Raw genomic sequence first — 56,314 nt, 5'->3', positions numbered from 1 at the left:
CTCGTCGGCGACGACGAGGTCGGGCGCGCGCACGAACGCACCGCACAGGGCGAGGAGCTGCTTCTGACCCCCGGACAGGTCGTAAGCGGGACGGTCGGCGAGTGCGTCCAGCCCGAAGCGTTCGAGCGACGCGGCGACGCGGCGGGCGCGTTCCTCGCGCGAGAGACGGAGGGGGCGGAGAGACAGGGCGACGTCCTCCGCGACGGTCGGCATGACGATCTGCGCGTCGGGGTTGCTGAGCACGAGGGCGACGCGACGGCGGAGAGCGGCGGCATCCTTCTCGGGGTCGAGGCCGAGCACCTCGAGGTCTCCCGACGCCCGCCGCACGAGTCCGGCGGCGAGCCGGGCGAAGGTGGATTTCCCCGAGCCGTTGTCGCCGATGATCGCGATGGTGGGGGCTCCGAGGTCGAGGGCGACATCGTGCAGCACCTCGCGGTCGCCAAGACGGGTGCTCAGCCCGCGGCAGCGTATGACGCTCACCGGACGACCTCGAACACCGCGGCGACGCCGAGGCCGCCGCCGACGGATGCCGCGGCGAGCCCCACCGTGCCCGCAGGGGCTCCCGCGCGCACGAGCCGCGAGAACAGGCGCACGACCGCCACCGCCCCGCTCGCTCCCCACGGGTGCCCCAGGGCAAGCGCGCCTCCCTCGGCGCAGACGCGCGCGTCGTCGTCGCCGAGGCCGAGGCGCGACAGCACGGCGATGCTCTGCGCGGCGAACGCTTCGACGAGTTCGATCGCGGCGACCTCGTCGAGGTCCCGCCCCGCCTGGGCGAGGACGGCCTCGATCGCGGGCGCGGCTCCGATGCCGGGGAGGGCCGGGTCGCAGCCCACGACGGCGGTGGAACGGATCGCGAGTCCCGGCGCCGACCCGGCCGGGGCGATGACGACCGCCGCCGCTCCGTCGCCGATGCGGGTCGACGTCGCGGCGGTGACCGTGCCCCCGCCCACGAGCGGCGCGAGACGGGCCCGCGCCGCCGCGGATGCGCCGATACCCTCGTCACGGTCCACTCCCGCCACGGGCACGATCTCGGCGTCGAAGCGCCCGGCCGCTCGCGCGCTCATCGCCCGCGCGTGGCTGCGCTGCGCGTAGGCGTCCTGACGGGCGCGCGACAGACCGTCGTGGGCGGCCAGGTCGTCGGCGGCGCGCAGCATGTCGGGGTCAGCGAAGCCCGCGGGGGCGAAGGGAGCTCGCGCGAAGGGCGTCCCGTCGTGCACGCGGACGGGAGCGGTCGAGGCGCTCTCGACCCCGCCCGCCACGCGGGTCCGGCCGTCGGCGCGCGTCGCCAGCGCAGCATCTCCGATCGCCGCGAGTCCGCTCCCGCACTGGCGGTCGACGGTGCCCCCGGGGACGCCGATCCCGAGGCCGGCCGCGAGGGCGGCGATGCGGCCGAGGTTGCCGCCCGGCCCCGTGCAGTTGCCGAGGACGACGTCGGCGATCGGCGGGGAGCCGGCGTCGACCACGACCGCCGCGACGACCTCGCCGGCGAGAGCGCCCGCGTCGAGGCGGGCGAGGCCGCGCCCCCGCACCGCGAGGGGGCTGCGCCGCGCCGCGACGACGACGGGGTCAGTGTCGGCCATCGCGCTCGCCCTCCATCAGCCGCGCCACCTCGGCGCGCGCGGGCTTTCCCGAGGGCGTCCGCGGGATCTCCCCGAACGCCCAGCGTCGCGGACGATGAGCGGGGGCGAGCAGGGCGGCGGCCGCGGATCGGACGGCGGCCGGGTCGGCATCCGGCCCCTCCACGAACGCGGCGATCAACGCGCCCACGCGGGGGCGCGGCATCCCGAACACGACGGCGTCGCGCACACCGGGGATCGTGCGCAGCGCCTCCTCGACCTCGGACGGGATGACGGTCGCCGAGGCGCTGAGGATCGCGTCGTCGGCCCGGCCGTGCAGGCGCAGACGTCCGTGTCGCAGCTCCGCGCGATCGCCGACGGTGGCCCACGCCCCGTCGCGACGCAGCGGGCCGGCCGCTCCGAGATAACCGGATGCCACGAACGCAGAGCGCACCCACACCTCGCCGCTCCGCACATCGAGCTCCACCGCCGGGAACGCGCGCAGACCGTCGCCGGTGTCGACGGCGACGAACGACAGTTCCGCGGCCCCGTAGTACGACACGACCCGCACGCCGGCGGCGGCGGCGCGCTCGCGCAGCGACGGGTCGAGGCGGGATCCTCCGACGAGGGCGACGCGCAGCCGCGGCAGCGAGCCGTCGTCGAGCACGGCGCGCAGACCTTCCGGCGTCGCGTGCAGGAGCGTCGCGGCGGGATCGCGCCGGAGCACCGGCCGCGGCCCGCCCTCGAGCGCGTGCGCGAGAGAGAAGAGGGTCAGCGACGACGACGCCGGGGCGGGAAGGGCGACGATGTCGTCCGGCCCCGCCCCGAGGAGCGCGCTCACCGCCGCGAACGAGTCCGTCCACGACGCGGCTGTCCGCCGCACGATGCGCGGAGCGCCGCTGCTGCCCGAGGTGAGGGTCGCCCAAGCCGTGGCATCCCCGTCGTCGATCCCGGATGCCACCCGCTCCACGCCCGCGCGCTGCTCGGCGCTCCAGCGCGGATCGGCGATCAGCACGGCATCGCCGACTTCGCGGGTCGCGGCGATGCGCTCGACGAGCCGCTCGTCGTCGCCGTCGAGGACGACGATCACGCCGTGGCGACCGCGGGCGCCGCCGCCGGTCGCGTCCACGCGCGGCGGAACCCGCGCGGGTACGCCCGCACGAGCGCGGCGACGACGGCGGTCGCGAGTGCGGCTTTGAGCAGATCGCCGGGCACGAACACGAGGCTCGTCAGCGCCGTCTCTCCGAGCGGAAGGCGGGTGACAGCGCTCTGCACGGGGATGCCGGTCGCGTAGATCGCCCCGACACCGCCCGCGATCATGGCGAGGGCGGTGCGCCACACGACGGGGCGCCGGCCTCCGGCGTGGACGAGAAGACCCACGACGATCGCCCCGAGGATCCACCCGATCGCGTAGCCCGCGGAGGGGCCGAAGAAGACGCCGAGGCCGCCGCGCCCTCCCGCGAGCAGCGGGAGGCCCGCCGCCGTGAGCGCGAGGACGACCGTCACCGACAGGGCGCCGAGCCAGGGGCCGAGCACGGCCCCCGCCAACATCACGCCGAGCGTCTGGGCGGTGATGGGCACCCCGCCGAACACGGGGAAGCTCCCGGGCAGTCCCAGCACCACGATGAGCGCGGCGAAGACGGCGACGCGGGCGAGGTCGGTCGCATCGAGGGTGCGGGTCATGGGCGCGCCTTTCCTGAACGGTGTTCACCTGAACGGCGTTCACTATACTCGGACGCATGTCACCCCGAGGACACTCCGCCGACGACGTCGCCCGGGCCGCCCTGCGGATCCTCGACGATCACGGCCTCCCCGATCTCACGATGCGCCGCCTCGCGACCACGCTCGAGGTGCAGCCGAGCGCCCTGTACTGGCACTTCCCGAACAAGCAGACCCTGCTCGCGGAGCTCTCGGACCGGATCGTCGGGCGGATGGCATCCGGAACCCCCGACGACCTGCGCGTCGAGGCGAACGCCCTTCGAGACGCCCTGCTGGCCTACCGCGACGGTGCCGAGGTGGTCTCGAGCACCCTCGCGATGGGGCTGGGATCCTCCCTCGCGCTCGACCGCCTGGCGGCGAGCGTCGTCGCGGCGGGCTTCGACGCCGACACCGCCCGCCGGGTCGCGACGACCGTGCTGCACTACGTGCTCGGCTTCGTCTGGCACGAGCAGCAGCGCCTGCAGTACGACAGCGCCGGCGCGCGCGACGGCGCCTCGGGCCTGGAGTCCGACGACTTCGCCTTCGGCCTCGACCTGATCGCGTCAGGCCTCCGCGCGCGCGTCTGAGCGCTCGCGCGCCCCCGAGATCACACGATCGGCCCGAGATCCCATCGAAGGCGGACCCGCGAAGGGGTGATCTCGCGCCGAACGTGTGATGTCGGCGGATGCGACGCGTCAGCGCTGCTTGACCTCGCCGAACAAACGGGCGATCGGCACGAGCACCGCGGGACGCGCGGCGATCCAGGCCGCGGCCATCACGACGAGGGATGCCGCGAAGATCAGCAGACCGGTCGGATCGCTCGTGTACGCCCCGGGGTCCACCGCGCCGCGGGCGGCGTACATGTGGTTCAGGTTGCGCAGGGCACCCGTGGCGAGCACGAGGGCGACGTGCACGACGATGAACGCCACGAAGAACAGCATGGTCGGGAAGTGCACCTTCCGCGCCCACTCCACCGGGTACAGCCGGTTGAGCCGCGCGGCATCCTTCGGCCAGACGCCCGAGAGCCGCACGCCGCTGACGATCGCGAGGGGCGCCGCCACGAAGGTGATGGCGAAGTACGAAAGCTGCTGCAGGCTGTTGTAGTTCACCCACCCGTTCTCGGTCGGCCAGTCGAGCGAGGCGTACTGGAGGGCGGCCGAGAGGGCGTTCGGGAAGACCTCCCACGAGGTCGGCACGATGCGCATCCACTGCCCGGTGACCACCAGCAGCACGACGAAGACGACGCCGTTCGCGATCCACAGGATGTCGAGCGCCTGGTGGAACCACAGGGCGAGACTGATGCGACGCTTCTTGTTGTTCCGCGGCGACCAGAAGGCCGCGGGCCTCTTCTCGCGGCGCACCTGCCATCCGGTGCGGATGATCAGCAGCAGGAAGAAGCTGTTGAGGAAGTGCGACCAATTCAGCCAGGCCGGAAGCCCCACGGGCGCCGAGGCGGGCAGGGGGTACTCCCCCGGGAACGCCTCGAGGAACTCCCGCCCGGGTCCGATCGCGAGCACGAAGCGCGCGAGCAGCACGACGATGCCCACGAGGGCGAGGGCGAACACGCCGAGCACCGCGGTGGAGCCGAGCAGCTGAATCGGAGAGAAGTCGCGGAGGGCGGCGGGCCCCGCCGCCGACGGTCGGGCCGCGCCTCCGGCAGGGGCGGATGCTGCGCCGGCGGGCCGTCCGGATCGGCCCTCTCGTGCGACGGCGGCGCGCCGCGCCGCGGCTCCGGGCCACACGGTGCGCCGGACGGTGAGCGGAGGGCGCGGCGCCGCGGGGCTCGCGCCCGCCGCGGGCTCGGGCGACGCGGGCGCGAGGTTGGCGGAGAGTGCCGAGCTAGCGGGTGACGGGGTGCTCGCGCCCCCCGCGGGCTCGGGCGACGCAGGCGCGGATGGGGCCCCGGGCTCGGGCGACTCGGGCGCGGACCCCGCCGACGAATCCCTCGTCGGCGCGGATACCGATCGCGCGGGCGCTCCCGATCCCGCTGCCGACGGCGCGCCCGCCGCGACGGACGCCGGCGGCCAGGGCTCTCCGCCCGCCTCGCGCGGCAGACCCCGGCGCACACCGGCGGTCGCGGCATCCGCTCCCGTGGGCGTGACGGCCACGCTCGCGGCATCAGCCCCGCGCGCGGGTTCGACGGAATCGGCGGCGAGCGGCGGAACCTCCGGCGCAGGCGTCGCCGCTGCGGTTCGGCTGCTCCGATCCGGCTCGGCCGCGGGGCGCTTTCCGGGGGCGACGGATGCCGGCGGCCAGGGCTCTCCGCCCGGCTCGCGCGGGAGACCACGGCGCACACCGACGGGCTCGGCGTCCGCCACCGCGGGCGCGATGGCCGCGCTCGGGTCGGCGGCACCCGGCTCCTCGACCGAGCCGGGCGCGGAGGGCGCGGCATCCGCCGAACGCTGCTCGGACGAGGACGACGTCGGACCGCTCGTCTCCCGCGGCCCGGATGCGACCTCCGCACCGTTCTGCGCGCTCGCGGCCGAGACGGTGCCCGGCACCGCGGCGGCGTCCGCGCCCGGCACCGCGACGTCGTCCGAATCCGCGCCGGAGACCGCGGGCGGCCACGGCTCCCCACCGGGGACGCGCGGCAGCCCGCGACGCGGGGTGCGGGGTGTGGACGCCATCTATTTCTTCGGAGCCTCGAGCGCGCTGATCAGTTGCGGGACGACGGTGAACAGATCTCCGACGATACCGAAGTCGGCGATGTCGAAGATGGGCGCCTCGGGGTTCTTGTCGACCGCTACGATCACGCCCGCCGTCTGCATGCCCGCGCGGTGCTGGATGGCCCCCGAGATGCCCAGCGCCACGTACAGCCGCGGAGAGACCGACACCCCGGTCTGCCCCACCTGCGCGGTCGCGGGCACGTATCCCGCGTCGACGGCGGCTCGAGACGCGCCGACGGCCGCGCCGAGCACGTCGGCGAGCTGCTCGACGAGGGCGAAGTCCTCTTTCGAGCCCACCCCGCGGCCCCCCGCGACGACCGCAGCGGCTCCGCGCAGCTCGGGCCGCGTCGAGGGCGCGGCGGTCTCGGAGAAGTCGTCGACCCGGGCCGAGGGGATTCCGGATGCCGACACGTCGAGGCCCCGCACCGACAGCGCTCGCGCGTCGAGGCGGCCGTCCACCGCCCCGGGGCGCAGCGTCGCGACCAGCGGCCCGAACGTGGGCGCCCCCTCGACGGTGAACGCTCCGCCGAAGGCCGAGTGGTGGGCGACGACGCCGAGGTCGTCGCGGCGGATGCCGACGACATCGGTCGCGAGCGGAAGGCGCAACCGCACCGCGAGGCGGGCCACGACGTCGCGCGACTCGATCGCGTTCGAGGCGAGCACGAGGTCGGGGCTCTCGGCGGCCACCGCCGCGGCGAGCGCGTCGACGACGGGGCCGGTCAGCGCCGTCGGGTCGACCTCGGCGGTGAGCACCCGCGCGGCCCCGAGGCCCGCTGCCTGCTCCGCGGCGCCCTCGAGCACGTCGGCCGGAGCCGCGATGACGGCGACCGGCTCTCCCACCCCGGCGGCCGCGGCCAGCAGCCCGGGCGACGAGGCGGCGAGCGCACCGGACGGCAGCACCTCGAGCAGCACCACGGCGACGCTCATCGGGCCACCCCCTCGGCGATGAGGAAGGCCGCGAGCTTCTCGCCCGCATCGCCCTCGTCGACGATCTTCGTGCCGGCCGCGCGCGGCGGCCGCTCGGCGACCGACAGCATGATGTACCGCGCCTGGGCGGGGTCGTCGGCCTCGACGCCGAGCTCGGCCGGATCCCACGTCTCGTACGGCTTCTTCTTGGCCGCCATGATGCCCTTGAACGTCGTGAAGCGTCCCTCGGGGAGCGCCTCGGTGACCGACACCACGGCGGGGAGGGATGCCGACACGCGCATCGTCCCGGCGTCGCTCACGCGGTCGCCCGACACCGTGTCGTCGGTCAGTTCGAGGCGCGACAGGGCCGTGAGCTGGGGCACGCCGAGGATCTCGGCGATCATCGCCGGAACGACTCCGCCGCCGCCGTCGGTGGAGAGGTTCCCCGCCACGACGAGGTCGAAGCCGGTGCGGCGGATGGCCGCGGCGAGCACGTCGGCGGTCAGCAGCAGGTCGGCGCCGCGCAGGGCGTCGTCGACGACGTGCACGGCCGAGGTCGCCCCCATCGCGAGGGCCTTGCGCACCGTCGCCGTGGCGGAGGCCGGAGCCATCGTGAGCACCACGACCTCGGTGCCGGGGTGCGCGTCGGCGTGGGCGAGGGCGGCCTCGACCGCGCGCTCGTCGATCTCGTCGAGCACCGGGGCCGAGGCGGAACGGTCGGTCAGCCCCGTCTCGAGGTCGAGGCGTCGTTCTCCCCACGTGTCGGGGACTTCTTTGATCAGCACCACGATCTTCATCGACCTGGCTCCTTCGGTGAGGGGGCGGATGCCGCTGCAGCGCGGCGGCGGAGGAGTTCGGGGCGCGGGGGCTTCGACGGGCTCGGCCGCCGCTCCCGCGCGGCCCCTGAGCGTGGCGAAGGGACAGGAAGCCGCGTCCCCGAGCCGGCCGAGCGGTACCGTGAATCGCGAGGAGGACCCATGCCCCGACGACTGCCGGTCGATCCGATCGCCGAAGCCAAGCGCCAGTGGCTCGCGCACGGCTGGGACGACGCGGCCGGCGGCATGACGGTCGTGACCTCGGTGATCCGCGCGCACCAGTTGCTCATGGCATCCATCGACCGCGCGTTGAAGCCCTTCGACCTGTCGTTCTCGCGCTTCGAGATGCTGCGACTGCTCGCCTTCACCCGCGAGGGGCGGATGCCGATGGCCAGCGCCATCGCACGCCTGCAGGTGCACCCCACGAGCGTGACCAACACCGTCGAGCGCTTGGCGCGCGACGGATACGTGACGCGCGAGCCGCACCCGACCGACGGCCGCGCCGCCCTGCTCGCGCTGACGGACGCCGGGCGGCACCGGGTCGACGAGGCCACGGCGGCGCTGAACGACGTGTTCGCCGACCTCGGGCTGGACGACGCGGATGCGACGGAGCTCGTGCGCATCATCGCGCGCTTCCGCAAGGGCGCGGGCGATTTCGCCGACCCCGCCCCCGTGCCCGACCCGCTCTGACCCTCGCCGGGCAGCGCGGATCCGCGGACCGCAGCGCCCGCCGGATGCCGTCGCCCCTCATCGCTCATCGGTGCGTGAACGACGGCGACCGCTTCTCGCGGAACGCCGCCATCCCCTCCTTCTGGTCGGCCGTGTCGAAGAGCGACGCGAAAGCCTGCCGCTCGAAGCGCACCCCCTCGGCGAGGGTGGACTCGAGGGCGACGTCGAGCGCCGCCTTCGCCGCGTACAGGGCGGGGAGGGGCTTCTCGGCGATCGTGCGAGCGACGCTCTCGGCCTCGTCGAGCAGCTCCGTGGCGGGCACGATGCGCGACACCAGGCCCGCGCGCTCCGCCTCGGCGGCATCGATCATGCGTCCCGTGAGCACCAGCTCCGCGGCCTTGTAGTACCCGAGGGCGCGCACGAGTCGCTGCGTCCCGCCCATGCCGGGGATCACGCCGAGCTGCACCTCGGGCTGCCCGAACCTCGCGCGATCGGAGGCGAGGATCACGTCGCACATGAGGGCGAGTTCGCATCCGCCACCCAGGGCGTAGCCCGAGACCGCGGCGATCACGGGGGTGCGGACCGCCGCGAAGCGCGCCCACGCACCGAAGTGATCGGTGAGCATCATGTCGAGGCCCGACTTCTGCTCCATCTCCTTGATGTCGGCGCCCGCCGCGAAGGCCTTCTCGCTCCCCGTCACGACGATCGCCCCCACGCCCTCGTCGGCGTCGAACGCCTCGGCGGCGGCGACGACGTCGCGCATCGACTGCGTGTCGAGGGCGTTCAGCGCCTCGGGCCGGTCGAGGGTGATCCACCCGACGCGGCCCCGCTGCTCGACGCGGATCGTCTCGTACGCGGCATCCTGATCGGTCATGTCACTCCCGTCGTGTCGTCGCGGTTGGCCCCGCTTCTGGCATGCTCGCACGCTGCTCGGCCTGCCGCGCGCCGAGATCGCACGTTCGGCCCGAGATCACGCGCAATACCGCCGCTGGAGCGTGTGAGGTCGCGCCGAACGTGTGATCTCGCGGCGCGCGTCGCGCCGCTCACGCGGCGAGGACGTTGCGTCCCACGATGAGGCGCATGATCTCGTTCGTGCCCTCGAGGATCTGATGCACCCGCAGGTCGCGCACGACCTTCTCGATGCCGTAGTCCTGCAGGTACCCGTAGCCGCCGTGCAGCTGCAGCGCCTCGTTCGCGACGCGGAAGCCCACGTCGGTCGCGAAGCGCTTGGCCATCGCGCAGCGGGTCGCGGCGTCGGGGGCCTTCGCGTCCAGAGCCTGGGCGGCATCGCGCACGAGCAGGCGCGCGGCGTCGAGCTCGGTGGCCATGTCGGCGACCGCGAAGATCACCGACTGCTTCTCACTGAGGGCCTCGCCGAACGTGAAACGCTCGTGCACGTAGGCGATCGCGCGGTCGAGCGCCCACCGCGCCCCGCCGAGCGAGCAGGTGGCGATGTTCAGGCGCCCGCCGTTGAGCGCCGTCATCGCGATCGAGAACCCGCGGCCCTCGCCGCCGAGCAGGTTCTCGACCGGAACGCGCACCTCGTCGAGGATGACGGGGCGGGTGGGTTGGGCGTTCCACCCCATCTTCTTCTCGTTGGGTCCGAACGACAGCCCCTCGGCGTCGGCCGGCACGAGGAAGGCGCTGATCCCGCGCGCCCCCGGCTCTCCGGTGCGCGCCATGACGACGTAGACGGAGGCCTCACCGGCGCCCGAGATGAACTGCTTCACGCCCGTGAGCACGTAGGTGTCGCCGTGGCGGATCGCCGAGGTCGTGATGGCGGCGGCATCCGAGCCCGCTCCCGGCTCGGTGAGGCAGTAGGCCCCGAGATCGTCCATCGCGATCAGCGACGGCAGCCATCGCTCCCGCTGGGCGGCGGTTCCGTAGGTGTCGATCATCCACGCGACCATGTTGTGGATCGTGATGTAGGCCGTCACGGTGGGGTCGCCGTAGGCGAGCTCCTCGAAGATCGCCACCGCGTCCGCGCGCGACAGCCCGGCGCCGCCCACGTCGTCGTTGACGTAGACGCCGCCGAGACCCAGCTCCCCGGCGCGGCGCAGGACGTCGCGGGGGAAGTGCTTCTCGGCATCCCACTCGAGGGTGTGCGGGGCGAACTCGGTCGCGGCGAAGTCGCGCACGGCGTCGAGGATCGCGGCGCGCTCGTCGGCGGACAGGGTGCTGACCGGCGAGGCGTCGAGCGCGGGGCAGGGGTGGTGTCCATGCGGCTCTCCTTCGTGAGGCGACGGCGTCGTCGCCCGCTCAGATTACCTGGACGTCCTACTAAATGGTAGGCCCCACGACTACCAGCCGTCGATGAACTGCGCTTACGGGATCATCCGGCGGACACGCCGAAGAGAGCGCCTACGGCGTAGGTCGCGGCGAGCGCGAGCGCCCCGCCGATCACCGTGCGCAACACGGCCCGGCCGCGCCGCGCCCCGCCGATGTAGGCCGCGACGTACCCGGTGACGGCGAGGGCGATGAGCACGGCGACGAACGTCAACGGCACCCGGATCTCGACCGGGGCGAAGAGGATCGTGGCCAGCGGCAGCAGGGCGCCGATCGTGAACGCCACCGCCGAGGCGATCGCCGCCGCCCACGGGCTCACGACGTCGTCGGCGTCGATGTTGAGCTCGACCGCGAGGTGGGCTTTGAGGGCGTCGGATGCCGTGAGCTCGGTCGCGACGCGCGTCGCGGTGTCGCGAGAGAGTCCCTGAGCCTCGTACATGCCGACGAGCTCCGCGAGCTCGGCGTCGGGGTCTTCGGCGAGCTCGCGCTTCTCTTTCTGGATGAGCGCGTGCTCGCTGTCGCGCTGGCTCGACACCGAGACGTACTCGCCCAGCGCCATCGAGATCGCGCCACCGACGAGGGCCGCGAGACCGGCGATCAGCACGGGACCCGTGTCGCTCGTCGCCCCCGCGACGCCGACCACGACCGCCGCGGTCGAGACGATGCCGTCGTTGGCGCCGAGGACTCCGGCCCTCAGCCAGTTCAGGCGCTGCGAGAGGCCCTGGCGGTGCGGTTCGTCGGCGTGCGCGCCGTTCGCGGTGGTCATGGCGTCAGGGTAATCCTGCTCGCCCGCGCGTCGGGGGTCTTGCGCCGCGCGGCCACGGATGTTCCGGGAGGGACGTTCCCCCCTCGTTCACCCGGGAGTCACCGCCGCGCGACACGATTGCCGCGGCGCCGCCCCCGCGGCATCCTCGTGCGCCGTTCGCGACGCGTGAGTTCCCCCCTGCATCCGAGGACACAGCCATGCCTTCGCCCCTTCTCCGCCGCGCGGTCGCGTTCAGTGCGACCACCGCGGCGGTCTGCGCTCTCGCCCTGTCGAGTGCCACCGCGGCATCCGCCGCTCTCGTCGCCGATCCCGTGCGCGACACCGCCGCCGACAGCGCGGTGACGCTGCGCCCGCTCGGCTCGTACGAGACCGGCGTGTTCGACCAGTCCGCCGCCGAGATCGTGCACGCCTACAAGAACCGCCTGTTCGTCGTGAACGCGCGGGCCGGCGCCGTCGACGTGCTCGACAACAGCAACCCCGCCGCTCCCGCGAAGCTCTACGCCATCGCCGGCACGGGCGTCGCCAACTCGCTCGCCGTGCGCGCCGACGGCCTCGGCGTGATCGCCCTCGAGGCCGCCGACAAGACCGCGCCCGGCCGCCTGGTGTTCTTCGACGCGGATGCCGCCGAGCCGACGATCCTCGGCGAGGTCACCGTGGGCGCCCTGCCCGACATGGTGTCGATCTCGGCCGACGGCGCTTTCGCCGTCGTCGCGAACGAGGGCGAGCCCGCCGACGACTTCTCCACCGACCCCGAGGGCTCGGTCGGCGTCGTCGCGCTCCCCGCCGAGAAGGCCGCGCCGGGGCAGGATGCCGTTCGCACGGCCGGCTTCGGAGCCTTCGAGCAGGGCGGGTCGAAGCCCCTCGACCCCGCCGTGCGCGTGTTCGGCCCCGACGTCGCCGCTCCCGACCAGGGCTCCACGCCCCTCGCCGCGAACCGCGTGAGCCGCAACCTCGAGCCCGAGTTCGTCACGATCGCCGGTTCCACCGCCTACGTCGCCCTGCAGGAGGCCAACGCCGTCGCGACGGTCGATCTCGCCTCGGCGGAGGTCACCGGCATCCGTTCGCTCGGCTTCAAGGACTACGGTGTCGAGACGCTCGACGCGAGCGACCGCGACCCGAAGGACGCGCCCACCTACAACCAGAAGAGCTACCCGGGCCTGTTCGGCATGTACATGCCCGACGGCATCCAGGCCTACGAGGCGGGCGGCGAGACCTACCTCGTCACCGCCAACGAGGGCGACGGCCGCGAGTGGGGCGACTTCACCGACACCGCCCGCGTGAAGGACCTCGGCTCCGACGGTCTCGCCCCGGTGTGCGCCGACAGCCCGCTCGCCGGCTCGCTCGGCGACGCCGACCTCGGCCGCCTGAACGTCGCGACCGACATGGGTCTCAACGCCGACGGCACCTGCTACTCCGAGCTGTACACGTTCGGCGGCCGCGGCTTCTCGGTCTGGACGACCGACGGCGCGCAGGTCTTCGACTCCGGCTCCGACTTCGAGCGCATCACGCACGACGCGAACCCCGACTTCTTCAACTCGAACCACTCGGCCTCGAACCTCGAGGGCCGCAGCGACGACAAGGGCCCCGAGCCCGAGAACCTCGCGATCGGCGTGGTCGACGGCCGCACGTACGCCTTCATCGGCCTCGAGCGCGTCGGCGGCGTGATGACCTACGACATCACCGACCCGCGGAACGCGACCTACGCCGGATACGTCGACAACCGCGACTTCTCGGTCTCGGTCGAAGACCAGCTCACGGGAGACGAGACCGCCGACCGCGAGCTGCTGTCGAAGGCCGGCGACCTCGGCGCCGAGGGCGTCGAGTTCATCTCGGCCGCGGACTCCCCCACCGGGCGCCCCCTCGTGGCGGTGGGCAACGAGGTCTCGGGCACCACCACCGTGTTCGCGGTCGAGAACCCGAACGTGAAGAACATCGACATCCTCACGATCAACGACTTCCACGGTCGCCTCGAGGCCGGCTCCCAGGGCGAGGCCGGCGCGGCCGTCATCGCCGGCGCGGTGAAGGCGAAGGAGGCCGCGAACCCGAACACGCTGTTCGTCTCCGCGGGTGACAACATCGGCGCGTCGACCTTCACCTCGCTCATCCAGGACGACTCCCCCACGATCGACACGCTGAAGGCGTCGGGCCTCGACGTCTCGGCCGTCGGCAACCACGAGTTCGACCGCGGCTTCGCCGACCTCACCGACCGCGTGCTCCCCGAGTACGGCGGCGGGGAGTTCGGCCTCGGCGCGAACGTCTACAAGAAGGGCACGAAGGAGCCCGAGCTGCAGGAGTACGCGGTGAAGGACGTCGACGGCGTGCGCGTCGCCTTCATCGGCACCGTGACGCCGGACACCGCGACCATGGTCGACCCGGCCGGTATCGCCGACCTCGACTTCGGCGACCAGCTCGAAGCGGCGAACCGCGTGGCCGACGAGATCACGGCCGGCGACCTGGCCGACGTGATCGTGCTGCTCACGCACTCCGGCGCCGCCACGTCGAACGACTGCGCCGCCCTCACGGCCGACCAGGCCGGATTCGGCGCGCTCGCCGTCAACGCCTCGCCCGAGATCGACGCGATCGTTTCGGCGCACACGCACCAGACGTACGCGTGCGACCTGCCCGTGGCCGGCACCGACCGCACCCGCCCCGTGATCCAGGCCTCGGAGTACGGCAAGGCCATGGGCCAGCTGTCGCTGAACTGGGACACGCGGACCGACTCCCTGGCATCCGTCTCGGGCACGACGTTCCCGCTCGCGGGCGCGTTCCCCGCGGACGCCGACATCGCGGCGAAGGTCGCCGGCTACGTCGCGCAGGCCGACGTCATCGGCGCGAAGCCGGTCGGCGAGATCAGCGGAGACATCCTGCGCGGCGGCACCCCCTCGGGTGCGGATCGCGGCGTGGAGTCGTCGATGGGGAACTGGGTGGCCGACGTGTACCTGTGGGCGACGTCTCAGAACCCCGCCTACGCCGGGACGAAAGCCCAGATCGCGCTGATGAACCCGGGCGGCCTCCGCGCCGACCTGCTGAAGGGCGACGACGGGGTGGTCACCTACAAGGAGGCCGCGCTCGTGCAGCCCTTCGCCAACACCCTCGTGACGGTGACGCTGACGGGTGAGCAGATCCGCGGCATCCTGAACGAGCAGTGGAAGGCCGAGGGCGACCGCCCGAAGCTGCACCTGGGCGTGTCCGACGGCTTCACGTACACGTACACGCAGGACCCGGCGAACCCGCGCGTCGGTTCGGTCGTCTCGATGGCCTACCAGGGCCGCGCGATCGCCGACACCGACACGTTCACGGTCGTGACGAACTCGTTCCTCGTCAACGGCGGAGACGGCTTCCCGACCTTCGCCGCCGGAACCGACCGCACCGACACGGGCCAGATCGACCTCGACGCGACGCTGTCGTACTTCGAGGCGACGCCGATCGTCGACCCCGCGCCGCTCGGTCGCGCGGTGCTCGCGACGGATGCCGCGCCCGAGCCCGGCCAGCCGAGCGCCGAGCCGACCCCGGCTCCCGCTCCGGGTGAGCCCGAAGCGCAGCCGGGTCGCCCCGCGGGCAACCCGGGCAGCGGTCTCGCCAACACCGGCGTCGAGGCCCCGTGGGGCATCGCCCTCGCGGGTGGTTTCCTCGTGGTCGCGGGTGGACTCGCGTTCGCCCTGCGGCGCCGCCGCTCGGTCTGACGCCTGACACCGGAACGGCCCCCATCCTCACGGGTGGGGGCCGTTCCCGTGCGCGCGAGATTCAGTCTCAGGCGCGCAGCACCTGGACGTGCACCCCGGATGCCGCGGACTCGACGCGCCAGACCTGACCACTGCCCCGCACCGCCGGGGCCGCCTGCGCCGAGATCACCAGGGCCGTGTTCTCGTCGATCGCCACCCCGTCGGTGACGAGCCCCGCGTCGACCGCGGCGATCAGGCGGGACAGGGTCCCCCACTGGGCCGCGTGCACATCGACGGCGAAGTCGAGCAGTCCGAGACCCGGGCGCACCTCGACCGTGTCGAGCTCCTCACTCGCGTCCTCCGACACGACCTCGGCCCCGCCGACACGGAAACCGCCGACGAGCGCGGGGCCCGCCGCGATCGCCGCGCCCGCCGAGAAGCCGGCGTAGGGCATGCCGTCGGCGACCCGTTCGCGCACCGCATCCCGGATGCCGGAGAACGCCTCGCGATACGCGGGGGTCAGGCCCCCGCCGACGAAGACGCCGTCGGCCCCGTCGATCGCGGCATCCGCGAAGCCCTCCCCCTCGACGATCGCGTGCACGCGGATCTCGGCGGATGCCGTACCCGCGGCCTCCAGGACGCCGCGGAAACGCTCGACCGAGACGTCGTCGTCGGCCTCGAGCACGAGCAGCAAGGCGATCACGGGGTCTGCGATCGCCCGCTCGCGCGCCTCGCCCACGAAGGCCTCCAGCAACGATCCGCAGACGGCGACATCGCGGCCGCCGCCGAGAAGGAACACACTCATGCGCCCAGTATCCCCGGCCACCGCCACGCGCGTGAGTCGCCAAGATGTGTCGCTTCGACGGGCCCGCCGGCGACAGAACCTGGCGACTCACGCGGGGGGCGGGGGCGGGTCAGTACCGCCGCAACAGCGCCGCGAGGGCCTGACCGCCGCCGATGCACATCGTCACGACCGCGTATTCGAGGTCGCGGCGCTGCAGGTCGAGGGCCGCGCGCACGGTGAGGATCGCACCGGTCGCGCCGACCGGGTGACCGAGCGCGATCGCCCCGCCGTACGGGTTCACCTTCGCCGGGTCGAGGCCCGCGTCGCGGATCACCGCGACCGCCTGCGCGGCGAACGCCTCGTTCAGCTCGATCACGTCGACGTCGGCGGGGGTGAGCCCCGTCCGCTCCCACAGCCGCTGCAGGGCGAGGACCGGGGCGTACCCCATGATCTCGGGGTCGACGCCCGCGGTCGTCACGGCCTCGAGCGTCGCGAGCCCGGTGAGCCCCCGTTCGCGCACGTCGTCCTCGCGCATCAGCACGGTCGCGGCGGCACCGTCGTTGATGCCCGAGGAGTTGCCGGCCGTCACCGACCCGTCCTTCTCGAATGCCGCACGCAGGCCGGCCAGCACTTCGAGGGTCGTGTCGGGGCGCGGGTGCTCGTCGACCGACACCTCGACCGGCCGACGGCCGCCGGTGGTCACGGGCACGATCTCCTCCGCGAAGGCCGCGCGGGCGGCATCCGTCGACGCCCGCCGCTGGCTCTCGACGGCGAAGGCGTCCTGTTCCTCGCGCGAGACGGAGTACCGGGATGCCACGACCTCGGCCGTCGTGCCCATGTGCCGGCCGCTGAAGGGGTCGGTGAGGATCGCGAGCGTGCCGTCGAGCAGGGTCCGGTCGCCGAGGCGGGCGTTGCCGCGGGCGCCGTACTCGAGGAAGGGCGTGCGCGACATGCTCTCGTCGCCGCCGGCGACCGCGACGTCGATGCCGCCCCAGCGCAGTTCCTGCGCGGCCGACCAGATCGCCTGCAGGCCCGAACCGCACAGGCGGTTGACGGTGAACGCGGGCACGCGCGTGGGGAGCCCCGCGGCGAGCGCGACCCGGCGGGCGTTGTACGCGTCGGGGCCGTTCTGGGCGATGCAGCCCATCACGACCTCGTCGACGGCGTCCTTCTCGACCCCGGCCCGTGTGAGGGCCTCGGTCACGGCGACGGCGCCGAGCTCGTACGCGTCGACCCCCGAGAGCGATCCGCCGAACGAGCCAATGGGGGTGCGGGCACCCGAGACGATGACGATCCGCGGCTCGGACATCAGCCCGCCGCCTCCTCGGGGCGTTCGCGGGCCTCGAGGTCGGCGGCATCCGGGACGTATCCCTCGACGTGCCGCTCGTCGGGGCCGACGTACGCCGAGAGCGGGCGGATGAGGGCGTTCGACGCCTGCTGCTCGCGGATGTGCGCCGTCCAGCCCGTCACGCGGGCCGCGACGAACAGCGGAGTGAACGTGAGCGTGTCGAAGCCCATGAGGTCGTAGGCCGGACCCGAGGGGTAGTCGAGGTTGGGGTAGATGCCCTTGCGCTCGACGAACTGCGACTCGAGGGCGTCGTAGAGGGCGGCCACGTCGGGTCGGTCGTAGTGCGCCACGAGGGTGTCGAGGGCGGCCTTCATCGTGGGCACGCGCGAGTCGCCGCGCTTGTAGACGCGGTGGCCGAAACCCATGATCTTGCGCTTGGCGGCGAGGGCGGTGTCGAGCCACGGCCCCACGTTCTCGGCCGAGCCGATCTCGGTGAACACGTGCAGCACCGCCTCGTTCGCCCCGCCGTGCAGGGGTCCCTTGAGCGCGCCGATCGCGCCGACGACCGCGGAGTACAGGTCGCTGAGGGTCGAGGCGATGACCCGCGCGGTGAACGTGGAGGCATTGAAGGAGTGCTCGGCGTACAGGACCATCGAGCGGTTGAAGGCGTCGACGACGACCTCGTCGGCCTCGTCGCCGAAGGTCATCCACAGGAAGTTCGCCGCGTAGTCGAGGTCGTCGCGGGGCTCGACGAGCTCCTCGCCGCGGCGGCGGCGCTGACCGTACGCGACCACGGCGGGCAGCTGCGCCCACAGGCGGATCGAACGCTCGAGGTTCTCTTCGGGGGTGCCCACGGCATCCATCACGTTCGAGATCCCGGCGGTCTCGCGCGCGCCGATCACGCTCACGGCCGTGCGCACCTCGTCCATCGGGTGGGCCGACGTCGGCAGCAGGTCGATCGCGGCGCGGACGTCGTCGGTCAGCGCCCGATGCGCGCGCTCCGTCTCGCGCAGGGCGGCGAGCTGCGCCGCACCCGGCAGCTCGCCGTTCCACAGCAGGTACGCCACCGCCTCGAAGGGCTGGGTCGCCGCGAGCTCCTGCACCGGATACCCGCGGTACAGCAGGCTGTTCGTGTCGGGGTTCACCTTGCTGATGGCGGTCTCGTCGACCGTGACGCCGGCGAGGCCCTTCTTGATGTCGGTCATCGTCTCTCCCTCGAGTCGTGCTCAGTGTTCATGCTGCCGGATGCGGTGGTGGCGGGGGTGCGGCGGGGGTGCGAACCTTGTCCCACTTATGGCCGGTCTGGCGGCCCCACACCCGCAATGAGTGGGACGAGCACCGTCATAAGTGGGACGAGGTTCGCGAGAAGTGCGACATGGCGGCGCGGGCAGCCGGCTCGGGCCTCAGCGCTCGACGGTGAAGTCGAAGACGTCGGCGTCGAAGCGGGTGTAGCCCTCGTAGTCGATGAGGTCGTAGAGGTCGGCGCGGTGCTGCATCTCGCCGAGCTGGTCGCGCAGGTGACCCTCGGATGCCAGGGCGTCCAGGCCCCGGCCCGCCGCGCCCATCGCGAGTCGCAGCAGCGACACCGGCCAGATGACGAGGTTCACGCCGGCGTCGCGCAGCTGCGCGGTCGAGAACAGCTCCGACTTCCCGAACTCGGTCATGTTCGCCAGGATCGGCACGTCGAGCGCCTGACGCATCGCCTCGAACTCGCCCAGGTCGCGCATCGCCTCGGGGAAGATCGCGTCGGCGCCCGCGTCGACCAGGGCCTTCGCGCGCTCGATCGCGGCATCCAGTCCCTCGACCGCGCGCACGTCGGTGCGCGCCATGATCAGGAAGTCGGGGTCGCGGCGCGCGTCGACCGCGGCGCGGATGCGCTTGATCGCGGTGTCAGCGTCCACGACGCTCTTGCCGTCGAGGTGGCCGCAGCGCTTCGGGTTGACCTGGTCCTCGATGTGCGTGCCCGCGAGCCCCGCGTCTTCGAGGGTCTGGATCGTACGCGCGACGTTCATCGGCTCCCCGAAGCCGGTGTCGGCGTCGATGATCGCCGGCAGATCGGTCATGCGCGCGATCTGCTGCCCGCGCCCGGCGACCTCCGTGAGCGTCGTGAGTCCGATGTCGGGCAGGCCCAGGTCGGCCGAGATGACGGCGCCCGAGATGTAGACGCCGTCGAAGCCCTTGCGTTCGATGAGCCGGGCCGACAGCGGGTTGAAGGCCCCCGGCATACGGACGAGCTCTCCGGATGCCAGCTTCTCGCGCAGCGCGCGACGCTTCTGCTGCGGGGTGGTCTGGGCGTACAGCATCAGAACAACCCCTTCGGCGCGGGCGCGAGGGCCAGCACGCCGGGCTTCGCGACGATCGTGAGCTGCATGACCTCGGCGGGGGTCAGCTCGGGCAGTCGCTGCACGAGCTCGAGGAACCGCTCGATCTCTTCGGGCAGCAGCACGGGCTCGGCCAGCGTGCGGAACTTGCGGATGTAGTCCTCGCGCGCGAACGGCCGGGCGCCGAGCGGGTGGGCGTCGGCGACGGCGATCTCGTCCTCGACGACCGAGCCGTCGGTCAGCGTGATGACGACGCGACCGCCGAAGGCTTTCTCGTTCGGGTCCTCGGAGTGGTATCGGCGCGTCCACTCGGCATCCTCGGCCGTGGTGACCTTGTGCCACAGCGCGACCGTGTCGGAGCGTCCCGCGCGATCGGGGGCGTAGGAGTCGACGTGGTGCCACGCGCCGTCCTGCAGGGCGACGGCGAAGATGTACGGGATCGAGTGGTCGAGCGTCTCGCGCGAGGCGGTGGGGTCGCACTTCTGCGGGTCGTTCGCCCCCGAGCCGATGACGTAGTGCGTGTGGTGGCTGGTGTGCAGGACGATGGATGCCACGTTCGCGGGGTCGCGCAGATCGGGGCGTTCCGTGCCGAGGCGTCGGGCGAGGTCGATCCAGGCCTGCGCCTGGTACTCGGCCGAGTGCTCCTTCGTGTACGAGTCGAGGATGCCGCGCTTGCTCTCGCCCTCGCCGGGCAGGGGCACGTCGTACGAGGCGTCGGGGCCGTCGAGCATCCAGGCGATCACGCCGTCCTCTCCCTCGTAGATCGGCGAGGGGCTGGTCTCTCCGCGCATCGCGCGGTCGACGGCCTCGATCGCCATCTTCCCGGCGAAGGCGGGGGCGTGCGCCTTCCACGTCGAGATCTCGCCCTTGCGCGACTGGCGCGTGGCCGTGGTGGTGTGCAGCGCCTGACCGATCGCCTGGTAGATGGTCTCCTGGTCGAGGTCGAGCAGGGTGCCGATGCCGGCGGCGGCGGCGGGCCCGAGGTGGGCGACGTGGTCGATCTTGTGCTTGTGCAGCGAGATCGCGCGCACGAGGTCGATCTGGATCTCGTAGGCGGTGGCGAGCGCCCGCACGAGAGCGGCGCCGTCGCGACCGGTGTGCTGCGCGACCGCGAGCACGGGCGGGATGTTGTCGCCCGGGTGCGAGTAGTCCGCCGCGAGGAAGGTGTCGTGGTAGTCGAGCTCGCGCACGGCGACGCCGTTCGCCCACGCGGCCCACTCGGGGCTGGTGCGGCGCTCGAGCAGGCAGCCGAAGACGGTCGCGCCGGGTCCGCCGATCGACACCGCGTGATCGAGCGCCTGCTGGCGCGCCGCGCTCACCGGCTGTCGGGTGAGGGATGCCGCGGCCACGGCCGCGTTGTCGATCAGGCGGTTGACGATCATGTCGACCACGTCGTCGTCGACGGCGACCGGGTCGACCGCGACGCGAGCGAGGGCCCACGCGAGCTGCCCCTCCCGGGCGAGGTTCTCGTCGCTGCGGTGCACGCGCACGTGGTGGGTGATCGTCATGAGGGGTCCTCCGTGAGGGCTTCGAGGATGGTCGTGAAGGCGTTGTGCAGGTGCACGTGGGTGGCGTGGGCGGCGAGTTCGGGGTCGCCGCCGCCGATCGCGCGGGCGATCAGTTCATGCTCTCGCGCCGAGGCCGAAAGGCGCAGGGGGTTGTCGCGGGCCATGCGCCGCACCCGCACGAGGTGCGTGCGGACGCTGCGCAGGGCCGACGAGAGATAGGCGTTGTCGACGGCGGCGTCGATCGCGGAGTCGAAGCGGGCGATGAGCGCGTAGTACTCGTCGGCATCCGCGGTGTCGACGCGCGCGAACTCCGCCGCCAGCGCGTGGAACACCCGCCGGTCGCCGCGCTGCGCGGCCAGTCGCGCGGCCTCGGTCTCGAGCGCGCGACGCAGGTCGAACAGGGCGCGGATGTCGTCGGCGTCGATCCCCGCGACCACCGTCACGCGAGCGGATGCCTGGGCGACGAGCCCGTCGGATGCCAGTCGGCGCAGGGCCTCGCGCAGGGGGGTGCGGCTGACGCCGAGGCGCGAGGACTGCTCCACTTCGCCGAGCACGGTCCCGGGGGCGAGGGTTCCGGTCTGGATCTCGTCGAGGAGGGTCGCGTACGCGCGTTCGCTCGCCCGCATGGCGCACCTCCCTCGTGTCGCCTCTCAGTGTATGCACTAAAGGGGCGAATGGACACCTTTTCGGCATCCGATCCGGCCTTGCGTATACAACGGGGCGGGAGTCACCGCTCACACACCTTCGACGGCATCCCCGCGGCTCAGGCGCGGCCCCACGACTCCAGGGTCGTCGGAATGGATGCCAGCGTGCCGAGCGCCGCGTCGCGGTCGGCCCGCGCGAGGGTGAGGCCCGCGACCACGAGCGAGGCGCAGACCGCCGCGAGGGCGTCGACCGCGTCGGGCGTCAGGTCGGGGCGGCGGTCGGCGACGGCCGATCGGATCGCCGCGCGCATCTCGGCCGCGTAGCCCGAGACGAGCGTGCGCACCTCGGCGTCGTCGCTGGCCAGGGGCGAGGAGCCGGCGTTGAGCAGCAGGCAGCCGAGGCGGGCGCGCGGGGAGTCCGCCGCGATCGCGGTGTGCATGTCGTCGACGTAGGCCTCGAGCGCACCGGGGTCTCCCCCACCCAGGGGGCGCAGTCGCGTGCGGACGACGTCTTCGAGGTAGGCCGCGAGCACGGCGTCGAAGAGCCCCCTCTTGCTGCCGAAGGCGTTGTAGATGCTCGAGCGCGTCAGCCCGGTCGCCTCCTCGAGCTCGGCGATGCCCGTCTCGGCGTACCCGCGCCTCCAGAACACGTCGCGCGCGGCGTCGATCACGGTAGAGCGCTCGAAGCTCGGCATCCTGCCCATGATCTCTCCTTCGCTCGGGTGGCTGAGCTTGTCGAAGCCACCAATCCCGTCGACTCCCGGATCCTTCGACACGCTCAGGGTCCTCACGGTTGCACTTCAAGAGCCGAGGTCTATATTAGACCAGTCGTTACAAAATAACCACGGGAGGCATTCCATGCGCGCAGTCATCCACCACGAGTTCGGCGAGCCCGCCGACGTCCTCGGCGTCGAAGAGGTCGAGACCCCGACCCCCGGCCCCGGCGAGGTGCGCCTGCGCGTGCTGCTGTCGCCCATCCACAACCACGACCTGTGGACCATCCGCGGCACCTACGGCTTCAAGCCCGAGCTGCCCGCGCGCGCCGGAACCGAAGCGGTCGGCATCATCGAGGAGCTCGGCGAGGGCGTCGAGGGCCTCACGGTCGGCCAGCGCGTGGCCACCGGCGGCACCTTCGGCGTGTGGGCCGAGCAGGTCGTCGCGAAGGCCGCGGGCCTCATCCCCGTCGCCGAAGGTCTGAGCGACGAGGTCGCCTCGCAGCTCGTGTCGATGCCCTTCAGCGCGATCAGCCTGCTGCACTCGCTCGACCTGAAGGCCGGCGACTGGATCGTGCAGAACACCGCCAACGGCGCGGTCGGCCGCATGGTCGCGCAGATCGCGAAGGCGCGCGGCGTCAACGTCATCGGTCTCGTCCGCCGCCAGAGCGCGGTCGCCGAGCTCGCCGAGCAGGGGATCGACAACGTCGTGTCGACCGACGCCGACGATTGGCGCGAGAAGGCACTCGCCCTCGCGGACGGTGCGCGCATCGTCGCGGGCGTCGACTCGGTCGGAGGCCCCGCCGCCGGCCAGGTGCTGTCGATGCTGAGCGAGAACGGCACGCTCGTCATCTTCGGCTCGATGGGCGCGGGAAAGCTCGAGCTCGGCGCCGGCGACATCATCTTCCGCCAGGCCACCGTGAAGGGCTTCTGGGGCAGCGTCGTCAGCAAGACGATGGATGCCGAGACCCGCGGCGCCCTGTTCGGCGAACTGTCGCGCTACCTCGCCGACGGCACGCTGACCCTCCCCGTCGCGGCGACCTTCGGCCTCGACGACGCCCGCGAGGCCGCTCGCGCGAGCGACTCGCCCCGCGTCGGCAAGGTGCTGCTGCGCCCGTGAGCTGAGGCGGGCGCCAGCTCGTGCGAAACTCCTGAGAGATCGGCCCTGCCCACCCTTCCCTCCGCGTGATCACGCGGGGTGCGGGGTGGGCGTTCTCCGTTTCTCAGGAGTTTCGCTCGCGACGCGGCCGTGACCAGGACGGGCGCCGCGGCCTCGTCAGCCGGGCAGGGCCTCGAGCGCGGCCTCGAGCGCGTCGATCGCGGGACGCTGACCCTTCACGAGCGCGTCGCGCGCGGCATCCAGGTCCATCCACTCCGCCCGGTCGACCTCGGGGAACGACGCCGTGCGCCCCGAGCGTGGAGGCCACTCCATCTCGAACGTGCCGAAGGTGAATCCGGATGCCGTGAACCCGGCGCCGTCGCCGCAGAACACGACGACCTTCTTGCCGCTGCTGTACGCGAACGTGCCGAGCTCCGCCCAGTCCGTCGCGGGCGGATCGACGCCGAGCTCCTCGCGGAACTCGCGGCGCGCGGCATCCTGAGCACTCTCCGTGTCGGGGTCGTACTCGCCCTTCGGGATCGACCAGGCGCCGGCCTCCTTCTTCGCCCAGAACGGCCCGCCCATGTGCGCGATGAGCACCTGCGGCGTCGGATCGAGCCGATACAGCAGGAGTCCCGCGCTGTGGACGACCATCACGCCACCGCGGCCGGCACCTTGTTCGCCTCGTCGGCGATGATGTCGGCGCGCTTGCGGAAGGTGCGCGCCGAGACGCGGTCCAGGGCGATCTGCGCGCGCATCTTCTCGGCCTTCTCGTACAGCGAAGGGCCGCCGAAGCCGGTCAGCACCTTCACGAGCACGGGCAGCAGCTCGATCATGAAGAACAGCGCCGCGATGAGGTAGTGCGCCCAGCGCAGCACCGGCTCGCGGTCGGACAGGCGTTCCAGCGCGGTGATCTGGCTGAGCAGCCCCACGGCCCCGGCGTTGCCGTCGGCGATCGACGAGGCGCGCTGGTTGTAGGCGGCGAGCGCCGACTCGTACTGCGCGCGGGCCGCGGGCAGCTGGTCCTCGGCCTGCTGCTTGTTCGCGTCGGCGGAGGATGCCGCGGCCTCGGCGCCCGCGGTGTTGGCGGCCGCCAGAGTCGACTGCGCCTGCTGCAGCTGCGTCGACAGCGCGTCGTAGGCGGACTGCGCCTGCTGCAGCTGCGCCTGCGCGGCATCCGAACTCGCGCCGTTCCCGGCGACGCCGGTGCAGCCCGGTACCGTTCCGGCGCCCTGGCCGGTGAGCTCGCACTGGTAGACCGCGCGGGCCTGGTCGATCACGGTCTGCTGAGCGGCGAGCTGCTGGGTGAGCTGGTCGACAGTCTGCTGGGCGGCGGCCGATTCGGCCGAGGTCGACGAGGTTCCCGTGACGATGCCCGTCGCGGCCTGGTTCTCGAGCGCCGAGACCTGGGCGGACGCGGCGTCGAGGGCCTGCTTCTCGGGGCCGCTGGTCACGGCATCCTGGTCGCTCAGGGCCTGCGTGATGTTGGTGGCGTTCACCTCGCGGGCGATGTCGTTCTGGAACACCTGCAGCACCAGCGGCTCCGCCACGACGATGCCGATGAGAGCCGCCATGATCACGCGGGGCATCGCGAGCCCCAGGAGGCGGAAGACGTTCTTGGTCGAGCGCATCGTCGAGGTGAGGAAGCGGTCGAGGTTGAAGATGATCAGGCCCCACACGATCGCGAGGGGGATCGCGAGGAAGATGCTCACCCGCACGCCGGTCAGCAGCGCGAACATCATCGACAGCGCCGACACGAGCGCGGTCCCGGCGAGCACGAGGAACATCTGCACGAAGCGCGGGACCTCTTCGGGCACCTCGTCGAGCACGTCGTTGTCGGCTCCGCCGAGAACGGCCATGCGCCGGATGAGCGAGAGCCTGGGGCGGCGCGGATCCGAGCGGCGCAGACGCGGGGGCCGCGGCTCGGTGGTGACCGGGATGGATGCCACGGCGGGCGCCGCGAGCACCCGCTCGGGCACGACCGCGGTCTCGGCGTCGTCGACTTCCGGCCCGTCGGCTTCTGGAGCGTCGGCTTCCGGGGCGTCGGCGGACGCGCGGTCGATCACGACGGTGTCGTGGTCGTCGGCCGAGGCGTCGGCGTCGGAGTCGTCGAGGAAGGGGTCGCGCGGCTCGTCGTCGGCGGGCGGAGCGCCCCACGGCTCGGAGGTGTGTTCATGCGCGGTGTCGTTCGAGCGGGCGCCGTCCGGGCGCGCAGCGGCGTTCTGGGCGGCGAGGATGTCGTCGAGGTACTGCACGCGTTCCTCGTCCGTCGTGAACTCGATTCGACCGTCGGAGCCGAAACGGCCGGGTCGGTGAGCGGAAAAGGACATTCGATGAGGGTACGACGCTCAACCTGGCCCGCTCCTGAGCGGGGCCTGAGGCCCGGCTGGGGGCGGCTGGGGGCGGCGCGAGTCGGTGTGGACGCTCAGCGACGCTGGGCGCGCGCGAGATCACACGATCGGCGCGAAAGCACATCACCGTGCGTGTGATCTCGAGCGCATCGTGTGATCTCGCGCGGCGAGGGGCGCCCGGCCGCGTGGGGCGCGCAGCGGCGCGGGGCGCGCAGCGGCGCGGAAGGCGCGCGAGATCACACGATCGGCGCGAAAGCACACCGTCTTGCGTGTGATCTCGCGCCGATCGTGTGCTTTCGCGCAGAGAGGTGCGCCGCCGCTCCGCGCACGCGCCCGGACGCGCGACAGCGGGCCGGGCGCGAACGCCCGACCCGCTGCACGAACCGCGTCAGACCAGGCGCTTCTTCGGCGAGACCTCGTAGGTGTTCTCGGGGTCGGAGAACACCGCGTCGCCCAGTGCCGCGTCGATCGCCGCGAGGGCATCGGCCTCGAGCTTCACGCCCGATGCCTTCACGGTGTCGTGCAGCTGCTCGGGGCGGGAGGCTCCGACCAGGGCGGCGGCGATGTTCGGGTTCTGCAGCACCCACGCGATCGCGAGCTGCGGCATCGTGAGTCCGGCCTCGTCGGCGATGGGCTTCAGTCGCTGGACGGCCTCGAGGGTGTCGTCGTTCAGGAACCGCTTGATGAAGTTCGCGCCGCTCTTCTCGTCGGTGGCGCGCGAGCCCTCGGGCACGGGCTGACCGGGCAGGTACTTGCCGCTCAGCACGCCCTGCGCCATCGGCGACCAGACGATCTGCGAGATGCCCAGCTCTTCGCTGGTGGGCACGACCTTGCCCTCGATCACGCGCCACAGCATGGAGTACTGCGGCTGGTTCGAGATGAGCTGGATGCCGAGCTGCTTCGCGAGCGCGTGCCCCTCGCGCAGCTGTTCGGCCGTCCACTCCGAGACGCCGATGTACAGCGCCTTGCCCTGGCGGACGACGTCGGCGAAGGCCTGGAACGTCTCTTCGAGCGGCGTCTCGTAGTCGAAGCGATGCGCCTGGTAGAGGTCGACGTAGTCGGTGCCGAGACGCTTCAGCGACCCGTTGATGGAGTCCATGATGTGCTTGCGACTGAGCCCGGTGTCGTTGGGGCCGCCGGGGCCGGTCGGGAAGTAGACCTTCGTGAAGATCTCGAGCGATTCGCGGCGCTGACCCTCGAGGGCCGTGCCGAGGACGGTCTCGGCTGCGGTGTTGGCGTAGGTGTCGGCGGTGTCGAACGTCGTGATGCCCGCGTCGAGCGCGGCGTGCACCGTGGCGATCGCGGCGTCGTCTCCGACCTGCGAGCCGTGGGTCACCCAGTTGCCGAGGGTGATCTCCGAGATCTTGAATCCACTGTTGCCGAGATAGCGATAAGCGACCATTCCTCCACGCTAGACCCGGCCGCCGACACCGGGGCCGCGGCATCCGCCCCTCCCCCGCTCACGCGTCCTTGCGGATCCACCGGAACGTCACCCGCACCAGGGCCGGGCCGACCACCAGCCACAGCGACGTCACCAGCAGGATGAGCGGGTGATCCCACGACCCCGACGGCTCGCCCGCGGCGAAGCTCTCGGGCAGGAACACCGAGCGGAAGCCCTGCGCGAGCCACTTCAGCGGGAAGACGCTCGCGACGTTCTGCAGCCACTCCGGCAGCGCGGCGAAGTTGATGTAGACGCCCGAGATGAACTGCAGCAGCAGCACGATCGGGATGACGACGCCGGTGGCGCTGCGTCCGGTGCGGGGCAGGGCCGACAGGCCGATGCCGAGGATCGCGCAGGTCGTCACGCCCAGCAGGAACACCCACGCGAAGGTCAGCCAGCGCTCCGGGTCGGTGGGCAGGGGGACGCCGAAGAACACCGCCGCCACGACGATGAGCAGCACCGACTGCAGCAGACCCGTGACGAGCACCTGCCCGAGCTTGCCGATGAAGTACGACACCGGGCTGAGCGGGGTGCCGCCCAGTCGCTTGAGGGTGCCGTCGCTGCGTTCCATCGCGATGTCGATCGACATGTTCTGCAGTCCCGACAGCAGTACGCCCGCCGCGAGCATCGCCGGCAGGTAGAACTGCGCGGCATCCACCTCATCGCCCGGAGGGCCGAACGTCTGGGCGTCGAAGGCGACCGCGAAGATCAACAGGATCATCACGGGGAACAGGAACGTGAAGAACACCGAGTCGCCCTGGCGGAAGTACGAGCGCACCTCGAACGCGACCCGCGCGGCCCCCAACCGCAGCACGCGGCTCATGCCACGCCTCCCGCCGCGGTCGTGCGCCGCGCCTCGTCGCCGAGGAACGACAGGTAGACGTCCTCGAGGCTCGGGCGCACCACCTCGAGCCGCTCGGGTTCGCCCAGGCGCGCGTGCAGCGCCGCGACCACCCCGCCGGGATCCTGCGTGCGCTCCTCGCGCACCTCGCCGCCCTCGCGCCAGCGCACCAGGGGGACGCGTGCGTCGGGTCCGCCCAACTCGTCGATCGGGCCGACGGATGCCACCTGACCGCCGACGATGATGGCGGCGCGCTCAGCGAGTTCGGCGGCTTCGTCGAGGTAGTGGGTCGTGAGGAGGATTGAGGTGCCCTCCCGCTGCAGGTCGCGGATGAGGTCCCAGAACTGGCGTCGCACCTCGGGGTCGAAACCCGTGGTCGGCTCGTCGAGGAACAGCAGCTCGGGTCGACCGATGATGCCGAGCGCGACGTCGACGCGGCGCCGCTGTCCGCCGGAGAGCTTGCGCACGCCGACCCGCGCCTTCTCGGTGAGCCCGACCGCCGCGATCGTCTCGTCGACATCGCGTGGTCGCGGGTAGAACGAGGCGAAGTGCGACAGGAGCTCCCGCACGGTGGCGGTGGGCGCTTCGCCCGTGTTCTGCAGCACGATCCCGAGCCGCGCCTTCCACGCGAGGCCGCCGCGGTGCGGATCGACGCCGAGCACCTCCACCGTGCCGCCCGTGCGGTCGCGGTAGCCCTCGAGGATCTCGATGACCGTGCTCTTGCCGGCGCCGTTCGGCCCGAGCAGGGCGAACGTCTCCCCGCGGCGGATGTCGAAGCTCACCCCGCGCAGCGCCTCGACGCCCCCGCGGTAGGTCTTGCGCAGATCCTCGACCCGCACGACGTGATCGCTCATGTGCTCAGTCTGGCGGTCGCGGGGCCGGCTGAGCCCTCGCGTGCTCATCGGAAGCGGATGGGAAAGGCTGCAAAGGCACCTGGGAGAACGCTGATCCGTCCAAACCATCCCCCCGTGCCGTCCCGGATGACCACGCGTGCGGGGAATTTCGCCCCCGGTCGCCGCACGTCCCCTTACCGCCCTCGAACCGTCCACGTGGACGCTGGAGGTTGACTTTGTCGTTCCCGCACGTTCTCCCGCTCACCGCCGCCGCCCCCGGTCCCACGCCCGAACCGCTCCTCACCCCCGTCGCTCCCGCCCCCGGGCAGGGGTCGACGGGAACCACCGACGTCCCGCTCCCGGCCCAGCCCGGAACGACCGTGTCGGGCGGTTTCCTGCCCGACTGGTCGATCGGCGAGTGGCTCGGCTACAGCGGCATCATCATCCTGGCGCTCGCCCTGACCGTCGTCGCGACGACGACGCTGTGGTGGATGCTCCACGCCTGGCGTTCCGCCGATGATCTGCGCGCCACGCAGTTCAGCTCCTCGCCGCGTCCGGCGCGGCACCGATTCACGCTGCTCGTGCCCGGGCGGCACGAGGAAGAGGTGATGGGGCAGACGCTCGACCGCCTCGCGCAGCAGGACCACCCCGATTTCGAGATCATCGCCATCGTCGGCCACGACGACCCCGGTACCGAGCTGGTGGTGCGGCAGGCCGCCGCCCGGCATCCCGATCTCATCAAGGTCGTCGTGGACGACAGCGTCCCCAAGAACAAGCCCAAGGCGCTGAACCGCGCCCTGCAGATCGCGACCGGTGACGTCGTCGGCGTCTTCGACGCCGAGGACGAGGTGCACCCCGGCCTGCTGACGGTCGTGGACTCGAAGTTCCAGGAGACGGGTGCCGACGTCGTGCAGGGCGGCGTTCAGCTGATGAACTTCGAGACCAGCTGGTGGTCGCTGCGCAACGTCCTGGAGTACTACTTCTGGTTCCGCTCGCGCCTGCACTTCCACGCCCGCTCCAAGTTCATCCCCCTCGGCGGCAACACCGTGTTCGTCACCCGCGATCGCCTCGCATGGTCGAAGGGATGGGACGACCAGTGCCTCGCCGAGGACTGCGAGCTCGGCGTGCGCCTGTCCAGCGACGGCGCGAAGGTCGTCGTCGCCTACAATCCCGAGTACGTCACGCGCGAGGAGACCCCGCCGACCCTGAAGTCGCTCTACAAGCAGCGCACGCGCTGGAACCAGGGCTTCCTGCAGGTGCTCGGCAAGGGCGAGTGGAAGGCGCTGCCGACGCTGCGCCAGCGCATGTACGCCCGCTATCTGCTGAACATGCCGTTCCTGCAGGCGGCGACCGGACTGCTGATCCCCATCTCGCTCGTGTTCATCCTTCTTGTGAAGGTGCCGACACCCGTGGCGCTGCTGACCTTCCTTCCGCTGGTGCCCACGATCATCACCCTCGTCGCCGAGGCGGCGGGACTGACCGAGTTCGGACGTGTCTACGGCAAGAAGGTGCGCGTTCGCGACTACGTCCGCCTCGTGCTGGGACTCGTGCCTTACCAGGTGTTCCTCGCCGCCGCCGCCGTGCGCAGCGTCGTGCGTCAGATGCGCGGTGACGGCAGCTGGGAGAAGACCGAGCACACCGGCGCCCACCGCGACGCCGCGACCGCGACCCCGTCCACCGCGCGCGACCTCGTCGGCGCCGGCGCGGAGGTGACCCGATGACCTCGACGATCGACCGCGTCCCCACCGGGACGATCCCCTCCGACCGCGCGTCCGCGGGGCTGCGCCGCCGGGTCTCGCCCTGGCGCGCCCGGCTCGGCGACGCACTGTGGCTGCTTCCTCCCCTCGTCCTCGGCCTGGTGGTCAACGCGCTGAACCTGGGCGGCTCCCCGCAGCGCATCGACGACGAAGGCACCTACACCGCGCAGGCGTGGAGCATCGGCAACCTCGGCGAGCTCACGCACTACACCTACTGGTACGACCACCCGCCCCTCGGGTGGATGCAGATCGCCGCCTGGGTCGGTCTGACCGACGGCTGGAACCGCTACGACGTCGCCGTCATCGCCGCGCGCGAGGCGATGCTCGCCGCCACCGCCGCAGCCGCCGTCCTGCTGTGGTTCGTCGTACGCCGCATCGGCTTCGCCCGGTTCACGGCATCCGCCGCGGTCGCGCTGTTCCTGCTGTCGCCGCTGGCGGTGCAGTTCCACCGCCAGGTGTACCTCGACAACATCGCGACCGCCTGGTTGCTCGCCGCCCTGCTGCTGGCGATGAGCCGACGCGCCCAGCTCGCCGGCTACATCGGCGCCGCCGCCGCGTTCGGCATCGCCGTGCTCACGAAGGAGACCTACCTGCTCGCGCTGCCGTTGGTGGCGTGGTTCATGTGGCGCGGGGCGGAGCGCACCACGCGCCGGTACACCCTGTCGGTCGCCTCGGCCGTGCTGGGACTCATCGGTCTCGCGTACGTCGCCTTCGCCCTGGTCAAGGGCGAGGTCGCCCCCGCCCCCGGGCGCGTGAGCCTGTGGGACGGACTGGCGTTCCAGCTCGCCTCGCGCGAGGGCAGCGGATCGCTCTTCGACCCCGAGAGCCTCATGGCGCGCACCGTCGGACTGTGGTGGCAGCTCGACGCCGTGCTCATCGTCACGGCGCTCGCGGCGGCCGTCGCGGCCCTGTTCGTGCGTCGCCTGCGTCCGTGGGCGATCGCTCTGCTGGCGCTGACGGCGTTCATGTTCCGCGGGGGCTACCTGCCCGTGCCGTACGTCATCATGCTGCTGCCGTTCGCGGCCGTGGTCGTCGCCGGAATGGGTCAGGTGGCCGTCGAGGCCTTGCGTTCGGCGGGCGTGCTGCGGCGCCTCGCCGGAGTCGCCACCGCCCTCGGGCTCGTCGTCGCCGTGCTGGCCGCTGGTCCCCTGTGGGCGGCGCAGCTGCGCGGGTTCCTCCTCGCCGATCTCGACCGTCCGCTGCGCGACGCCGAGGCGTGGATGACGCAGAACGCCCCGGCCGACTCCCGCATGCTCGTGGATGACGCGATGTGGGTCGACCTTGTGCGTGCGGGCTTCGAGCGCGAGAACGTCGTCTGGTACTACAAGGCCGACACCGATACCGACGTGCAGCAGCTCGCCCCCGACGGGTGGCGCGACTACGACTACGTCATCACGACCGACTCGATGCGCACCTTCCCGACCGAGTTCCCGACCGTGCGTCAGGCGATCGAGAACAGCGCCGTGGTGGCGTCGTTCGGAGAGGGAGCGCAGAAGGTCGACGTGCGCCTGGTCGACAGCGCCCAGGCGGCGCTCGCGCAGGCCGCCGACGACGACCTGTACGCCGCCCGATCGGTCGCCGGGCAGCAGGTGCTGCAGAACCCCGACGTCGGCGTCCCCGGCGAGGAGCAGGATCTGCTCACCTCGGGCGTCGTCGACGGACGCATCCTCCTGACCCTCGGCCAGCTGTCGTCGCAGGGCCGCATCGACGTGGCCGACATCGCGCAGCTGGAGGGCGATCCCTCGGGCGTGCACCGTCAGCTCACCGTGAGCTCGTTCGCCGGTCAGGACGCCCGGGGGGATGCCGCCGGGGCCGACGCCCTGCTGCGGTTCTACGACTCGCTGACCGGCCCCCTGCGTCCGGTCTCGGTCGAACGCGGCGACGCCGGCGTGGTCATCACGTTCTCACCCGACGAGCCGGTCGACCTGCTCCCCCGTCCCTCCTCCTGATCCTCTCCTCCCCCCAACGAAAGGACCGCCATGTTCCGTGTCACTCCCTCCCTTCGTCCCGCGCGGCTCGCCGCGATCGGCGCCGCCGCCCTGCTCACCGCCGGGATCGGCGTCGCCACCGCCCCCGCCGCCTCCGCGGCCCCCACCGCGCCCGGCGGGTGGGCGCGCGTCGCCCACCTCTCCCCCGACACCAAGTCGGTCGACGTCCAGCTGACGGCTCTCGCCGGTGGGGCCGTCGTCTACGAGCTCGACGACGTCGCCTACGGCGCTGTGAGCCCCTACATCCCCCTCGCCGACGGCACGTACGTCGTGTCGATGGTGCCCTCGGATGCCGCCGACGGCACGCAGCCGGTCGTGCAGCAGTCGATCGACATCGCCGAGGGCGAGCCCCTCACGGTCGCCGCCTATGGCCGCAACGCCGACCTGAAGACCACGGTCTTCGAAGACGACCTCTCGGCCCCCGCGGCCGGACAGGCGCGCGTCCGCGTCGTGCAGGCTTCGACGGTGGAGCCGACGGTGGACGTCGACACCGCCCAGGGGCGCCCGATCGCGCGCGACGTGCCCGCGGGGTCGGCGACCGACTACGCCGCCGTGCCGGCCGGTTCGTGGGATCTCGAGCTGACGGGTGCGGACGAATCCGCGACCTCGGCCGTGAACCTGCCGGCGGGGTCGGTCTCGACCCTCTTCGTGCTCGATGACGCCCAGGGAGCGCTCACGGCGCAGACCATCACCGACTCCGCGACCCTCGCCGACATGCCGGTCGGCGGCATCCACACCGGTGGCGGCGGAACCGCCGCCGCCACGACCGCGCCCACGGGTGCCGCCGCAACGGGCGCCGGCGCCGTGGCACTGGCGCTGGGCGCCGTCGCGCTCATCGCGGGGCGCCGACGCCGCGGCGAGGCGCGCGCGTGACGTTCGCACGCCGGGCGTCGACGGTCGGCGCGGTCGCCACCGTCGTCGCCCTGACGATGGCGGCGTGCAGCACCGCGACCGAGCCCGAACCCGACACCGCCGACGCCACCACCGCGACGGCCGAGGCCTTCCTCGACACCTACGTCGACGCCGGTCGCGTGGTGCGCACCGACCAGGGCGGCGACACCGTCAGCGAGGGGCAGGCGTACGGCCTGCTCCTCGCCGTCGCCGCCGACGACCCGTCGCGCTTCGACAGCATCTGGGACTGGACGACCACCCACCTGCAGCGCGACGACGGCCTGTTGGCGTGGCAGTGGAAGGACGGCTCCGTCGTCGACGAGCAGCCCGCCTCGGACGCCGACCTCGACGCGGCGCGCGCCCTGGTGCTCGCGGGCGACGCCTTCGACCGAGACGACCTCCGCGAGCAGGGCGTGTCGCTCGGCGCCGCGGTCCTCGACGAGATGACGACCGAGACCGCGCTCGGGCGCATCCTGCTGCCGGGACCGTGGGCCACGGCTTCGCCCCACGCCTACAACCCCTCGTACGCGTCGCCGGCCGCGTTCGACGTGCTCTCGCGCGCGTCGGGCGACCCCCGGTGGGAGGAGCTGGCCGCGGGTAGCGCAGCGGTGACGAGCGCGCTGATGGATGCCAACACCCTGCCGACCAACTGGGCCACGGTCGCCGACGACGGCACCGTCGCTCTCGCGGGATCCGCGGGCGGCGGGGGCGAGCCGGCCTACGGCTACGACGCCGCGCGCACGACCGTCCGGTTCGCCGAGTCGTGTCGCGCGGACGACCGCTCCCTCGCGGCGCGCGTGGCCGCAGCGCTCCCCGGCGGAGACGAACTGCCCGCCGAGCTCGACGCGGGAGCCGGCGCCCTCACCTCGGATCGGCATCCGGTCGCGTACGCCGCACGGGCGGCCGCGTTCGCCGCGAGCGGGCGCGACGACGAGGCGCGAGCCGATCTGCAGCGCATGGCCGACACCGCGGCATCCACCCCCACGTACTACGGTGCGGCCTGGACGGCCCTCGCCACGGCGATGCTCACCGACGACGTGCTCGACGGCTGCCCCGCGCTCGCGGGCGACTCCGCCGCGGCAGACGCGCCCGGTGCGACGGGCGCCGGGGCGACGACGGCGCCGGGCGTCGGCGCGGCGGGCGGCTTCCAGAATCCGGTGACCCCCGCGCCGGCCAACACGGCCCCGCCCGTGCACATCTCGATCCCGGCGATCGGGGTGGACTCCGACCTCATCGGCCTCGACCGAGGGGACGACGGGTGGATCCAGTCGCCCCGGGACTACGACGCGGTCGGCTGGTACGAGAAGGGGGTCCTGCCCGGAGAGGTCGGTCCCGCGGTCATCGCGGGCCACGTCGATTCACCCACCGGACCGGCCGTTTTCTACGACCTCCCGCGACTGACGCCCGGCGACACGGTGTCGGTCCGCCGCGCTGACGGATCGACGGCCGACTTCGTGGTGACCGGGCTGCAGACCGTCGAGAAGAACAGCTTCCCCACCGAATCGGTCTACGCGCCGACGCCGACGCCGCAGCTGCGGCTGGTCACGTGCGCCGGGGCGTGGGATCCGGCCAGCGGCCATTACGTCGACAACCTCGTCGTGACGGCCGTCGCCGCCTGATCTCGGCCTCGGACGCGTCTGGGCGGTCCCGCGAAACGTGATCGTCGACCGCGTGAACACGAAGCGCCCCCGGCCGCTCGGCCGGGGGCGCTTCCGCGATAGGTGTCAGCCGACCGGGGTCGCCTCGGCCGCCGCCTCGTCTTCTTCGGTCGCCACGAGCTGGCCGCACGCCCCGTCGATCTCCTTGCCGCGGGTGTCGCGCAGGGTCGTCGGGATGCCGGCGTCGTTGAGGCGGCGCACGAACTCGTTCTGCACCGGAACCTCGGATGCCGTCCAGATCGAGCCCGGGGTCGGGTTCAGCGGAATGGGGTTCACGTGTACCCAGCCGCGCCCGCGAGCGTTGAGCTTGTCGGCCAGCAGGTCGGCGCGCCAGGCGTGGTCGTTCATGTCCTTGATCAGGGCATATTCGATCGAGACGCGGCGCCCGGTCTTGTCGAAGTAGGCGCGGGCGGCATCCAGGGCCTCGTCGACCTTCCAGCGGGAGTTCACCGGGATGAGCTCGTCGCGCAGGCCGTCGTCCGGCGCGTGCAGCGAGAGGGCGAAGGTGACCGGGATGTCCTCGTCGGCGAGCTTCTTGATCGCGGGAACGAGTCCCACGGTCGACACGGTGATGCCGCGGGCGCTCATGCCGAGGCCGTGCTCCTTGTCGACCATGACGCGCACGGCCTGCATGACGCGGGCGTAGTTCGCCAGCGGCTCGCCCATGCCCATGAAGACGATGTTCGAGACGCGATCGAGCGAGTGGTCGTCGCGCTTCTTGCCGCCGAGGCCGCCGGCGGCGATGAGGGCGTTGGCGCGCACGATCTGCTCGACGATCTCGGCCGCCGACATGTTGCGGGTCAGGCCCGCCTGCCCGGTGGCGCAGAACGGGCAGTTCATGCCGCACCCGGCCTGCGAAGACACGCACAGCGTGATGCGGCCGGGGTAGCGCATGAGCACCGACTCGACGAGGGCGCCGTCGTGCAGCTTCCACAGGAACTTGATCGTGTCGCCGCGGTCGGTCTCGAGCCGGCGCACCTCGGTGAGCAGGGGCGGGAGCATCCCCGCGACGAGCTCTTCGCGACCGGATGCCGGCAGGTCGGTCATGTCGGCGGCATCCGAGGTGTAGTGCGTGAAGTAGTGCTTCTCGAGCTGCTTCGCGCGGAAGCCGGGAAGGCCCAGCTCCTTCACCTTGGCGACGCGCTCGTCGGCGGTCATGTCGGCGAGGTGCACGGGGGGCTTGCCGCGCTTGGGGCTGGCGAACTGCAGGAGCGGACGACCGGTGTCATCCTTGGCCTGCTGCCACCCCTCGGTCTTCGGTCGCACCTGGCGGACGCCGGTGTTCTTCGGGCGCGTCTCGCGGACGGCGGTGTCGGCCGGCGCCCCCGCGGGGCGCGCCTGCCGGGGCGTGGTGGAGCGCACGGGGGGCTGATCGGTCATGGTTTCCAGGGTACCGGGGCGCGCCTGCGTCGCGGCTGGGCGCGGGAGACGTGCATGACGCAGGAGATACCGGGGGCGCCGGCGGCTCCGCCTCGGTGATCGGAGCAGACCGGAGGCCGGCGCCGCCGAAACTCCTGCGTCGTGTCCGAGGTGGACAGCCCCTCCGGCAGCACCGCCCTAAGATGCATCCCATGCCCGGTGCCGGTGACGTCTCCCTCCCGCCCGGCGGCGTGCAGAAGCTGCTGAACAACAACGTCGTCGTGGCGATCGACGGCGACGGCCGCGAGCGCGTGCTGATGGGCCGGGGCATCGGCTTCCAGCTCAAGCACGAGGGCCGCGTCGACCCGTCGAAGGTCGAGAAGACCTTCGTGCTCGAGCAGGGCAGCGACACGGCTCACGCCCAGAAACTCCTCACCGACGCCCCGTACGCGCTGGTGCAGGCAGTGCTCCACGCCGTCGACCAGGCCGAGCGCGAGCTCGGACGCGACCTCGGACGCCGCCTGCCCCTGGCCGTGATCGACCACGTGAACTACGTGGTCGAGCGCCTCGACCAGGGCATCCGCATCCCGGGCACCTCGATGCCGGAGTTGCGCATCCTGCACCCCGACGAGTCGCGCGTCGCGGAGCGCATGGCGGCCTCGATCGCGGCATCCCTCGGTCGTGAGCTCCCGCCCGAGGAGGGCGTGTTCCTGACGATGCACCTGCTGAACGCGACGCGCGACGAGCCGAACGGCACCGCGGCGCTGCTGTTCCGCCGCGTGCAGCACGTCGTCCGCACGGTCGAGACGGGCCTCGGCGTCTCCCTCGACACCGAGAGCCCCGACTACGCGCGCTTCATCCTGCACGTGCGGTTCCTGCTGCAGCGGCTCGTGAACCGCGCGATGCTCACGAGCGGCGACTCGTCGTTCTTCGAGTTCGCGAAGCACCGTTACCCCCGTGCCTTCGGCATCGCCGAGGGCGTCAAGGGCTACGTGCTCGCCGCGACGGGGTCGACGCTGACCGACGAAGAGGTGCTGTACCTCACCGTGCACGTCGAGCGCCTGGCGACGAGCATGGGTCGCGCCGACGATGCTGGCGCACCCGACGCGCCGGTGCTATAGTCACCGACGCAGGCGTCATACCCTGCCGACGATTTCCGGATTGTTACCGCGCGAGCGGGCAAGACCTGAATCCACATCGCTGACGAGCGATGAACGGATTCGGGTCTTTTTTATTGCCCGAAGCACTCCGGGGCGTCGCCCGAACATCTCGAAGAGGCCGCACTGAAGCGGCGAAAGGCAGGCGGATTCCGATGGTGGATCACGCGAAGACAGCGACGGCGGTTGTGGCCGGCGTCGGCGGAGAGAGCAACATCACCTCGCTCGTGCACTGCGCGACGCGGTTGCGGTTCGTGCTCAAGGACGAGGGCAAGGCGGATGCTGCGGCTCTGCGCGCCACGCCCGGCGTCATCACCACCGCGCAGGCGGGTGGCCAGTACCAGGTCGTGATCGGCAACGACGTCCCCGACGTGTACGCCGCGATCCAGGCGCAGACGAAGCTCGGCGGCGCCGGCTCCGAGGGCGGCGAGAACGGCCCCAAGGGGAACCTGTTCAATCGCTTCATCAAGATGATCTCGGCGATCTTCACGCCGATCCTGTGGGCCCTCGCCGGCACGGGTCTGCTGAAGGCGTTCGTCGCCGCGGCGGTCACCTTCGGCTGGCTGGATGCCACGGGCACCACCTACGTGATCCTCAACGCGCTCTCCGACGCGCTGATCAACTTCCTCCCGATGGCCCTCGCGATCACCGCGGCGCGCTACTTCAAGGCGTCGGAGTTCACGTCCTTCGCGATCGCCGGAGCCCTGGTCTACCCGAGCATCGTGGCCCTGAACGGTCAGCCCGACATCACCTTCTTCGGCATCCCGGTCACGATGGTCAGCTACGTCTCGAGCGTCATCCCGATCATCGTGATCGTGTGGCTGCAGAGCTACGCCGAGCGGTTCCTGCTGAAGGTCCTGCCGAGCGCCGTGAAGCGTTTCCTCACGCCGATGATCGTCGTGGCCATCGCGGTCCCGCTGGTGTTCCTCGCGATCGGCCCCCTGTCGAGCCTCGTCGGCGGCGGCCTCGCGGCGGCCATCGGCTGGGTGTTCCAGACCGTGCCGTGGCTCGGCGGCGCGATCATGGGCGGCCTGTGGCAGGTCTTCGTGATCTTCGGCCTGCACTGGGGCCTGGTCCCGCTGTTCCAGCTCGAGCTGCAGACCACGGGGCAGATGCTCCTCATCGGCCCCGTGTTCGCGGCCGTGCTCGCCCAGGCGGCCGCCGTCGCCGGCGTGCTCGTGCGCACGCGCAACAAGAACCTGCGCTCGCTCGCCGCCCCCGCCACGCTCTCGGGCTTCCTCGCCGGTATCACCGAGCCCGCGATCTACGGCATCGACCTGCCGCTCAAGCGCCCCTTCGCCTTCGGCATCGTGGGCGGTGCACTCGGCGGCGCGCTCATCGCGATCGGCGGTGTCTTCTCGAAGGCCTTCGTCGTCCCCTCCGGACTCGCGCTGCCCGCCCTCCTCGGCAACGGCAACATGGTGATGCTCGGCATCGGTCTCGCCGTCGCGATCCTCGTCCCCTTCCTGCTCACCGTGCTCGTCGGCTTCGCGGACCCGGTCGAGGCCGCGGCCCCGACCGCTCCCGCCACCGCCACCGACACCGAGGTGCGCAATCCCGTCGACGGGACCGTGGTCGCACTGAGCGAGGTCGCGGATGCCGCCTTCGCCGACGGATCGCTCGGAAAGGGCGTCGCCATCCGTCCCACTTCGGGCGCGGTCTACGCCCCCTTCGACGGCACCGTCGTGGCGGCCTTCCCCACCGGTCACGCGATCGGGCTCCGCGGTGTCGACGGCGTGGAGCTGCTCATCCACGTCGGTCTCGACACCGTCAAGCTCGGCGGCGAGCACTTCACGCTCCACGTCCAGTCCGGCAGCGAGGTGAAGGCCGGCGACCTGCTCGTGGAGTTCGACGGCGACGCGATCGAGAAGGCCGGGTACGACCTGATCACGCCCGTCATCGTCACCAACGGCGACCTCTACCCCGACGTCGCCGACACGGCATCCGGACCCCTCTCGCACGGCGAGACGCTGTTCCGCGCCGTATCCGTCGACTCCCTGTCCGCCACTCGCTGAACCCCGGAGAACGAAGAAATGACCACCACCCCCTTCCCCGACGGCTTCCTCTGGGGCGGCGCGACCGCCGCCAACCAGATCGAGGGTGCCTACGACGCGGGCGGCAAGGGCCTCTCCGTGCAGGACGTGATGCCGCGGGGCATCTCGGGTCCGCGCAGCGCTGAGCCCACGTCCGACAACCTCAAGCTCGTCGGCATCGACCACTACCACCGCTACGCGGAGGACATCGCTCTGTTCGCCGAGATGGGATTCGGCGTCTACCGGTTCTCGATCGCCTGGAGCCGCATCTTCCCGAAGGGCGACGAGACCGAGCCCAACGAGGAGGGCCTCGCCTTCTACGACCGCGTTCTCGACGAGCTCGAGAAGCACGGCATCGAGCCGCTCGTGACGATCTCGCACTACGAGACGCCGCTGCACCTGGCCGAGGCGTACGGCGGATGGACGAATCGCGCGCTCATCGGCTTCTACGAGCGGTACGCCCGCACGCTGTTCGAGCGCTACGGCTCGCGCGTGAAGTACTGGCTGACGTTCAACGAGATCAACTCGCTGCTGCACGCGCCGTTCATGAGCGGCGGCATCCCGATCCCCGAGGGCGGCGTCCCGAAGGGCGACCTGTACCAGGCGATGCACCACGAGCTCGTGGCATCCGCTCGGGCCACCCGCATCGCGCGAGAGGTCGCCCCCGAGGCGAAGGTCGGGTGCATGGTGCTGTCGATGCCGATCTATCCGCTCACCCCGTCGCCCGCCGACGCGGTCGCGGTGATGGACGCCGACCACGGCAACCTCGTCTACGGCGATGTGCACACGCGCGGCGAGTACCCCGGGTACTTCCTGCGGCGCCTGCGCGAGGAGGGCATCGCCCTCGACATCACCGACGACGACCGCGCCGACCTGAAGAACACGGTCGACTTCGTGTCGTTCAGCTACTACATGTCGATCGCCGAGACCGCCGATCCGGCGCTGCGCGCGGCCGGCGAGGGCAACATCATGGGCGGCGTACCGAACCCGACCCTCCCGGCGAGCGAGTGGGGCTGGCAGATCGACCCGGTGGGCCTGCGGCTGGTGCTCAACCAGTTCTGGGACCGCTGGCAGAAGCCCCTCTTCGTCGTCGAGAACGGCCTGGGTGCGCGCGATCAGCTCGTCGAGATCGACGGTGAGAAGACGGTCGTCGACGACTACCGCATCGCCTACCTGAACGACCACCTCGTGCAGGTCGGCGAGGCGATCGAGGACGGCGTCGAGGTGCTCGGCTACACCTCGTGGGGCTGCATCGACATCGTCAGCGCCAGCACCGCCCAGCTGAGCAAGCGATACGGTTTCATCTACGTCGACCGCAACGACGACGGGACCGGAACGCTGGATCGGTACCGCAAGAAGTCGTTCGGTTGGTACGCCGACGTGATCCGCACCAACGGCGCGTCGCTCACCCGCTGACCCCCCGACCGGATCGACCCCGGGTCCCCACGACCCGGGGTCGATCCCCTGCTGGAGTGCACATGACCCGCATTGCCTTCCTCGACGTCGACGGCACGATCCTCGAGCACGGTTCCGTGATCGCCCCCTCGACCGTGACGGCGATCCGCCGCGCGCGCGAGAACGGCCACCTCGTGTGGCTCTCGACCGGGCGTTCCGCGGGCGACATCCACCCCGATGTGCGGGCGATCGGCTTCGACGGGGCGATCACCAACGGGGGCGCCTACGCCACGCGCGCCGACGAGCTCATCGTCGACCGCCCCATGCCGCGCGAAGACGTCGAGGCCCTCGAGCGGTACTTCGCGGCGCACGGCATCCACTACTTCCTACAGACCCACGGCGGGGTCTACGCCAGCGAGGGCATGGGCCCCGTCATGGCCGAGTACCGCCGCGAGCGTCACGCGCAGCGCGCCGCCGAGCTCGAGGCGCAGGGGCTGCCGTCCGAGCAGCCGCTGTGGAACGAGCCGAAGCCGGTGTCGGACGTCGACCGCGACGCGGTCGCGAAGGCCGTGTTCGTCAGCCCCTCGACCGACACCGTCGCCCACGCCGCGGCGGCGCTCGGCGACGGGTTCCACGTCATCCCCGGGTCGATCCCCCTGCCCGGCGGGTCGAACGGAGAGATCGGTCAGGCCGGGGTGACCAAGGGCTCCGCCATCACGTCCGTCCTCGCCCAGCTGGGCCTGTCGGCGGCGGATGCCATCGGCATCGGCGACAGCTGGAACGACGTCGAGATGTTCGAGGTCGTCGGCAGCCCCGTCGCCATGGGCAACGCCGTGCCCGAGCTGCAGAAGCTGGCCGGACGCGTCACGACCTCGGTGCTCGACGACGGCGTGCACAACGCGTTCGCGGAGCTGGGTCTGATCTGAGCCCCGGCATCCGCCACCCCGCACCCCCTCGATAAACGCTGATCCTGCCGAGACACGCGGCGACATGGCGTGTCTCGACAGGATCGGCGTTTATCGGGATGCGAGGGGGCCTCACCGCAGGCCGGACCCCGCCCGTTCCGCGAGACGCGAGGCGGGGGCCACGGCCGCGCAGCCCCGGCGTCAGTCCAGGAAGATGTCCGGGTACATCGCCTCATCCGGCGTCCCCGGCACGGCCGCGTACCGCGAGAAGTCCGAGATCCCCGCACCGAGGAGCACGTCCTCCACGATCAGCGTCTGCCCGGTCAGCTCGCGCGACGGCGCGCACAGCACCTCGTAGGCGGCATCCGCGTAGATCTCGGGCGTGCGCGACACCCGCATGAGCCGGTCTCCGCCGATCACGTTCTGCACGGCCGCGGTCGCGATCGTCGTGCGCGGCCACAGGGTGTTCGCCGCGATCCCGTCGCCGGCGAACTCCTCCGCGAGGCCCAGTGTCGCCATCGTCATGCCGAACTTCGCGAGGCTGTAGCCGGTGTGCGCGCCGAGCCACTTCGCCGTGACGTTCAGGGGCGGCGACAGCGAGAGGATGTGCGGGTTCGCGGCATCCTTCAACGGCGGGATCGCCGCGCGCGAGAGCAGGAACGTCCCGCGCACGTTGACGTCCTGCATGAGGTCGTACTTCTTCGTCGCGAGCTCGAGGGAGCCCGAGAGGTCGATGACGCTGGCGTTGTTGACGACGATGTCGATGCCGCCGAACTCCCCCACCGTGCGCATCACGGCCTCGGTGATCGAGGCCTCGTCGCGCACGTCGCCCACGATCGGCAGCGCGCGGCCGCCGGCCGCCCGGATCGCCTCGGCCGCCGTGTGCACGGTGCCCTCGAGCTTGGGGTGCGGGGTGTCGGTCTTCGCGAGCATCGCGATGTTCGCGCCGTCGCGCGCCGCGCGCAGCGCGATCGCGAGACCGATGCCGCGGCTGCCGCCCGACATGAGGATGGTCTTGCCGGAGAGCGTCACGAGCGTCGTCCTTTCGCGGAGGCGGCGGCGAACCCGGCGACGCGCGCCTTCGCCTCGGGGGTGTCGAACGCGGCGCCGATCGTGGCGGCCTCGTCGGCGAGGTTCTCGGCGAAGGTGCGTCCCGCGCCGACGCGCACGAGACGCGTCGCCTGCCCGAACGCCGCGGTGGCCCCGTCGAGCCAGAAGCGCGCGATCTCCTCGACGCGGGAGGCGAGATCGCCGGATGCCACGACCTCGGCGACCAGACCCCAGTCCAGGGCCTCCGCGGCGTCGAGCATCCGGTCCTGCAGCAGCAGCTGCAGCGCCCGGCGCTGACCTATCGCGGCGGGGAGCAGCGTCGAGACGCCGAGGTCGGGGGTCAGACCGATGTTCGCGTAGCGGCTGACGAAGCGCGCGTTCTCGCTCGCGACGACGTAGTCGGCGGTGAGCATGAGCCCGAGCCCTCCGCCCGCGACAGCGCCCTGCACGGCTGCGACCATCGGCAGCGGCGCCTCGGCGAAGGTGCGGATGCCGTCGTGGATCGCCTCGGCCGTCGCGGTCACCTCGGCGCCGGACGATCCGCTCGTCGACATCGCGACCACGTCGCCGCCGGCGCAGAACGCGGGGCCGTTGGCATCCAGGATCACCGCGGCGACCGAGGAGTCGGACGTGACCTCGTGCGCGACCTCGCGCCAGCGGCGGGCCATGGGGAAGTCCATCGCGTTCAGCGACGCGGGCCGATCGAAGGTGACCCGGGCGAGTCCGCCCTCGACGTGGAGCAGGATGCCGTCGGTCATTTCGGAGCCATCCGGATCGCGCCGTCGAGGCGGATCGTCTCGCCGTTGAGGTAGCCGTTGTCGACGATGCTCAGCACGAGCCGCGCGTACTCGTCGGGGGCGCCGAGACGCGAGGGGTAGGGCACCTGCTGACCGAGGGAGTCCTGGGCGGCCTGCGGCAGGCCCTTGAGCATGGGCGTCTCCATGATCCCGGGGGCGATGGTGACGACCCGGATGCCGTGGCGCGCGAGCTCGCGGGCGAGGGGGAGGGTCATCGCGTGCACGCCGCCCTTGCTCGCGGAGTACGCGGGCTGGCCGATCTGTCCGTCGAAGGCCGCGACGCTCGCGGTGTTGACGATGACGCCGCGGTCGCCGCCGTCGGTGGGATCGGTCTTCGCCATGACGGCGGAGGCCTGCGCGACGACGTTGTACGTGCCGATGAGGTTGACGCGGACGACGCGCTCGAAGTCGGCGAGGGAGGTGGGTACGCCCTCGCGGTCGAGCACCTTGGCCGGCGGGGCGATGCCCGCGCAGTTGACGACGACGCGCAGCGGACCCGCGTCGGCGGCGACCGCGGCGGCGGCGGCGATCTGCTCGGCATCGGTCACGTCGGCGGCGGCGAACGATCCGCCGAGCTCTGCGGCGACCTCCGCACCGGGGGACGAGGGCAGGTCGACGATCGTGACGCGCGCGCCGGCCGCCGCGAGGCGGCGGGCAGTGGCGAGACCGAGGCCCGAGGCGCCGCCGGTGACGAGGGCGGAGGCTCCTGCGATATCCATGCGTTCTCCTTCGAAAGCTGAAACCCGGTCCCACCCTAGCCGAGACTCAGGACCGCCCGAGGTTCCACCAGCGCCGACGCCAGACCGGACCCGTCTGCGTGCGGACGGCCGCGGTCGAGGCCCCGTCGACGAGCAGGATGAGATCCTCGGCCTCCCAGCCGAACGCGTCCCGCAACCGGGCCCCCACCGCCTGCAGCGGGTCGGCGACGGTCAGCTCCGCCCCGCGCGGCACCTCGATCGCGCGCGGGTCGAGGTCGAGGGCGGCGCGACGCAGCTCGGCGACGAGCTCGTGCACGCGGTCGGCGCCGTAGGCCGCGACGGCGAGGTCCCAGTCGCCGACGACGACGACCGACCCGTGCGGGCAGACGATGTCCTCCGGGCGCGTACGCCGACCGAAGCGCAAGCGGATGACGGCGATGCCGACGAGCACGACGGCCGCGCCACCCAGCACCGTCGCCGGGGCGTACGAGAACCCGACGAGGTACAGCGGAGAGGTCCAGCCCGCCGTTGCCCCGACGACCACGCGCGCGACGCTGTACAGCGCGTAGACCGCGCTGGTGAGGGCGATGAGGCGCACCGGGCCGAACGGCTCGATGTCGCTCCGCAGCGCGACCACCGCGCACGCGGCGCAGGCGAGGGCCAGCGCGAGGGCTTTGACCGCGAGGGACCCGGGAAGCGGAACCGTGGCGGTCACGACCGCCACGATCAGCGCGAGCGCGGCGACCCCCAGTGAGGTGCGTCGCGCCGACCGCCCGCCGAGCACGCTCACCGCCACGAGCAGCAGGGAGGGGGCGAGCACCATCGCGACATCGCCGAGCACGAGGCTCAGGATGCCGCCCCCCGCCGTGTAGATGAAGTACATGGCGCTCGAGCCGACGGCGCAGATGCCCGACACCGCGGCGAAGCGGAGGAAGAGGGTCGTGCGACCGGGCATGCCGATGCGCGGCATCGCGATCAGGAACACGACCGCCGCAACGGCGGCACTGACGGCCAACAGACCCAGCGCGAGCTCCATGACACCTCCCCCTCGCTCATTCTGCCCCGCCGGGACCCGGCTCGCCGCGACGCGCCGCACCCGTCCCCGACACTCCGGCGCACGGACGGGGAGCCGTCGACGGAATTAGGCTCGACGGGTGAGCGACCCCGCCTTCCGCATCGAGTCCGTCGACGTCGACGATCCTCGTGCCGTCGAGCTGCGCGGCATCCTCGACGACGATCTCGACGAGTGCTACCGCGAGGCCGATGCCGACGACACCCCCGCGTTCGCGGCGAAGCGCGCCGCCGCCCTCGCCGTGCACCCCGAGCAGATCGTCGCGACGCTGCTCGCGGTCGACGCCGACGGCACCCCGATCGGCCATGTCATGCTGCGGCGCCTCGGCGACGAGTGGGAGCTGAAGCGCCTGATCGTCCGCGACACCGCGCGCCGCCGCGGGGTCGGACGCGCCCTCACCGCCCGGGTCGTCGACCTCGCCCGCCGCGGTGGCGCCCCCCGCGTGATCCTGCAGAGCGGTCGGATGCAACCCGAGTCGCTGCACATGTACGCCGCCTCGGGCTTCACGCCCATCCCGGTGTACGAGCCGTACGTGGAGACGATGCCGCTCTCGCTGTGCTTCGAGTACGTGCTCTGAGTACCCCGCTCTTCGCCGAGCGCCCGGAAGACTCCGCGCCGCGCGGCCGGTCATCGTCGTGTCGGCGACGTTCGGTGAACGGCGACGGTCACGTCCCCACCACCCGGAACGCCCCCGTCGCCACCGCCGCCCCGAGCGCCGCGGCCACGAGCAGCGCCGCTCCGCCGACGGCGACGGCGTCGCGGCTCGAAAGGGTCGAGGGCCGCGACCACGTGCGGTCGATGCCGGATCCGAAGCCGCGCGCCTCCATCGCCGTGGCGAGAGTAGTGCCGCGGCGCACCGCGAACACGAGCAGCACGAACGCCATCGAGAAGAACCGGCGCAGCGCACCGCGGTCGCCGAGGCCCCGCGCCCGACGCGCCAGCGTCATCGTGCGCCAGTCGTCGACGAAGAGCCCCACGGTGCGAGCCCCCGCGAGCACCCCCAGCACGAAGCGGCTGGGGAGCTTCGCGACCTGCGCGAGCGCGTCGGCGAGCTCGGTGGGGTCGGTGCGGGCGAACAGCAGGATGATCGGCAGCGCCAGCGCGACGACGCGAAGCAGCACGGCGACGCTGAGGGCGATCGAGTTCTCGCTGACCGTGGCGAAGAGGAAGGTGCCGTAGACGGTGCCGCCGGGCCGCGCGTACAGCAGCATGCTCACCGCCGCGATGGGGGCGAAGACGATCACCGGCAGGAGCCGCCGGGCGACCACCGCGTAGGGGAGTCCGGTCAGGGGCACGCACAGCAGTTCGAGCAGGAGCGCGGTGCTCGCGCTCACGGCGTCGAGCGTGATCAGCAGGGGAACGGCCAGCACGAGGGCGACCGCCACCTTGGCGACCGGGTTCACGCCGTCGAGCCACACGGCGCGCTCGCGGACCCCGTCAGCCTGCGCGACGCCGGTCACGCGGCATCCCCCATCTCGATCCGATGCTGACCGAGGTGACGGACGACGTCGGCGTCGTGGGTGACGGCGACGACCGTGCGTCCGCGCGCGATCTCTCGCTGCAGCAGCGCGACGAGCTCAGTCCACCCGCGCCGGTCCTGCCCGAACGTCGGCTCGTCGAGCACGATCACCTCGGGAGAGGCGGCGAGCACGGTCGCCACCGACAGGCGCCGCTTCTGTCCGCCCGAGAGCGTGAACGGGTTCGCCAGGGCGAGGGATGCCAGATCCAACCGCTCGAGCAGCTCGTCGACGATCGCATCGATCTCGGCCGTCGACCGCTTCAACGCGCGCGGGGCGACGGCGAGCTCGTCACGCAGCGTCGAGGCGAGGAACTGGTGCTCGGGCTCCTGGAACACCGTGCCGATCCGCGTCAGCAGCTCGGTCGAGCGCCAGCGCGACGGGCGGGTGACACCGCGCGCGGCCAGGGACGGCGCCGCGACCACCTCCCCGTCGAGCTCGGGCAGGAGCCCCGCGAGGGTGAGCGCGAGCGTCGACTTGCCGACGCCGTTCGGTCCCGTGACCACGGTGCCGGTCCCGCGGGGAACGACGATCTCGAGCCCGGATGCCACGACCGTGCGCTTCTCGCGCCCGATCGACAGTCCGCGGGTCGAGAGCACGGCATCCGCGGCCCCGGCGGCGGGGAGCACGGGGAGGTCGACGGGGCGTCCGGGCACCCACACCCCCGCGGCGGCGAGGTCGTCGCCGTGCTCGGCGAAGACGCGATCGGGCGGGCCGTCGGCGAGGACCCCGCCACCCGGGGCGAGCACCACGACGCGCGTCATGAGGTCGGCCCACACGGCGGTGCGATGCTCGATCAGCACGAGGGTGGTCGCCTCTCGACGCACCACACGCTCCACGGCGGCCCGCACCTCGGTCACCCCCACCGGGTCGAGGTTCGCCGTGGGCTCGTCGAGCAGCAGAAGTCCGGGGCGCATCGCGAGCACGCCGGCCAGGGCCAGGCGCTGTTTCTGCCCACCCGAGAGCGCCTTGGTGGCGCGGTCGAGGGGCACGCCGAGACCCACGGATGCCACGGCCTCGGCCACCCGCGCCGGGATCTCGGTCGCGGGGACGCCCAGGTTCTCGCAGCCGAAGGCCACGTCGTCGCCGACCTTCGACAGGACGATCCCCGACTCGGGGTCCTGCAGCACGAGGCCGATGCGGCCGCGCTGCGCCTCGGGCGGCTGCCCGTCGACGAGGATGCGACCGGTCGTCTCCCCCTCGTCGCTGCCGCCGAGGAGTCCCGCGAGGCCGGCGAGGAGCGTCGACTTGCCGGCCCCGGAGGCCCCGAGAAGCAGCACCCGCTCACCGGGTTCGATGCGCAGATCGACCTCGCTCGTCGCGGGCAGCTTGCGACCGGCGTAGCGCCAGCCCCAGCCCTCGACGTCGACGCTCGCGGGATGCGCCATCAGACGTCGCGGCGCGCTTCCCGCCCCGCGGCGAATCGGCTGAGGGCGCCGGTGGCGGCGAGGGCGCGCACGAGCAGCCAGCCGACGAGGCCCGCGAGCAGAGCGCCCGAGACGACGAGCGTGCCGAGGTAGATGAGGTTGAACTCGATCGACTTCACGATGTTCGGCGTCAGGAACAGCTCCAGCACCCACGCACCGATGCCCGCACCGGCGCCGGCGAGCATCGCGACCGGGAGCGTGAAGCGCAGGTACAGGAACGCCAGGAAGATCAGCTCCGCGCCGAGGCCCTGCGCCAGGCCGGAAAAGATCGTCGTGATGCCCCAGACGTTGCCGATGAGGGCCGAGACGACGGCGGCGACCAGCTCGACCAGCAGCGCGGCGCCCGGCTTGCGGATGATGAGGCCGCCGACGACGCCGCCGAGCAGCCAGATGCCCACCGCGATGCCGCCGAGGCCGGGGGTCACGGCATCCATCGCGCCGAACCAGAGGCCGCCGACGGTGTTCCAGCCCCAGAACACGAGCCCGATCGCGACGCCGAGGACGGCGGCGACGACGATGTCGACGACCCGCCACGAGAAACGTGCGGCGGATGCGGACGCGGATCCCGTGGCGGGGGCCGTGCGGGCAGACGTGGACGTGTGCATGTGATCTCCTCCCTGCGCCGGCATGATCCGGATCAGGTTCGACGGTCGAAGCGTGGATTCGCTTCCTCTCAGCCCGGCTCACCGGACTCCCGTGGTTGTGCTGAAGAGTATAGACAGGCGGCCGGGGTAGCGTGGGCGGGTGCACGACCAGATCCCGGCCAGCAGGCGCGCGCGGCGCGATCAGGTCGAGGGACCGCTCGAGAGCACGACGGATGCCGCGTCGATGACGTCGGCGCACGCGTCCGGTGCCGACGACCTCGGATCCGCCGCCGGAGGAGCGTCCTCGGCGGGTTCGCAGAGTCCGGAATCCGGCTCCCCGGAGGTCTCGGCGCCCGAGCCCGCGGCTCCGGCCGTGCAGATTCCCGCGCCCGCGGCTCCGGCCGCGCAGGTGTCGGCGCCCGAGCCCGCGGAGATCCCGGCGCCCGAGCCCGCCGCTCCGGCCGTCGCCGACCCGGCATCCGCCGCCACGACCGACGCGGCCCCGGCGACGGCGGGGACCGCCGACCCGGGAGCGCCCTCCCTCGCCGCACCCGCCGTTGCGGCATCCGTCGGGCCCTCCGTCCCCGCGCCCGCCGGCGCCCTCGCGTGGGTCGATCCGGCCGACGCTGCGGCCCCGCGGCCCGCGCCGACGTTCGTCGTGTCGGGCACGACGACCCGGCAGGTCGACCTGCTGTCGGGCCGACGGCGGCGTCGGCTGCGGCCGGCGACCGTGGTGCCTCCGGTGCTGCTCACGCTCATGCTCGCCGCGTACGTGGCGACGACGTTGCTGTGGCCGCTCGACGCGGTGCAGCCGACGACGCGGACGGTCGCCGTCGAACCCGCCGCCGCCCCGTCCGCCCGACCCGCGTGGCCCGCCCAGGGTGAGGCGGCGATCGCGATCGACGGCGTGCCCGACACGCTCTCGTCGTCGGCGAGCGCCCCCGAGTCGATCGCGAGCATCACCAAGGTGGTCACCGCCCTCGTCGTGCTCGACCGCCTGCCGCTCGCCCCCGGAGAGCAGGGCAAGACCTACTCCTTCACGCAGGCCGACAGCGCCGACTACTGGCAGTACCGGGCGCGCGGCGAGTCGTCGCTCGACGTGCCCGTCGACGGGAGCCTCACCGAACTGCAGATGCTCCAGGGCATGCTGATCGCCTCCGCGAACAATTACGCGCAGCGGTTGGCATCCGATCTCTTCGGCACGGATGCCGCCTTCTCGGCCGCCGCGAACGCCTACCTCGCCGAGCGGGGCATCGGGGGCATCACGATCGTCAATCCGACCGGGATCGAGGCGGGCAACACCGCGACCCCCGCGGCGCTCATCGCGCTCGCCGAGCGGGCCCTCGCGAATCCGGTGATCGCCGAGATCGTGCGCACGCCGGAGCTGACGCTGCCGGGCGCGGGCACCTTCAAGAACGGCAACGCGCTGCTGTCCGACCCCGGCGTGGTGGGCGTGAAGACCGGCACCCTCGATGCGTGGAACCTGCTCACCGCGAAAGACATCACGGTCGGCGGAACCACCGTGCGCGCCTACGCGGCCGTGCTCGGGCAGCCTGGACCCGACAGCCGCAATGAGGCCGCCCGCACCCTCTTCACGCGCATCGAGGAAGAGCTGCAGCCGCAGCCGTCGGTCACCGCGGGCACGCTCGTCGGCAAGGTCGAGACCCTGTGGGGGCCTGACATCGACCTCGTCACGGCATCCGACGCGACCGTCGTGCTGTGGAACGGCGGGAGCGCGCAGACCTCCGCGCGCTTCGACCTCGGCGACTCCCGCGAGGCGGGCGACACGGTGGGGACCTTCACCGCCACCGGACCCGTCGACGCCTCCACCGTCGACGTGCAGCTCGCCGCCGAGGTCGAACCGCCCAGCCCGTGGTGGCGTCTGACGCACCCGCTCGACCTGTTCGGACTCAACCGCGACTGAACCGCGCTCCGCCCCGGCGCCCGATGCGGCGAGACCGGCGACGGCGATAGGTTCGGCGAAGACGCACCGACGGAAGGCGACCTCGTGATAGACGCACATCCGACCTTGAACGTGAGAGTGGATGCCGCCTCCTCGACGCCGCCGTACGAGCAGGTGCGGGCGCAGGTGATCGCCGCGATCGAGAACGGTTCGCTCGTCGCGGGCACGAAGCTCCCACCCGTCCGGACCCTGGCGACGGAGCTGAACCTCGCCGCGAACACCGTCGCGCGGGCCTACAAGGAACTCGAGGAGGCGGGCTTCGTCGAGACCCGCGGTCGCGCGGGCACGATCGTGCGCGGCGCGGACGCGGCGACCGCGCAGGGCGCCGCCGCCGCCCGCGAGTTCGCGCGCACCGCCCGCCGGCTGGGGCTCTCGCCGGCCGACGCGATCGAGCTCGTGCGGGCGGCACTCGCGGACGGGTGAGGCGCCGGGGGGGGTTCGCGGGGTTCCAGGGGTTCGCGGGGTTCCAGGGGTTCGCGGGGGTTCCAGGGGTTCGCGGGGGTTCCTGGGTTCCTGGGGTTTGCGGGGGTTCGCGGGTTCCTGGGGTTTGCGGGGGTTCGCGGGTTCCTGGGGTTTGCGGGGGTTCGCGGGTTCCTGGGGTTTGCGGGGGTTCGCGGGTTCCTGGGGTTTGCGGGGGTTGGCGGGAGGGCTTCGTGGCCGCGGTTTGCGGCGGGGTTCGCGGCGGGGGCTCAAGTGAGATAGAGCGGCCGGTCGATCGGGGCTCTGGATCGTGCATCGGAACGGGCGAGTGTTCACGACGCGAACGTCCTCGTGTCGGCGAATCGAGCGAGCGGGTCGCCGGAAGGCGAGCGGTCGCGCGCCCGCGGAATCCACCGCTCCTCCCCAGCCTCCGTGGGGCTGGAGTTGTTCACAGAAGGGGCCTCTGACCGGGGGTAATGTCGGAGGCCACCGCTAGCATGCACACATGCACGATGAGACCTCCCCCTCGACCCCGGACGGTGCGGCACGGCCCCTGTCCGCGGTGCTCGAGGAGGTCGTGCGCACCGGCATCGCCCTGGCCGCCGCCGAGGTGGCCCGCACCCGCGCCCTCGCCGAGGCCGGGCACCTCGCCCTCGAGGTGATGGCCGGCCAACGCCCCACCTCCCGCGCCGCCGAACTCGCGCTGCGCGAGGTGGCCTCCGAACTCGCCGCCGCCGAGAACTCCTCCGACCGGTCGATGCAACGTCAGATCACCCGCGCCATGACCCTCGTCGACGACTACCCGGTGACCCTAGCCGCGTGGGAGAGCGGCCAGATCAGCCGCACCCACGCGCACGTCATCGCCGACATCGGCTCAGACCTCCCCCTCGACAAACGCGGCGACCTCGACCGACTCGCGATCGACCACGCACAGGGACTCAGCCCCGGCCGTCTGCGCTCGCGCCTGGCCGTCCTCGCCGAGCGGCTGCACCCCACCACCCTCACCGAACGCCACCAACGCGGCCGCGACACCCGCTGCGTACGGGTCATCCCCGGCGTCGACGGCATGTCCGACCTCATCGCCACCCTGCCCACCGTCCTCGCCGTCGGCATCTACGACCGCCTCACCCAGCAAGCCCGCACCCTCATCGACCACCGCACCGGCGCGGGTCTCACCGACAACGCGCCAGACACCGCACGTGCCCACGCGGACACCGCCCGGAGCTCCGCAGCGGGCTCCCGCGGGGGCGCTACCGGTCACCCCGCGGTGAGTGCCGGCGTGAGCACCGTCGCGGACTCCACGGTGAGCGGCGCGGGGCCCTCCACCACCCAAGGCGCCACGGGTACCACCACCACCACCACCACCGATGAGCGCACCACCGCGCAGCTCCGCGCCGACATCCTCGCCGACCTGCTCCTCACCGCCGCCCCCGACGCCGACCCCACCCGCACCGACGGCGGACCCGGAACCCTCGGCACCATCCGCGCCCGCGTCCAAATCGTCGTCCCCGCGTTGACCGTGCTGAACCCGGGCACGGAGAACCTCGACCCGGCCGAACTCGTCGGCCACGGACCCCTCGACGCCCACACCGCCCGCACCCTCACCGAAGCCACCACCCTCGCCTGGGACCGCGTCATCACCCACCCCGTCACCGGCGCCGTCCTGCACACCGACACCTACCACCGCACCACCGCCATCGACCGCCACCTCCGCGCCCGCGACCGCCATTGCCGCTGGCCCGGCTGCACCACCCCCGCCATCCGCTGCGAAATCGACCACACCCACGACCACGCCCTCGGCGGCCCCACCGACATCACCAACCTCGCCGCCCTCTGCCAACGCCACCACACGCAGAAACACCACACACGCTGGGCAGTGCGACAACACCCCGGCGGCGTCCTCGCATGGACCTCCCCCACCGGCCGCACCTACACCGACGAACCCCTCCCCTACTCCCCCGCCATCCGCTTCCTCCCCGACGACCCACCCCCACCCGACCCCCACCAACCAGCCCCACCCTTCTGAACCACGCAACACCCGGATGCCCCCACCTCGGTCAGGGGATGCGCTCGCGCGCCCCGACCGTCGCGGACCCGGCCGGAAAACCCGCTGGGTCACGCCGACAGCGCCGTGCGCGGGGAGAAGACCTGCTCGCCTTGCCCGACCGCTGCGTGGGGAACCGCAAGACGTGGTCGCACGCCCCCAGCCAGAACGCTCGCCCGCACGTCCCCTGAGGTCGTGTTGATCAAGTCTGATCTATTCAGATCCGCGCGGAAGCGACGGCGGTGCGGTAGCTGCGGATCAGATTGTTGGATTTCGGAACGAACTCGACGACTCCGCAACGAGATGGAGTGCGCCCGGGCGTTCTATGCCAACGCTGCGCGAGGGGCACCCAGGCGTTCATCTGCCCCACGGACGACGACGGGCACGCTGACCAGGGCGAAAATGATCGCCAAGATCTCGAAGATGCCACCGAAACCCGCCAGGAATCCGGGAGTGCCATGAGTCACAGCAAAGGTCGAGAAATCCCAGAACCCATGAAGGATCATCGCCCAGATCAGGCTGCCGGTGACCCTTCGGAGGACGTAGAAGATCGTGCCAGCTCCGAAGGCGAGCAGCACTTGCTGGATGGTCGGCCCGACCGCTTGGCCGGTGAAGATGTTGATGAAGTGCATCGCACCGAAGAGGGCTGACGTGATCAGCCACACCCAGACTTCAGACAGACGGCTGCGCAGCCCGGTGAGGAGGAGCCCTCTGGTGGTGAGTTCTTCCGTGAATCCCACGAGAAGCAGAACGATCGACGCGGCGAAGAATGCTCCGTCATAGGAGCCCCAGTCGGTGGCGACGAGGTTCAGGACGAGGCCGACGACCATGATCGCGGGGGCGATGATGGGCCACTTGTGTGCTGCACGATGACGGTCAAACAGTGCAGGTCGCCACCAGCCAAGGAGCGTGGTGGTGATGGCGAGCAGGATGGCGGAGATGACCAGGGAAAGGCCTGCCCCGAAGAAGAGGTTGGCTCCGCTGGAATCTAGGTCGGTGTATGGAATCCCACTGAGCGCTTGGACTGCGTAGACCACGGCGACGTAGCCGATGAAGATGACGACCCCGATCCACACCCGTGGCTGAACACGAAAAGTCTCATCTGTCTTCACACCAATCACTCCTCACATACGCCGGCAGCTAAGGCAAGCGCACTCGAGGCGTCGAGGTCAACGTCTTTGGCTGTGGGTGTTTGGCCGGGGACTGCCGTTACCTGGAGGGAGGGGACAGAGTAATTGCCTCAATCACTGCGTGACGTGACGCGGCGCTCTCACAAATCCCTGGGCTTGTTGATCGAGTCCGAATTGATTCAGATCAGCGTGGCAGCGAGACTTATGGCGGCGTGGTAGCTGCGGACGAGTTTGTCGGATCGCGTGGCAATCCCACGCCATTGCTTGAGCCGGTTGAAGCAGCGTGCAACGACGTTTCGGCCCTTATAGCGTTCCTGCTGCTGATCGCCGAAGTCGATCGGTCGGCCGGGCTTGTTGCGGCGGTGGTCGATCTGATCATCACGCTCGGGAATCGTTGCTGCGATCCCTCGCTGGCGTAGCCATGCTCGGTTCACCTTCGACGGGTAGCCCTTGTCGGCAAGCACGCGGTCCGGTCGAGTCCGTGGCCGGCCCCCGCTGGCGCGGGGTACCCGGATGTCTTCGAGCACGGCGGTCATCATCGTGGTGTCGTTGATGCTCCCGGCGGTGAACATCATCACCGCCGTCACATCCACGGCGTAGCCTCCATCCATGCCCCTCGTCCTCGTCACCGGTGCCGCACGCGCGAACAGCATCGCCGCCGGGATCATCCCCCGCCTGCGATCCGACGGGTGGGACGTCGTCACCAGCGAACTCGACTCCGGCGACTTCCCGTGCGATCTCGCCGACCCGACGGCACCCACGCGCCTGATCGAGCGCGTGTCGGACGAACGCGGGCCGATCCACGCCCTCGTGCTCAGTCACGCGCACGGCGTCGAGTCCGGCATCCTCGACACGACGGCGGAGAGCTTCGATCGCCACATCGCCGTCAACGCCCGCGCGACCCTCCTGATGATCGCCGCGTTCGCCCGACAGGTCGACCAGACGGGAGGAGCGGTCGTCGCCTTCACCAGCGATCACACCACCGGGAACCTGCCGTACGGCGCATCGAAGGGCGCGCTCGACCGCATCGTCATCTCGGCCGCCCGCGAGCTCGGGCCGCGGGGCATCTCCGCCAACGTCGTGAACCCCGGACCCATCGACACCGGGTGGATGGACGACGACACCCGCGACGGCCTCGCCGGGTACCACCCGCTCGGCCGCTTCGGCACGCCCCGCGACATCGCCGGGGTGACGGCGTTCCTCCTCTCCGACGCGGGCCGGTGGATCAGCGGTCAGCTGCTGCACACCGACGGCGGGTTCTCCGCCCGCTTCTGAGCCGGATTCCGAACCGCACCCGCACGCACACACCCGCGTCCTCGCCCCGCCGTGGGCCTGGCCACCTGACGCTCGCCGGTGCACAGCTGCACGCCCGTACCCGCGCGCTGCCATGCCGCGAGCCCACGCCGCCGCATCCCCGGACACCCCCTGTGCTAGCGTCGCCCGCAGTGACACGGGGTGCCCAGCAGGGCTGAGAACACACCCGTCGAACCTGATCTAGTTGTGATGTCCGGAAAGGTTGTTGTCGATCCTGCGGATGGGCGGGGCTCCGATCGCGGAGTGGTGCCTGTGATGATTGTAGAAGTGCAACCAACCCGGCAGCGCCGCGCGGCGTTCGGCTTCTG

Annotated in this window: 49 protein-coding genes, 1 pseudogene and 1 riboswitch (1 of these 51 cut by a window edge); of the genes and pseudogenes, 17 read left to right on the top strand and 33 right to left on the bottom strand. The window is 71.9% G+C overall.

Annotated elements, in window-relative coordinates; genetic code table 11:
- The 4 genes in view from AB1K56_RS15845 to AB1K56_RS15830 are tightly spaced (each overlapping or abutting the next) and all read right to left on the bottom strand, a layout consistent with a single transcriptional unit that may run on beyond the window.
- On the bottom strand, positions 1–480 hold the 5' portion of the coding sequence (locus AB1K56_RS15845; protein WP_371206437.1) for an energy-coupling factor ABC transporter ATP-binding protein. The gene continues 207 nt to the left of window position 1, outside the view; only the first 480 of its 687 coding nucleotides appear in the window; the start codon lies at positions 478–480; the stop codon falls past the left edge of the window.
- Positions 477–1,580, bottom strand: coding sequence for an acetyl-CoA C-acyltransferase (locus tag AB1K56_RS15840; protein ID WP_371206436.1), 1,104 nt, complete (start codon positions 1,578–1,580; stop codon positions 477–479). Before AB1K56_RS15840 ends, AB1K56_RS15845 begins: the two co-directional genes overlap by 4 nt.
- A complete protein-coding gene (locus tag AB1K56_RS15835) occupies positions 1,567–2,685 on the bottom strand; it encodes an AMP-binding protein (protein WP_371206435.1) in 1,119 nt (372 codons plus the stop codon). Before AB1K56_RS15835 ends, AB1K56_RS15840 begins: the two co-directional genes overlap by 14 nt.
- Complete coding sequence (locus AB1K56_RS15830) at positions 2,643–3,239, bottom strand: biotin transporter BioY (protein WP_371206434.1); 597 nt, start codon at positions 3,237–3,239, stop codon at positions 2,643–2,645. The genes AB1K56_RS15835 and AB1K56_RS15830 overlap by 43 nt, the downstream gene beginning before the upstream one ends.
- A 56-nt stretch (positions 3,240–3,295) precedes the next feature.
- Between AB1K56_RS15830 and AB1K56_RS15825 the strand changes: the two genes are divergently transcribed.
- Positions 3,296–3,841 (top strand): TetR/AcrR family transcriptional regulator C-terminal domain-containing protein, encoded by a 546-nt coding sequence (locus AB1K56_RS15825; protein ID WP_371206433.1) that lies wholly within the window; start codon positions 3,296–3,298, stop codon positions 3,839–3,841.
- Between the two features lie 108 nt (positions 3,842–3,949).
- Here AB1K56_RS15825 and AB1K56_RS15820 read toward each other — a convergent pair whose 3' ends face one another.
- From AB1K56_RS15820 to AB1K56_RS15810, 3 genes are read right to left on the bottom strand one after another with little or no spacing between them, the layout of a single operon-like run.
- Positions 3,950–5,881, bottom strand: a complete 1,932-nt coding sequence (locus AB1K56_RS15820; protein WP_371206432.1) for a cytochrome b/b6 domain-containing protein — start codon at positions 5,879–5,881, stop codon at positions 3,950–3,952.
- Positions 5,882–6,847, bottom strand: coding sequence for an electron transfer flavoprotein subunit alpha/FixB family protein (locus AB1K56_RS15815; RefSeq protein WP_371206431.1), 966 nt, complete (start codon positions 6,845–6,847; stop codon positions 5,882–5,884).
- Positions 6,844–7,623, bottom strand: a complete 780-nt coding sequence (locus tag AB1K56_RS15810; RefSeq protein ID WP_371206430.1) for an electron transfer flavoprotein subunit beta — start codon at positions 7,621–7,623, stop codon at positions 6,844–6,846. Before AB1K56_RS15810 ends, AB1K56_RS15815 begins: the two co-directional genes overlap by 4 nt.
- A 180-nt stretch (positions 7,624–7,803) precedes the next feature.
- Between AB1K56_RS15810 and AB1K56_RS15805 the strand changes: the two genes are divergently transcribed.
- A complete protein-coding gene (locus AB1K56_RS15805; protein WP_371206429.1) occupies positions 7,804–8,331 on the top strand; it encodes a MarR family winged helix-turn-helix transcriptional regulator in 528 nt (175 codons plus the stop codon).
- Between the two features lie 64 nt (positions 8,332–8,395).
- Here the strand turns inward: AB1K56_RS15805 and AB1K56_RS15800 are convergent, their stop codons facing one another.
- The 3 genes from AB1K56_RS15800 to AB1K56_RS15790 all read right to left on the bottom strand — a co-directional run bounded on the left by AB1K56_RS15800 (position 8,396) and on the right by AB1K56_RS15790 (position 11,362).
- Positions 8,396–9,184 (bottom strand): enoyl-CoA hydratase-related protein, encoded by a 789-nt coding sequence (locus tag AB1K56_RS15800; protein WP_371206428.1) that lies wholly within the window; start codon positions 9,182–9,184, stop codon positions 8,396–8,398.
- Between the two features lie 169 nt (positions 9,185–9,353).
- Positions 9,354–10,484: an acyl-CoA dehydrogenase family protein gene (locus AB1K56_RS15795; protein WP_371206549.1), complete on the bottom strand. Its 1,131-nt coding sequence runs from the start codon at positions 10,482–10,484 to the stop codon at positions 9,354–9,356.
- Positions 10,485–10,642: 158 nt separating this feature from the next.
- Positions 10,643–11,362: a VIT family protein gene (locus AB1K56_RS15790; protein ID WP_371206427.1), complete on the bottom strand. Its 720-nt coding sequence runs from the start codon at positions 11,360–11,362 to the stop codon at positions 10,643–10,645.
- A gap of 197 nt (positions 11,363–11,559) precedes the next feature.
- On the opposite strand from AB1K56_RS15790, the gene AB1K56_RS15785 reads away from it, so the two are divergent.
- Positions 11,560–15,045: a choice-of-anchor I family protein gene (locus tag AB1K56_RS15785; RefSeq protein ID WP_371206426.1), complete on the top strand. Its 3,486-nt coding sequence runs from the start codon at positions 11,560–11,562 to the stop codon at positions 15,043–15,045.
- 67 nt (positions 15,046–15,112) lie between these two features.
- On the opposite strand, the gene AB1K56_RS15780 is transcribed toward AB1K56_RS15785, so the two are convergent.
- The 7 genes from AB1K56_RS15780 to AB1K56_RS15750 all read right to left on the bottom strand — a co-directional run bounded on the left by AB1K56_RS15780 (position 15,113) and on the right by AB1K56_RS15750 (position 22,360).
- A complete protein-coding gene (locus AB1K56_RS15780) occupies positions 15,113–15,829 on the bottom strand; it encodes a Type 1 glutamine amidotransferase-like domain-containing protein (RefSeq protein ID WP_371206425.1) in 717 nt (238 codons plus the stop codon).
- 109 nt (positions 15,830–15,938) lie between these two features.
- On the bottom strand, positions 15,939–17,117 hold the full coding sequence (locus tag AB1K56_RS15775; protein ID WP_371206424.1) for an acetyl-CoA C-acyltransferase: 1,179 nt from the start codon (positions 17,115–17,117) through the stop codon (positions 15,939–15,941).
- Positions 17,117–18,301 carry a bifunctional 2-methylcitrate synthase/citrate synthase gene (locus AB1K56_RS15770; protein WP_371206423.1) on the bottom strand — a complete coding sequence of 395 codons (1,185 nt, stop codon included), beginning with the start codon at positions 18,299–18,301 and terminating at the stop codon, positions 17,117–17,119. The genes AB1K56_RS15775 and AB1K56_RS15770 overlap by 1 nt, the downstream gene beginning before the upstream one ends.
- 198 nt (positions 18,302–18,499) lie before the next feature.
- Positions 18,500–19,399 carry a methylisocitrate lyase gene (gene prpB, locus AB1K56_RS15765; protein WP_371206422.1) on the bottom strand — a complete coding sequence of 300 codons (900 nt, stop codon included), beginning with the start codon at positions 19,397–19,399 and terminating at the stop codon, positions 18,500–18,502.
- Positions 19,399–20,925: an MmgE/PrpD family protein gene (locus AB1K56_RS15760; RefSeq protein WP_371206421.1), complete on the bottom strand. Its 1,527-nt coding sequence runs from the start codon at positions 20,923–20,925 to the stop codon at positions 19,399–19,401. Before AB1K56_RS15760 ends, prpB begins: the two co-directional genes overlap by 1 nt.
- Positions 20,922–21,551 (bottom strand): GntR family transcriptional regulator, encoded by a 630-nt coding sequence (locus tag AB1K56_RS15755; protein WP_136587265.1) that lies wholly within the window; start codon positions 21,549–21,551, stop codon positions 20,922–20,924. The genes AB1K56_RS15760 and AB1K56_RS15755 overlap by 4 nt, the downstream gene beginning before the upstream one ends.
- A 137-nt stretch (positions 21,552–21,688) precedes the next feature.
- Entirely contained in the window at positions 21,689–22,360 is a 672-nt protein-coding gene (locus AB1K56_RS15750; protein ID WP_371206420.1) for a TetR/AcrR family transcriptional regulator, read from the bottom strand.
- A gap of 67 nt (positions 22,361–22,427) precedes the next feature.
- On the opposite strand from AB1K56_RS15750, the gene AB1K56_RS15745 reads away from it, so the two are divergent.
- Positions 22,428–23,402 carry a zinc-binding dehydrogenase gene (locus AB1K56_RS15745; protein WP_371206419.1) on the top strand — a complete coding sequence of 325 codons (975 nt, stop codon included), beginning with the start codon at positions 22,428–22,430 and terminating at the stop codon, positions 23,400–23,402.
- A 156-nt stretch (positions 23,403–23,558) separates the two neighbouring features.
- On the opposite strand, the gene AB1K56_RS15740 is transcribed toward AB1K56_RS15745, so the two are convergent.
- From AB1K56_RS15740 to AB1K56_RS15720, 5 genes are all read right to left on the bottom strand, one after another.
- Complete coding sequence (locus tag AB1K56_RS15740; protein ID WP_371206418.1) at positions 23,559–24,035, bottom strand: NUDIX domain-containing protein; 477 nt, start codon at positions 24,033–24,035, stop codon at positions 23,559–23,561.
- Positions 24,035–25,711 carry a DUF4407 domain-containing protein gene (locus AB1K56_RS15735; RefSeq protein ID WP_371206417.1) on the bottom strand — a complete coding sequence of 559 codons (1,677 nt, stop codon included), beginning with the start codon at positions 25,709–25,711 and terminating at the stop codon, positions 24,035–24,037. The genes AB1K56_RS15740 and AB1K56_RS15735 overlap by 1 nt, the downstream gene beginning before the upstream one ends.
- A 409-nt stretch (positions 25,712–26,120) precedes the next feature.
- Complete coding sequence (locus AB1K56_RS15730; RefSeq protein ID WP_371206416.1) at positions 26,121–27,134, bottom strand: aldo/keto reductase family protein; 1,014 nt, start codon at positions 27,132–27,134, stop codon at positions 26,121–26,123.
- 58 nt (positions 27,135–27,192) lie between these two features.
- Positions 27,193–27,996 (bottom strand): ABC transporter permease, encoded by an 804-nt coding sequence (locus AB1K56_RS15725; protein ID WP_371206415.1) that lies wholly within the window; start codon positions 27,994–27,996, stop codon positions 27,193–27,195.
- Entirely contained in the window at positions 27,993–28,868 is an 876-nt protein-coding gene (locus AB1K56_RS15720; protein ID WP_371206414.1) for an ABC transporter ATP-binding protein, read from the bottom strand. The genes AB1K56_RS15725 and AB1K56_RS15720 overlap by 4 nt, the downstream gene beginning before the upstream one ends.
- A 209-nt stretch (positions 28,869–29,077) precedes the next feature.
- On the opposite strand from AB1K56_RS15720, the gene AB1K56_RS15715 reads away from it, so the two are divergent.
- The 4 genes from AB1K56_RS15715 to AB1K56_RS15700 are packed head-to-tail and all read left to right on the top strand — an operon-like array spanning position 29,078 to position 35,102.
- Positions 29,078–30,568 carry a glycosyltransferase family 2 protein gene (locus AB1K56_RS15715; RefSeq protein WP_371206413.1) on the top strand — a complete coding sequence of 497 codons (1,491 nt, stop codon included), beginning with the start codon at positions 29,078–29,080 and terminating at the stop codon, positions 30,566–30,568.
- Entirely contained in the window at positions 30,565–32,553 is a 1,989-nt protein-coding gene (locus AB1K56_RS15710) for a hypothetical protein (protein WP_371206412.1), read from the top strand. The genes AB1K56_RS15715 and AB1K56_RS15710 overlap by 4 nt, the downstream gene beginning before the upstream one ends.
- Positions 32,554–32,583: 30 nt before the next feature.
- A complete protein-coding gene (locus AB1K56_RS15705) occupies positions 32,584–33,465 on the top strand; it encodes a DUF4397 domain-containing protein (RefSeq protein WP_371206411.1) in 882 nt (293 codons plus the stop codon).
- Positions 33,462–35,102: a class F sortase gene (locus tag AB1K56_RS15700; protein WP_371206410.1), complete on the top strand. Its 1,641-nt coding sequence runs from the start codon at positions 33,462–33,464 to the stop codon at positions 35,100–35,102. Before AB1K56_RS15705 ends, AB1K56_RS15700 begins: the two co-directional genes overlap by 4 nt.
- Positions 35,103–35,207: 105 nt before the next feature.
- On the opposite strand, the gene rlmN is transcribed toward AB1K56_RS15700, so the two are convergent.
- Positions 35,208–36,521, bottom strand: coding sequence for a 23S rRNA (adenine(2503)-C(2))-methyltransferase RlmN (rlmN, locus tag AB1K56_RS15695; RefSeq protein ID WP_371206409.1), 1,314 nt, complete (start codon positions 36,519–36,521; stop codon positions 35,208–35,210).
- Positions 36,522–36,712: 191 nt separating this feature from the next.
- On the opposite strand from rlmN, the gene AB1K56_RS15690 reads away from it, so the two are divergent.
- The 4 genes from AB1K56_RS15690 to AB1K56_RS15675 all read left to right on the top strand — a co-directional run bounded on the left by AB1K56_RS15690 (position 36,713) and on the right by AB1K56_RS15675 (position 42,011).
- Positions 36,713–37,621, top strand: coding sequence for a PRD domain-containing protein (locus AB1K56_RS15690; RefSeq protein WP_371206408.1), 909 nt, complete (start codon positions 36,713–36,715; stop codon positions 37,619–37,621).
- A 191-nt stretch (positions 37,622–37,812) separates the two neighbouring features.
- Positions 37,813–39,672: a beta-glucoside-specific PTS transporter subunit IIABC gene (locus AB1K56_RS15685; RefSeq protein ID WP_371206407.1), complete on the top strand. Its 1,860-nt coding sequence runs from the start codon at positions 37,813–37,815 to the stop codon at positions 39,670–39,672.
- An 18-nt stretch (positions 39,673–39,690) separates the two neighbouring features.
- On the top strand, positions 39,691–41,106 hold the full coding sequence (locus tag AB1K56_RS15680; RefSeq protein ID WP_371206406.1) for a glycoside hydrolase family 1 protein: 1,416 nt from the start codon (positions 39,691–39,693) through the stop codon (positions 41,104–41,106).
- A 62-nt stretch (positions 41,107–41,168) separates the two neighbouring features.
- Complete coding sequence (locus tag AB1K56_RS15675) at positions 41,169–42,011, top strand: Cof-type HAD-IIB family hydrolase (protein ID WP_371206405.1); 843 nt, start codon at positions 41,169–41,171, stop codon at positions 42,009–42,011.
- Positions 42,012–42,191: 180 nt separating this feature from the next.
- Here the strand turns inward: AB1K56_RS15675 and AB1K56_RS15670 are convergent, their stop codons facing one another.
- Genes AB1K56_RS15670 through AB1K56_RS15655 form a run of 4 tightly spaced genes read right to left on the bottom strand, consistent with a single transcriptional unit; the run spans position 42,192 to position 45,571 of the window.
- Positions 42,192–43,022: an SDR family oxidoreductase gene (locus AB1K56_RS15670; RefSeq protein WP_371206404.1), complete on the bottom strand. Its 831-nt coding sequence runs from the start codon at positions 43,020–43,022 to the stop codon at positions 42,192–42,194.
- Positions 43,019–43,798, bottom strand: a complete 780-nt coding sequence (locus AB1K56_RS15665; RefSeq protein ID WP_371206403.1) for an enoyl-CoA hydratase/isomerase family protein — start codon at positions 43,796–43,798, stop codon at positions 43,019–43,021. The genes AB1K56_RS15670 and AB1K56_RS15665 overlap by 4 nt, the downstream gene beginning before the upstream one ends.
- Positions 43,795–44,556, bottom strand: coding sequence for an SDR family NAD(P)-dependent oxidoreductase (locus tag AB1K56_RS15660; protein ID WP_371206402.1), 762 nt, complete (start codon positions 44,554–44,556; stop codon positions 43,795–43,797). The genes AB1K56_RS15665 and AB1K56_RS15660 overlap by 4 nt, the downstream gene beginning before the upstream one ends.
- Before the next feature lie 46 nt (positions 44,557–44,602).
- On the bottom strand, positions 44,603–45,571 hold the full coding sequence (locus AB1K56_RS15655) for a hypothetical protein (protein WP_371206401.1): 969 nt from the start codon (positions 45,569–45,571) through the stop codon (positions 44,603–44,605).
- Positions 45,572–45,689: 118 nt separating this feature from the next.
- Here AB1K56_RS15655 and AB1K56_RS15650 point away from each other — a divergent pair, with 118 nt between their 5' ends.
- Positions 45,690–46,184, top strand: coding sequence for a GNAT family N-acetyltransferase (locus AB1K56_RS15650; RefSeq protein ID WP_371206400.1), 495 nt, complete (start codon positions 45,690–45,692; stop codon positions 46,182–46,184).
- Positions 46,185–46,272: 88 nt separating this feature from the next.
- Here the strand turns inward: AB1K56_RS15650 and AB1K56_RS15645 are convergent, their stop codons facing one another.
- From AB1K56_RS15645 to AB1K56_RS15635, 3 genes are all read right to left on the bottom strand, one after another.
- The gene (locus AB1K56_RS15645) at positions 46,273–47,067 is read right to left on the bottom strand and encodes an energy-coupling factor transporter transmembrane protein EcfT (protein ID WP_371206399.1); all 795 of its coding nucleotides are present in this window, start codon (positions 47,065–47,067) and stop codon (positions 46,273–46,275) included.
- Complete coding sequence (locus AB1K56_RS15640) at positions 47,064–48,512, bottom strand: ABC transporter ATP-binding protein (RefSeq protein ID WP_371206398.1); 1,449 nt, start codon at positions 48,510–48,512, stop codon at positions 47,064–47,066. The genes AB1K56_RS15645 and AB1K56_RS15640 overlap by 4 nt, the downstream gene beginning before the upstream one ends.
- Positions 48,512–49,156 carry an ECF transporter S component gene (locus AB1K56_RS15635; protein WP_371206397.1) on the bottom strand — a complete coding sequence of 215 codons (645 nt, stop codon included), beginning with the start codon at positions 49,154–49,156 and terminating at the stop codon, positions 48,512–48,514. The genes AB1K56_RS15640 and AB1K56_RS15635 overlap by 1 nt, the downstream gene beginning before the upstream one ends.
- Positions 49,149–49,259, bottom strand: a riboswitch (TPP riboswitch). It overlaps the preceding gene by 8 nt.
- A 36-nt stretch (positions 49,260–49,295) precedes the next feature.
- On the opposite strand from AB1K56_RS15635, the gene AB1K56_RS15630 reads away from it, so the two are divergent.
- From AB1K56_RS15630 to AB1K56_RS15620, 3 genes are all read left to right on the top strand, one after another.
- Complete coding sequence (locus AB1K56_RS15630; RefSeq protein WP_371206396.1) at positions 49,296–51,059, top strand: D-alanyl-D-alanine carboxypeptidase family protein; 1,764 nt, start codon at positions 49,296–49,298, stop codon at positions 51,057–51,059.
- A gap of 117 nt (positions 51,060–51,176) precedes the next feature.
- Entirely contained in the window at positions 51,177–51,521 is a 345-nt protein-coding gene (locus tag AB1K56_RS15625; RefSeq protein WP_371206395.1) for a GntR family transcriptional regulator, read from the top strand.
- Positions 51,522–52,023: 502 nt separating this feature from the next.
- Entirely contained in the window at positions 52,024–53,544 is a 1,521-nt protein-coding gene (locus tag AB1K56_RS15620; RefSeq protein ID WP_371206394.1) for a DUF222 domain-containing protein, read from the top strand.
- Positions 53,545–53,885: 341 nt separating this feature from the next.
- Here the strand turns inward: AB1K56_RS15620 and AB1K56_RS15615 are convergent, their stop codons facing one another.
- Positions 53,886–54,674 (bottom strand): type II CAAX prenyl endopeptidase Rce1 family protein, encoded by a 789-nt coding sequence (locus AB1K56_RS15615; RefSeq protein ID WP_371206393.1) that lies wholly within the window; start codon positions 54,672–54,674, stop codon positions 53,886–53,888.
- Between the two features lie 197 nt (positions 54,675–54,871).
- Entirely contained in the window at positions 54,872–55,303 is a 432-nt protein-coding gene (locus tag AB1K56_RS15610) for a transposase (protein ID WP_371206392.1), read from the bottom strand.
- Here AB1K56_RS15610 and AB1K56_RS15605 point away from each other — a divergent pair.
- Positions 55,302–55,967 (top strand): SDR family oxidoreductase, encoded by a 666-nt coding sequence (locus tag AB1K56_RS15605; protein ID WP_371206391.1) that lies wholly within the window; start codon positions 55,302–55,304, stop codon positions 55,965–55,967. The two genes, AB1K56_RS15610 and AB1K56_RS15605, sit on opposite strands and share 2 nt — an antisense overlap.
- A 219-nt stretch (positions 55,968–56,186) precedes the next feature.
- On the opposite strand, the pseudogene AB1K56_RS15600 reads toward AB1K56_RS15605, so the two are convergent.
- Positions 56,187–56,314: pseudogene (locus tag AB1K56_RS15600) on the bottom strand (IS481 family transposase); the annotation flags it as partial.

Origin of the sequence: Microbacterium sp. BWR-S6Y, assembly GCF_041379845.1 — a bacterium.
Lineage (GTDB): Bacteria > Actinomycetota > Actinomycetes > Actinomycetales > Microbacteriaceae > Microbacterium > Microbacterium hydrothermale.
The sequence above is the reverse complement of the archived record's forward strand: the minus strand, read 5'-3'. Positions and strand labels throughout refer to the sequence as shown.

What these genes read in the sequence shown, in the direction of transcription:
- AB1K56_RS15840 (WP_371206436.1), bottom strand. Translation starts at nt 1,580, where the DNA reads ATGGCCGACACTGACCCCGTCGTCGTCGCGGCGCGGCGCAGCCCCCTC.
- AB1K56_RS15830 (WP_371206434.1), bottom strand. Translation starts at nt 3,239, where the DNA reads ATGACCCGCACCCTCGATGCGACCGACCTCGCCCGCGTCGCCGTCTTC.
- AB1K56_RS15825 (WP_371206433.1), top strand. Translation starts at nt 3,296, where the DNA reads ATGTCACCCCGAGGACACTCCGCCGACGACGTCGCCCGGGCCGCCCTG.
- AB1K56_RS15820 (WP_371206432.1), bottom strand. Translation starts at nt 5,881, where the DNA reads ATGGCGTCCACACCCCGCACCCCGCGTCGCGGGCTGCCGCGCGTCCCC.
- AB1K56_RS15815 (WP_371206431.1), bottom strand. Translation starts at nt 6,847, where the DNA reads ATGAGCGTCGCCGTGGTGCTGCTCGAGGTGCTGCCGTCCGGTGCGCTC.
- AB1K56_RS15810 (WP_371206430.1), bottom strand. Translation starts at nt 7,623, where the DNA reads ATGAAGATCGTGGTGCTGATCAAAGAAGTCCCCGACACGTGGGGAGAA.
- AB1K56_RS15805 (WP_371206429.1), top strand. Translation starts at nt 7,804, where the DNA reads ATGCCCCGACGACTGCCGGTCGATCCGATCGCCGAAGCCAAGCGCCAG.
- AB1K56_RS15800 (WP_371206428.1), bottom strand. Translation starts at nt 9,184, where the DNA reads ATGACCGATCAGGATGCCGCGTACGAGACGATCCGCGTCGAGCAGCGG.
- AB1K56_RS15790 (WP_371206427.1), bottom strand. Translation starts at nt 11,362, where the DNA reads ATGACCACCGCGAACGGCGCGCACGCCGACGAACCGCACCGCCAGGGC.
- AB1K56_RS15785 (WP_371206426.1), top strand. Translation starts at nt 11,560, where the DNA reads ATGCCTTCGCCCCTTCTCCGCCGCGCGGTCGCGTTCAGTGCGACCACC.
- AB1K56_RS15780 (WP_371206425.1), bottom strand. Translation starts at nt 15,829, where the DNA reads ATGAGTGTGTTCCTTCTCGGCGGCGGCCGCGATGTCGCCGTCTGCGGA.
- AB1K56_RS15775 (WP_371206424.1), bottom strand. Translation starts at nt 17,117, where the DNA reads ATGTCCGAGCCGCGGATCGTCATCGTCTCGGGTGCCCGCACCCCCATT.
- AB1K56_RS15770 (WP_371206423.1), bottom strand. Translation starts at nt 18,301, where the DNA reads ATGACCGACATCAAGAAGGGCCTCGCCGGCGTCACGGTCGACGAGACC.
- prpB (WP_371206422.1), bottom strand. Translation starts at nt 19,399, where the DNA reads ATGCTGTACGCCCAGACCACCCCGCAGCAGAAGCGTCGCGCGCTGCGC.
- AB1K56_RS15760 (WP_371206421.1), bottom strand. Translation starts at nt 20,925, where the DNA reads ATGACGATCACCCACCACGTGCGCGTGCACCGCAGCGACGAGAACCTC.
- AB1K56_RS15755 (WP_136587265.1), bottom strand. Translation starts at nt 21,551, where the DNA reads ATGCGGGCGAGCGAACGCGCGTACGCGACCCTCCTCGACGAGATCCAG.
- AB1K56_RS15745 (WP_371206419.1), top strand. Translation starts at nt 22,428, where the DNA reads ATGCGCGCAGTCATCCACCACGAGTTCGGCGAGCCCGCCGACGTCCTC.
- AB1K56_RS15740 (WP_371206418.1), bottom strand. Translation starts at nt 24,035, where the DNA reads ATGGTCGTCCACAGCGCGGGACTCCTGCTGTATCGGCTCGATCCGACG.
- AB1K56_RS15735 (WP_371206417.1), bottom strand. Translation starts at nt 25,711, where the DNA reads ATGTCCTTTTCCGCTCACCGACCCGGCCGTTTCGGCTCCGACGGTCGA.
- AB1K56_RS15730 (WP_371206416.1), bottom strand. Translation starts at nt 27,134, where the DNA reads ATGGTCGCTTATCGCTATCTCGGCAACAGTGGATTCAAGATCTCGGAG.
- AB1K56_RS15725 (WP_371206415.1), bottom strand. Translation starts at nt 27,996, where the DNA reads ATGAGCCGCGTGCTGCGGTTGGGGGCCGCGCGGGTCGCGTTCGAGGTG.
- AB1K56_RS15720 (WP_371206414.1), bottom strand. Translation starts at nt 28,868, where the DNA reads ATGAGCGATCACGTCGTGCGGGTCGAGGATCTGCGCAAGACCTACCGC.
- AB1K56_RS15710 (WP_371206412.1), top strand. Translation starts at nt 30,565, where the DNA reads ATGACCTCGACGATCGACCGCGTCCCCACCGGGACGATCCCCTCCGAC.
- AB1K56_RS15705 (WP_371206411.1), top strand. Translation starts at nt 32,584, where the DNA reads ATGTTCCGTGTCACTCCCTCCCTTCGTCCCGCGCGGCTCGCCGCGATC.
- rlmN (WP_371206409.1), bottom strand. Translation starts at nt 36,521, where the DNA reads ATGACCGATCAGCCCCCCGTGCGCTCCACCACGCCCCGGCAGGCGCGC.
- AB1K56_RS15690 (WP_371206408.1), top strand. Translation starts at nt 36,713, where the DNA reads ATGCCCGGTGCCGGTGACGTCTCCCTCCCGCCCGGCGGCGTGCAGAAG.
- AB1K56_RS15685 (WP_371206407.1), top strand. Translation starts at nt 37,813, where the DNA reads ATGGTGGATCACGCGAAGACAGCGACGGCGGTTGTGGCCGGCGTCGGC.
- AB1K56_RS15680 (WP_371206406.1), top strand. Translation starts at nt 39,691, where the DNA reads ATGACCACCACCCCCTTCCCCGACGGCTTCCTCTGGGGCGGCGCGACC.
- AB1K56_RS15675 (WP_371206405.1), top strand. Translation starts at nt 41,169, where the DNA reads ATGACCCGCATTGCCTTCCTCGACGTCGACGGCACGATCCTCGAGCAC.
- AB1K56_RS15665 (WP_371206403.1), bottom strand. Translation starts at nt 43,798, where the DNA reads ATGACCGACGGCATCCTGCTCCACGTCGAGGGCGGACTCGCCCGGGTC.
- AB1K56_RS15660 (WP_371206402.1), bottom strand. Translation starts at nt 44,556, where the DNA reads ATGGATATCGCAGGAGCCTCCGCCCTCGTCACCGGCGGCGCCTCGGGC.
- AB1K56_RS15655 (WP_371206401.1), bottom strand. Translation starts at nt 45,571, where the DNA reads ATGGAGCTCGCGCTGGGTCTGTTGGCCGTCAGTGCCGCCGTTGCGGCG.
- AB1K56_RS15640 (WP_371206398.1), bottom strand. Translation starts at nt 48,512, where the DNA reads ATGGCGCATCCCGCGAGCGTCGACGTCGAGGGCTGGGGCTGGCGCTAC.
- AB1K56_RS15635 (WP_371206397.1), bottom strand. Translation starts at nt 49,156, where the DNA reads ATGCACACGTCCACGTCTGCCCGCACGGCCCCCGCCACGGGATCCGCG.
- AB1K56_RS15620 (WP_371206394.1), top strand. Translation starts at nt 52,024, where the DNA reads ATGCACGATGAGACCTCCCCCTCGACCCCGGACGGTGCGGCACGGCCC.
- AB1K56_RS15605 (WP_371206391.1), top strand. Translation starts at nt 55,302, where the DNA reads ATGCCCCTCGTCCTCGTCACCGGTGCCGCACGCGCGAACAGCATCGCC.
- AB1K56_RS15610 (WP_371206392.1), bottom strand. Translation starts at nt 55,303, where the DNA reads ATGGATGGAGGCTACGCCGTGGATGTGACGGCGGTGATGATGTTCACC.